General features: G+C 41.8%; 29 protein-coding genes (2 of these 29 cut by a window edge). 3 read left to right on the forward strand and 26 right to left on the reverse strand.

Annotated features, from left to right (window positions below; all coding sequences use genetic code 11):
* From DQW11_RS02430 to DQW11_RS22335, 5 genes are all read right to left on the reverse strand, one after another.
* Nucleotides 1-2483: the 5' end (the start) of a S8 family serine peptidase gene (locus tag DQW11_RS02430; RefSeq protein ID WP_113922410.1), read on the reverse strand. It extends 3694 nt beyond the left edge of the window; only the first 2483 of its 6177 coding nucleotides appear in the window; its start codon is at nucleotides 2481-2483; its stop codon lies off the left edge, out of view.
* 851 nt (nucleotides 2484-3334) lie between these two features.
* Nucleotides 3335-3484, reverse strand: coding sequence for a hypothetical protein (locus DQW11_RS22170; protein ID WP_157966003.1), 150 nt, complete (start codon nucleotides 3482-3484; stop codon nucleotides 3335-3337).
* Between the two features lie 20 nt (nucleotides 3485-3504).
* Nucleotides 3505-5109, reverse strand: coding sequence for a cation:proton antiporter domain-containing protein (locus tag DQW11_RS02435; RefSeq protein ID WP_113922411.1), 1605 nt, complete (start codon nucleotides 5107-5109; stop codon nucleotides 3505-3507).
* 483 nt (nucleotides 5110-5592) lie between these two features.
* On the reverse strand, nucleotides 5593-9123 hold the full coding sequence (locus tag DQW11_RS02440; RefSeq protein ID WP_232826689.1) for a two-component regulator propeller domain-containing protein: 3531 nt from the start codon (nucleotides 9121-9123) through the stop codon (nucleotides 5593-5595).
* Nucleotides 9124-9364: 241 nt separating this feature from the next.
* Complete coding sequence (locus DQW11_RS22335; RefSeq protein WP_198669828.1) at nucleotides 9365-11545, reverse strand: tetratricopeptide repeat-containing sensor histidine kinase; 2181 nt, start codon at nucleotides 11543-11545, stop codon at nucleotides 9365-9367.
* Between the two features lie 127 nt (nucleotides 11546-11672).
* Between DQW11_RS22335 and DQW11_RS02450 the strand changes: the two genes are divergently transcribed.
* On the forward strand, nucleotides 11673-11939 hold the full coding sequence (locus DQW11_RS02450; protein ID WP_113922414.1) for a hypothetical protein: 267 nt from the start codon (nucleotides 11673-11675) through the stop codon (nucleotides 11937-11939).
* A 140-nt stretch (nucleotides 11940-12079) separates the two neighbouring features.
* Here the strand turns inward: DQW11_RS02450 and DQW11_RS02455 are convergent, their stop codons facing one another.
* The 12 genes from DQW11_RS02455 to cysQ all read right to left on the reverse strand — a co-directional run bounded on the left by DQW11_RS02455 (nucleotide 12080) and on the right by cysQ (nucleotide 42880).
* On the reverse strand, nucleotides 12080-15865 hold the full coding sequence (locus DQW11_RS02455; protein WP_198669829.1) for a sensor histidine kinase: 3786 nt from the start codon (nucleotides 15863-15865) through the stop codon (nucleotides 12080-12082).
* 9 nt (nucleotides 15866-15874) lie between these two features.
* Complete coding sequence (locus DQW11_RS22555; RefSeq protein ID WP_113922416.1) at nucleotides 15875-19606, reverse strand: sensor histidine kinase; 3732 nt, start codon at nucleotides 19604-19606, stop codon at nucleotides 15875-15877.
* Nucleotides 19603-21630, reverse strand: coding sequence for an ATP-binding protein (locus DQW11_RS22445; RefSeq protein ID WP_113922417.1), 2028 nt, complete (start codon nucleotides 21628-21630; stop codon nucleotides 19603-19605). Before DQW11_RS22445 ends, DQW11_RS22555 begins: the two co-directional genes overlap by 4 nt.
* 9 nt (nucleotides 21631-21639) lie before the next feature.
* A complete protein-coding gene (locus tag DQW11_RS02470; RefSeq protein ID WP_232826657.1) occupies nucleotides 21640-24003 on the reverse strand; it encodes an ATP-binding protein in 2364 nt (787 codons plus the stop codon).
* Nucleotides 24000-26066 (reverse strand): ATP-binding protein, encoded by a 2067-nt coding sequence (locus tag DQW11_RS02475; protein ID WP_113922418.1) that lies wholly within the window; start codon nucleotides 26064-26066, stop codon nucleotides 24000-24002. Before DQW11_RS02475 ends, DQW11_RS02470 begins: the two co-directional genes overlap by 4 nt.
* A 15-nt stretch (nucleotides 26067-26081) precedes the next feature.
* Nucleotides 26082-27107: a sensor histidine kinase gene (locus DQW11_RS02480; protein ID WP_113922419.1), complete on the reverse strand. Its 1026-nt coding sequence runs from the start codon at nucleotides 27105-27107 to the stop codon at nucleotides 26082-26084.
* The gene (locus DQW11_RS02485) at nucleotides 27108-28247 is read right to left on the reverse strand and encodes an FIST signal transduction protein (protein WP_113922420.1); all 1140 of its coding nucleotides are present in this window, start codon (nucleotides 28245-28247) and stop codon (nucleotides 27108-27110) included.
* Nucleotides 28248-28271: 24 nt separating this feature from the next.
* Nucleotides 28272-29414, reverse strand: a complete 1143-nt coding sequence (locus tag DQW11_RS02490) for an FIST signal transduction protein (RefSeq protein ID WP_113922421.1) — start codon at nucleotides 29412-29414, stop codon at nucleotides 28272-28274.
* Entirely contained in the window at nucleotides 29411-40354 is a 10944-nt protein-coding gene (locus tag DQW11_RS02495) for an ATP-binding protein (RefSeq protein WP_198669830.1), read from the reverse strand. Before DQW11_RS02495 ends, DQW11_RS02490 begins: the two co-directional genes overlap by 4 nt.
* A gap of 113 nt (nucleotides 40355-40467) precedes the next feature.
* Entirely contained in the window at nucleotides 40468-40851 is a 384-nt protein-coding gene (locus tag DQW11_RS02500) for a response regulator (protein WP_113922423.1), read from the reverse strand.
* Between the two features lie 445 nt (nucleotides 40852-41296).
* Nucleotides 41297-41818 carry a nuclear transport factor 2 family protein gene (locus DQW11_RS02510; protein ID WP_232826658.1) on the reverse strand — a complete coding sequence of 174 codons (522 nt, stop codon included), beginning with the start codon at nucleotides 41816-41818 and terminating at the stop codon, nucleotides 41297-41299.
* A 282-nt stretch (nucleotides 41819-42100) separates the two neighbouring features.
* Nucleotides 42101-42880 (reverse strand): 3'(2'),5'-bisphosphate nucleotidase CysQ, encoded by a 780-nt coding sequence (cysQ, locus tag DQW11_RS02515; protein WP_113922425.1) that lies wholly within the window; start codon nucleotides 42878-42880, stop codon nucleotides 42101-42103.
* A 159-nt stretch (nucleotides 42881-43039) separates the two neighbouring features.
* Between cysQ and DQW11_RS02520 the strand changes: the two genes are divergently transcribed.
* Both DQW11_RS02520 and DQW11_RS02525 read left to right on the forward strand, forming a co-directional pair.
* Nucleotides 43040-44143, forward strand: a complete 1104-nt coding sequence (locus tag DQW11_RS02520) for a serine hydrolase domain-containing protein (protein ID WP_113922426.1) — start codon at nucleotides 43040-43042, stop codon at nucleotides 44141-44143.
* Between the two features lie 516 nt (nucleotides 44144-44659).
* Nucleotides 44660-46666, forward strand: a complete 2007-nt coding sequence (locus tag DQW11_RS02525) for a copper amine oxidase (protein WP_113922427.1) — start codon at nucleotides 44660-44662, stop codon at nucleotides 46664-46666.
* 73 nt (nucleotides 46667-46739) lie between these two features.
* Here the strand turns inward: DQW11_RS02525 and DQW11_RS02530 are convergent, their stop codons facing one another.
* The 9 genes from DQW11_RS02530 to DQW11_RS02570 form a co-directional block, all read right to left on the reverse strand.
* On the reverse strand, nucleotides 46740-48431 hold the full coding sequence (locus DQW11_RS02530) for an amidase (RefSeq protein WP_232826659.1): 1692 nt from the start codon (nucleotides 48429-48431) through the stop codon (nucleotides 46740-46742).
* 36 nt (nucleotides 48432-48467) lie between these two features.
* Entirely contained in the window at nucleotides 48468-48659 is a 192-nt protein-coding gene (locus DQW11_RS02535) for a hypothetical protein (protein WP_113922428.1), read from the reverse strand.
* Nucleotides 48660-48718: 59 nt separating this feature from the next.
* Nucleotides 48719-50944 carry a xanthine dehydrogenase family protein molybdopterin-binding subunit gene (locus tag DQW11_RS02540; protein ID WP_113922429.1) on the reverse strand — a complete coding sequence of 742 codons (2226 nt, stop codon included), beginning with the start codon at nucleotides 50942-50944 and terminating at the stop codon, nucleotides 48719-48721.
* Between the two features lie 11 nt (nucleotides 50945-50955).
* Nucleotides 50956-51432 (reverse strand): (2Fe-2S)-binding protein, encoded by a 477-nt coding sequence (locus DQW11_RS02545; RefSeq protein ID WP_113922430.1) that lies wholly within the window; start codon nucleotides 51430-51432, stop codon nucleotides 50956-50958.
* Between the two features lie 295 nt (nucleotides 51433-51727).
* Nucleotides 51728-52837 carry a fibrobacter succinogenes major paralogous domain-containing protein gene (locus tag DQW11_RS02550; RefSeq protein WP_157966004.1) on the reverse strand — a complete coding sequence of 370 codons (1110 nt, stop codon included), beginning with the start codon at nucleotides 52835-52837 and terminating at the stop codon, nucleotides 51728-51730.
* Nucleotides 52838-52859: 22 nt separating this feature from the next.
* Complete coding sequence (locus DQW11_RS02555) at nucleotides 52860-53978, reverse strand: FISUMP domain-containing protein (RefSeq protein ID WP_113922432.1); 1119 nt, start codon at nucleotides 53976-53978, stop codon at nucleotides 52860-52862.
* Between the two features lie 16 nt (nucleotides 53979-53994).
* Complete coding sequence (locus tag DQW11_RS02560) at nucleotides 53995-54849, reverse strand: fibrobacter succinogenes major paralogous domain-containing protein (RefSeq protein WP_157966005.1); 855 nt, start codon at nucleotides 54847-54849, stop codon at nucleotides 53995-53997.
* Nucleotides 54850-55111: 262 nt separating this feature from the next.
* Nucleotides 55112-56362 (reverse strand): fibrobacter succinogenes major paralogous domain-containing protein, encoded by a 1251-nt coding sequence (locus DQW11_RS02565; RefSeq protein ID WP_113922434.1) that lies wholly within the window; start codon nucleotides 56360-56362, stop codon nucleotides 55112-55114.
* A 293-nt stretch (nucleotides 56363-56655) separates the two neighbouring features.
* Nucleotides 56656-57671: the 3' portion of a LamG-like jellyroll fold domain-containing protein gene (locus DQW11_RS02570; RefSeq protein ID WP_113922435.1), read on the reverse strand. Its footprint extends 421 nt past the window's final position; 1016 of the gene's 1437 nt are visible here — the last part of the coding sequence; the start codon falls outside the window, past its right edge; its stop codon occupies nucleotides 56656-56658.

A 57671-nucleotide genomic window follows, 5' to 3' on the forward strand; every position in this document is an offset into this window, starting at 1 on the left:
CCTCTAAATACCACATACTTGAATTTAATATCTCTTTTTGAATCCAAATCTGTACAACTTTCACACTCTCTGGCTATCAATAGTTCCACAGTGGTTTCTTCGGTAATTGTAAAAGAAAGGATTTCAATAGGGTCACCGTTCACATTGTTTCGGTTAAATCCGAAAAGAGGAGCACCAAAGTTTTTAAGATAAATATCTAAGTCATAAATACTACCTGTTTGGTCTATTGAATAGAGAGGATCATCCCATTGAAGGGCAATCATGTAGACCGCCGGTCCATTTTGTCCGGGAAAGACTTTAATGGATTGTGTGGTTTTTCCATCGCTAAATTGATGGACACGTCCACTTTCGGTCCACTTGCCACTATTTAAAGGCAGTTCACTTGTCTGGTCATCAAAGGGATTGAATACCCCTTCAAAAGATTTGGATCCAAAGTTACCTGCCGAGGTGAAATATGAAACCCCATTTGCGGTAACCTCATTAACCGCCTTCGCCACTTTTCCATCCCTAAAGAATGGTTCGGTGACATAAGTAATATCATCTACAATTATATCACTTCCTGCAGCCGCTAGGTCGCGGATCCCTTGGGCAAAATCTCCTGCTGTAACCACACCTGTACGGAAACCAAGTTGTGCTCCTGGGGCAACATCATGTATAATCTGCAGCATGGCGCGACCCTCATCTGTTCCTTTTCCAAATCTGCTTGGTAAGTCTCTGAAGAAATAAAGGTTTTCTGGTAAGTCTCCATTGGAAATATCTGCCTCCAAAGTATTGACTCCGGCATCGTTTCGGGTTGCATAACTATCAGACAATACCCCGATTTTTATCCCAGACCCATCTATTGGCTGGTCACCATCAAAATGGGTATATCCTGCCCTTACTAAATTTGACCGCATGACACGATCACCTTGCGTTGTGGTTGCACCTTTATTTGGCACAGGGGGGATAGCAGGACGAATGTAGTTGATAGCATCCGAAGGCTGGTTGAGTTCTGTAAGTCTTTCGATTGGAAGAAACCCTGAAATAATCAATGAATTGGGATCTTGCTTTAATTCTCCGTCATTAGGAGTCACAAATCCAGCGGCTTCTAAAATTGCCTTGGCTTCATTAAACTTGTTTTTGAAATAGATGACTTCTACCAAAACCTGATTTTCGACTATATAGAAAATCTCATTGGTTTCAACGGTTTGGCCCCTCTTGAAAATTTCACTTAGGCCTGCTAATTCAGAACCTACTGATTCGTAGACTTTTCCTTGCGAGCAAATACCAAAAACCTGTCGGTCGTTGACAGTAACTGTAAATGTTTTTGTAGTACTACAAGCATCAACCGCCGTAACTTCTATCACATCGCCATTGGTAACCAATAATCCTTCAGTATTCTCTATCTGTTCACCACCATGGGAGAAAACAAGGTTTTCAAATTCCGAAGTGACATAATCGGATAAATTTGCAATAGCAGTAGTACCACCATTATCTGTACTGCAGAGTACCGCATCCACAACTGACAAAACCGGAGGAGTATTGAGGGTTACATCTAAGCTGCAGGAAGTTTTTCCGCAGGCAAGGCCTTTGTTTACTTCAACAGAAACTTTACCAGAACTTGTCCAGTTGACAGAAATTGCATTTGTACCTTGGCCTGAAATTATTTCTCCTTGTCCGGTAATTGACCAATTGTAGGAAGATGCTCCTGCAGGTACTTGATAGGTAACTGGTTCGCCTACACAAACTTCACTTTCACCAATTAAATTACATTTTGGGGCATTTGCAATGAGGTCAGAAACTGCACGAACGGAGCGTGCGACAAAGAGGGATTTTCCATTCAATGACCTTAACCTAGTATTGAAGTTTGCCCCAGTAGTTCTTGAAGCGGTATTGCCTTCCCCCCAATCTTCAGTACTGGCAATGTGTCCTCCCCAAGCAAGAACAACCGTATTTGTAAAACCAAAACTTCCCGATACGGAAAAAGAAATTCTTAATCTGGTGACAGCAGAAGCCCCAGAAACATTGTCCTGTCGAACATATCTAATATCAGTTATCGTACCACCATATATGGCAATCCTTTTTTGCGCATCAGGCAATTGATTGAAAGATGAAGAAGGTTGAGGCATTCCGCTTGGGGCGGGAATTGTTCCAAAATTTGGGCTTCCTGCCCTCGGAACTACATTTTCACAGATTCTATCAAAACTCGTGATGTAGTCAATAGCGTTTTTTCCGTTTGATTTGGTATCCCATTCTATCTCTACAGTGTGCTGACCGGGCCATAATTTCCCAATGGTCAAGCGATAAGGAATAGATTGCCCTTCAAGGAAGTTACTGTTGGTAGCATTAGAATTTCCTGTTGCCCAATTAATAGGGCTGACAGGATTTAAACCAATCCCACCATTTTGACCTTGCTCTAGTCTAATTTCAGTGGCGAAAGAAAAATTTGCCACAAAAAGCAATAGTAGCATCAGTAAGTTTCGGAATGTGTAAAGTTTACGCATTAGAAAGTTTTTTTTAAGTTTGAAGAGTTAAAATTCTTTTTAATATGAAAGATTTAGATGAAATTAACATTCAATTTCTCTATTCCTGAAAATGTCCTTTTTTTGATACAAACTGCAATTTACTTTTAACAAAAAGGACTTTCCAATATATGAAATAAATTTTGAAAATAATCTTAAATAAAATTTATAGGTTCTATTGAAAAATTATATTGTTATTCAAACGGAAAAAAAAATAAAATAAAACGGTTAAAAATTTTAACTATTTTATTTATTTATTACTTACACAATAAAAAATACATTTATTTTTAAGTTTTTTTACCAAATTTCTAAATTTAATAACCTATCCATCGGTCATTTTTTTTTGACTTAAATCAAGCCATTATCCTGACTGATGTCATGTTTTTTTTGATTATCAAAAACGGTTGCAATTGAATCAACACATTGAAAGACTAAGTTTTGACACTAAGATTTCCACAGCAGTTTTTTTCTCAGGCTTAATTCTGAAAGAATGTGGTCTTTACTTTCTCCAAATTTCGTTGACAACTATTTAAATATGGAAAAAAATGAATGGGATCTATCTAAACAATTAGCTCCCATTAGAGAAGAAGTTTTATTTCTCACTTAAAAACTCTGAGAAGAAACAAAGGCCTTTGGAAGTGAGATGAAATCGGGAAATTTCTCCAAAGAATCTGGGAATCAACTCAAAAAAGTATTTGAAAATATTTTTAGCTCCATAAGTTTTTTCAAAATCAGCATCCGGGCAGGCGAATATTGAAAAACCCAATTAGAACAAATGAAACCCTTAAAGTTTCCTTTGGGATTATGATTTTGAGGGAAATTCTTTAATAAACTCACTGCCCTTCCCTTTTTCTGTCCTTGCTTTCAATTCCCCACGAAGGGCCTTCACGAATACTCAAACTCAGTCCCATTATTCCTTCACCTGTGGCGTGGTAGTGGAGAAAGCTCGGAAGATTGTATTCCAAATCTATTGTGCGAGCCATTTCCGTAATCTTCTTATGAACTAAACGTCTTGCCTCTTAAGTACGTTAGCCACAAAATCATACCCCAGGTTTTCCTTGTATTCAAAAACGTAGTCTACACCAATCGACCTGTACTTTTGTGCGTGGTCTGAATACCTGCTCATTGCAAAAATTTTGAAGGGCCGTTCTTTAATTCGGCCTATTTCAGAAAGGGTTTGAATGTTTGCATTGAAATCGGCCACTGTCATGAATACAGCTTTGATGTTTTTACAATCCACATTATCCCATAGCTCGCTGTCTGTAACATCAGCCCACAGAACGTTCTGACCGGATTGCTGAACTGCTGCAACCAAATCAGGATTAAAATCAAGACCCAATACCTTATCCCCGTGAATCTGCTGCAGTGAATGGAAGGTAGGCATTCCGACACTTCCGAGTCCAACCACCAGAATTTCTGCTTTCCCGAAGCTAAGTGGTTCGCAATCTACACTTTGCTTTTTCCTGTTGAGCTTCAAAATAACACCCTTAAACCGGTCAAAGATAGCGTGAGAGTAAACATTGAGAGGCGCTGCCAAAACAAATGACAAAGACATTAATATCGCCATTGCCACGATCCATTCATTGGTGAGTAAACCAATCTGGAGACCTACAATGCCCACAATTAGTCCAAATTCACTGAAATTACTTAGGCCCAAAGCACTGAGAAATGCGGTACGCGGTTGAAGTGAAAACCTGGATAGAATAAACAAAAAAAGCACCCCTTTGACTAATGCAAAAGGCAAAAGAATCATGGCCACACCTAATGTGGAAAAACTAGGCAAACCCACCATTCCTACATTTATAAAAAAAGCAATAAGAAAAAAATCCTTGTACTCAGTCATACGGATATACAGTTCATCAACCCTGGGATGGTTGACAAGCAGCATTCCTATTACCAAAGCACCCAGATCAGCCTTCAAGCCAACAAAGTTAAAACTCAATGCCCCTGCTACAAAAATTGCGAAGAACCCAAAGAATGAAAATAATTCTCCATGTTCCATTTGATGAAGGAGCCGACTCAGTATTTTTTGCAGAAGCCATAACACAATCGGCAGGGCAAAAATCCAAAGTGATGGGATTTTCTTATCAGAGAAAGCAATGAAGAGAACGGCGAAAATATCCTGTATTACCAGAATTCCAATAGCAATCCTACCATGGTAAGAAGCCATCTCCCCCCGGGCTTCGAGGGTTTTTACCACAAAGACTGTACTTGAAAAGCTCAAGGCAAAACTCAACATCAGCGTACTTTCCAAACTAAGGTCTGAGAATATGCTGATCCCGAAGTACATCAATAGCGTAAGAACTCCGGACATAGCCAATATGATGAGGATCATGTGCAAAGAAGCCGAGATCCAGATTTCCGGCCTGAAGAGCTCTTTGAGCTTCAGCTTTAGACCGATGGTAAAAAGTAAAACCATCACTCCGATATCTGCCAGCACCTCGATGCTGCTATTGATATTTCCTTCCTGAAGACCCGAAAAATTGATCAGAAAACCTGCGATTAAGAACCCTACCAAAGGCGGAAGTCCGATACGCTTGGCGAGCACTCCACATGTAAAGGCTGCAGCGAGCAAGAAAGCAACCTGGTAAAAGGGATAGATATCCATAGGGATTGGATTTTAGTACAATTAAAAACTTTCCCGGCATCATACCTAATGCTCTTAATTAAGATGTGTGTTCAATTTGGAATGAACAGCGTTCTTAGCCAATAAAGCAAAAATGGAGACAATAATGGATATTCTATATAACTGAGTATTAGCACTTACCTACCTATTTGAAATGGAATACCGGTGGCTATGCTTGCATTTAAAATGGAAGCTAACCTGAATGGATCACAGAGAACCTATAGCTACCCATCACCTCAAACACGGTGAAAACACGGTATAAACACGGTCAAAATATAAGAGGAAGTGTAGGGAGCGGGAAAGGAAGGTAAACTTTAATATAACGGAGCTATGGCTAGGCTTACAAGCTGGACCAGGTTGTAGGCATGTTTGGGGGCATAGGTATGAAGAATTGAAGAGGTTCCATCCCAAAAAACAAGCAACAAAAAACCCAAGGAAATATTTTGGGGATTTCTTTAGCAAAGATTAGTAAGTGGGTAAAAGAATAATAAAAGTAGTTCCCAAGCCGGGTTGAGAATCCACTTTAATCTCTCCACCATGAGCTTTCACAATATCATAAGATAAGGATAATCCCAAACCCGTTCCCAGTCCGGTTGGCTTGGTGGTGAAGAAGGGTTGGAATATTTTGGTTTTTATGGAATCGGGAATTCCGGGACCGTTATCAGAAACTCTTATTTCTAGATTGTCTCCATTCTTCATCGTCGAGACAGTTACTAGGGGCTTTAATTCAGAATTATGATCCCGATAGCTATCTTGACTGAATTCTGAATTGGTAAACGCTTGAAAAGCATTGTTGATGATATTCAAAAGCACTCTTCCGATTTCTTGTGGGACCAAGTTGATTTTGGGAAGAGTTGGATCGAAGTCGGTTACAAAGTCCGCGTTGAAAGACTTATCCTTCGCCCTCATGCCATGGTAGGACAGTCTCAGATACTCATCAGCCAAAGCATTGATATCGGTGGACACTTTTTCTCCCGAACTTATTCTGCTGTGCTCGAGCATTCCCTTCACAATCGCATCTGCCCGCTTTCCATGGTGGTTGATTTTATCGAGATTTTGCTTGATATCATTTGCGATGAATTTAGCCTCATCAATGTCTCCTTTTTCAAGCTCTTCATTCATTTCGTCTAAAAGTTCGCTGCTGACTTCTGAAAAATTATTCACAAAATTCAATGGATTCTGAATCTCATGGGCGATGCCAGCGGTGAGTTCACCCAATGAAGCCATCTTTTCTGATTGGATCAGTTGTGCCTGGGTGGATTTTAAAGTTTGATGGGCTTTGCCAAGTTCACCATATGCCTTTTCAATTTCTTTTGCCTGAGCCAATTCTTTGTCTTTGGTTTTTTCACGTTCAATCCTGAGAGTTCTCGCTTTTTGGATCAAGTGGATTCTCCAGACTAGCCCAACTAAGAATAAAGCATAAATACCATAAGCCCACCAAGATCGGTACCAAGGTGGCAATACTGTAAAAGAGTAAGAAACAGGCGCAGTCCACATTCCATTGGCTCCCTGTGCTTTAACCTTAAATGTGTAGGAACCTTCTTGAATATTTCCAAAAGAAGCATTGGATCTGTTTGTAAGAGGGCTCCAATCCTCGTCATATCCTTCCAATTGGTATTGATATTTGACCATTTGGGGACGGGAAGTCTCGATGGCAACAAATTCAAAAGAAACCTGATTGAGGTTATAAGGCAATAAAAGATTTTGGGGCAAAGGATAAAATGGCGTTATACTATCAAACTCTATTTTGCCGAAGCGCTGTCTCATACTATCCCTTTCAGCCAACCTTAATTCCCTGCCGAAAAGGCTTACTTCTTCTGTAACATTAGGAGGTATAATGATACCCTTTACTGTCGGGGTATCATCTTCCAAGTTTGATTTCTCATTCTCAACGTTATCGAAGGTATCTTTTAAAGTATGCCAGCTAACCTTTTCATCTTTCACTTTAATTGATTGAATGACTAAGACAGGTGCTTCCACATTTTTGTTTAATGCCTCATAATCAAACCTTACCAATCCTGTTTTTTCAGAACCTGTCCCTGCCCAGATGATGCCTTTGCTGTCCAATAGCAATGCATTTTTCCCAAAATTCACATCCTTCACAGGATAGCCTGTAGATGATTCGAATTTTTCAAAATCAGTGAGCAGAGTACCATCTTCGGAAATATTGAAAATATTGATCCCTAAATAGGTCCCAATGGCCATTTTCCCATTTGGCATTTGAAGAATTTGGATTACAATATCATCCGACAAACCATCTGCAATTCTAAAACTTCTAAATACAGTAGAATTTATGCGATCCCAGCTCGGAACTTGAATGGAATCAGAAATTTCATTTGATGTTTGTACTTGAAATAATTCTTTGTAGGTTTCTGAATCCAAAAAACTTAACCCTTCCTCAGTTCCGAACCATAAATTCCCCGATAGATCCTCAAAAATCGAGATAACCATATTATTCGCCAGTCCATGATCAGTGGTAAAATTAGTAAGCGATTTACCGTCATATAGACTGACTCCACCACCATTGGTTCCGAGCCAAATTTTTCCGAAGTTATCTTGGAATATTGTATTTATTTCAATTTGAGCAAGCCCTTGAGCTGTAGTATAATTGGTAAATGATTCACCATCATATCTACTGACCCCCGCATCAAATGTACCAATCCATAGATTTCCTATTTTATCCAGTAACATAGAAGAGACATTATTACTAGTCAATCCCTGAACTGTGGAAAAATTGGTGAATAATTTGCCATCAAAACGATAGACACCATTTCCTGATGTGCCGAACCAAAAATTTCCGAATTTATCCTCAATTGTACTAGTCACAAGTGCATCAGACAAACCTTGAGCTCTTAAAAAAGTAGTAAATGACTTGCCGTCGAAGCGGCTCACACCACCTCCAAAAGTACCAAGCCAAAGGTTTCCGGTTTTATCTTCAGTTAAGCTATAAACAAGAGAACCTGGCAAACCATAAATCTTGGAAAAAAAAGTAAATGCTTTCCCATTATACCGACTGACTCCCCCACCAAAAGTACCGAACCAAATGCTACCAACTTTATCCTCAGTGATACTCAAAACTGATGGATTTGTCAATCCTTGAGTTGTGGTAAAGTGTTTTAGAGATTTGCCATCATAAGACTTTACTCCCTCAGAAAAAGATGTAAACCACAGGTTTCCCTGATTATCCTCTAATATTTTGTTTATAGATTGCATATTTTCTCCTTTAAAAGGTTTGGAGAATTTGCTGTTAGATTGACATATAATCCCAGCATTTGTACCAAACCAAATGTTTCCTTTTTTATCCTCATGCATGCTAAAAATATAATTTCGTGGAAAACCGTCAGTTGCGGTGTAAGTGGCGAAGGATTCACCGTTATAACGGCTCAAACCACCACCACCAAACCAAACATTTCCTGCCTTGTCCACTAAAATGCAATTAGTATTATTACTTGCTAAGCCTTCTTTTGTAGTAAAACTCGTAAAATTTTGGCCATCAAATTTCATTGCCCCATTGCCAATAGTTCCAAACCAAATATTCCCAGCTTTATCCTCGATGATCGTAACAACAAAATCAAGGTTAAGGCTGTCGGCTGTGGCGAAATTGGTAAAGGATTTTCCGTCATATCGGCTTACACCTTGTTGAGTTCCAAACCAAAGATTCCCGAATTTATCCTGAAATATTGTCAAAATAGTACTATTTGTTAACCCATGGGCTGTGGTATAATTGGTAAAGGATTTTCCGTCAAATCGGCTCACACCTCGTTCAGTACCAAACCAAAGATTCCCGAATTTATCCATCATCGAACATCGAACTCCATCCAAAGCCAATCCATCCTCAGTAGTGAAATTGGTAAAATCTGATATTCCACCATCTCCCATGAGAATCGTTTTGCCTTCCTGATCCAAAATGGGTTCACCTTTTTCGTTTTTTAAGATAGGCAGCATAATGGTTTCACCACCCCCCTTGGGAACAGCTCTGACCACAGGTTTTGGCATGTCTTTCAAAAAATAGGTTTTGGGCTGAAGGCTGTCGGGGAGGTCGGCTAATACGGTTCTTTGTAATGGAACAAGAGAATCTTTTGGGATACTTTTATCAATTGCATTTAATTCCTGTTTAGTATTACATGAAGACAAAAATCCCAAACAAATTGCAAAAACTAGTTTGAATGCATTCATATGCCGTATTTAAATTGGTAAAAAAAATATGAATCAACCCACACCTAATGTGTTGATTATCTTAAATATAAGGAAGATTGATTAAAAATTCTGTCCCTTCTCCAAATTTAGAATTGACTTTAATCTCTCCCCCATGAGCCTTTACAATGTCATAACTCAAACTCAGTCCCAGGCCTGTTCCTTCTCCCGGCGGCTTGGTGGTGAAGAAAGGTTGGAAGATTTTGTCTTTGATGGCGTCAGGGATGCCGGGTCCGTTGTCGGAAACTCTTATTTCTACCCCTAAATCCCCTGAAGGGGACTTAACCACCTTTGTTTTAACCTTAACGGTTGGAATATTTCCTCCCCCTTCAGGGGGCTGAGGGGTGCTAAACGCCTGAAAAGCATTGTTGATGATATTGATGAAAACCCTGGACAAGTCTTGGGGAACCACATTGATTTTCGGTAAACCAGGATCAAACTCTGTCCGAAAGTCAACCTTAAAATTTTTATCTTTTGCCAAAAATCCGTGGTATGATAGACGCAGACATTCACTTGTCAAGCTATTGATGTCTGTCAGAATTTTCTCCCCTTTTCCTGTCTTGCTGTGTTCCAGCATACCTTTGACTATCGCATCCGCCCGCTTTCCATGTTGGTGGATTTTTTCAAGGTTTTGGATAACATCACCAATAATTTCTTCCTCCACTGTTTCACTCCTCTTACCTTCCACCTTTAACCTCTCAACTTTTAATTCCTGCATCAGTTCCGCACTTACCTCAGAGAAATTGTTCACGAAATTGAGCGGGTTCTGAATTTCATGGGCTATGCCGGCGGTGAGTTCTCCTAGACTGGCCATTTTTTCGGATTGGATAAGTTGCAGTTGTGTTGACCTCAACTGGTCAAGTGCGTTTTCAAGTTTTTCGTTTTTACTTTCAATTTCAACGTTTTTTTCCTTCAGGATCAGAAAAGCTTTGTTCAGTTTATTTCTATTTCTATAAACAATAAAAAGAATGATCAAAAAAGTAAACAACCCTATAAAAGCTGAAAAAATCAGCCACCACTGTCGCAGACTTGCTTTTTCAAATTCCAGAGTCTTTTTCGAAAATTCATATTCCGCTTCCAAAGTGGCAGCTAAGCGCTGTCCGCGGGCATTATTGATGCTGTCATTATATTGTTTGAATAGCTTATAATCAGCCAATGCTCCTTGGAAGTCGCCTTTCTTTTCATTGATTTTGGCCAATAGTTCATGGGCATTTCGCTGTTGCATGGCCTGCTTCATTTTATTGGCCTGCTCCAATCCTTCATTTGCATACAGGAGGGCTTCTTGGTAGTTTCCTTTGACATAATACAATTCTGCCAATCCTACCAAAGAATGGGAATAAGGAACGCCATACCCCTTTTCTTTGGCGATGGCAATGGATTGACGGTACAGGTTTTCAGCCTTATCGGCACTGTCCAAGGCCACATATATGTCCGCCAAAGTCCGTGCAGTCATTTCAATAAATTCGGGACTTTGCAAAGCCAAGGCTGAAGCGTGTCCTATTTTGAGATGTTCAAGGGCCTCAAAGGGTTTGTTTTGCTTGAGTTCTACATCGCCGAGATTGTTATAAGCGAGAATCATTCTCCCCTGATTTCCCATTTTCTGGTAAATAACGAGCATCTCCTGATATTTGGTTTTGGCTTCCTCCAGCTTACCCTGTTCAAAATAGATCATGGCAATGTTGTTCAATGCCGCACCCTCTACATTTAAATTCCCCGTTTGTTCAGCCCCTTTTATCGCCTCAAAAAAGTTACCCAATGCCTCAGCATAATTGCCGAGATTAAAATAAACCAATCCGATATTGTTCAATATTCCCGGGAGCAACCTGTCGTCAGGCATACTTTGGGCAATAGCGAGAGATTTTTTGTAATATTCAATGGAAGCTGCAAAATCACCTTTATTCTGAAGTGCATTTCCAAATATTTTTAAGGCTTCCGATTCGCCCTTTTTGTAATTGGCTTTTTGACACATCTCAATCTGTTTGTCAAGGAAGAGGAAAGCACTGTCGGGATTACTTTCTGCAAGCATAAAACCAAGGTCATTGGCTTTGTTGAGGTAAACGGTATCTTTGGAATATCCCGGTTTTTGGGAAAGTTTCTCAAGGTCAGCTTTCAGTTCTTCGATGGTTTGTGCCTGAACCAGTCCTATGGATAGGATAAAAAAGCCTATAATACAAAATGCAATCCGCCCAAGTTTACTTTCATGTGGTCTTAATAGGGCTTTCATGAATAGATCATAGTTTTTGATTGACAAATGAATAAGGGTCGAATTGGATTTCAATGTAATAAAATTTGGAATTTTAACTTTAAAAACTACCTTTAATACATATAATTTGCACTTTAATCTCAAAATCATGAAAAGAATCTCCTTTGCGAATGAAAATACTTGTTTATTATTTTTCACTTTTGAAATGGATTCAATTGTGAAAATGGATGCTTCCCCATCTGACGATCAGGATAATCTTGTACCATCAGGTGACGAAGATGGAAATGGTCAAAACACTTCTGATAATATAAATCAGGGAAATGAAGATTTGATCAAAGGGATCGTGGACCCCGCAAGAACCCAAGCGGTAGATCCGGCCAGAACTAGAGTAGATCCGGCTCGAACCAGACGGTAATTCCATATTTTCTTCCTTTAATGAATTTTACTGACCCTGATCTTGGTATTCAATTGCTACCTCGATCAGGGTTTATTTTTTTACATCCGAAATCCATCCTTGATTTTCAACTTCTTTTTGATTTATCAACCCAAACTCCGTCACAAAGGCAATATGATGGTGAATTCTGTAAATGTTTTTCCTGCTGATAGACCTTCTCCAGAATTAGTCTCCACCTTCAATTCTCCCCCATGCGCTTTGACAATATCATAACTCAAAGAGAGTCCAAGTCCCGTCCCCTGCCCCGTAGGTTTGGTGGTGAAAAAGGGCTGGAAGATTTTATCAAGTATTTTTTGCGGAATACCGTTGCCGTTATCCTGCACTGAAATCAATACTTTCCCGTTTTCCTGACGGGAACTTACCAAGACTTTGGGAGCATAACCTGCTTCGGCTTTTTTACTTCGCTCATTCACAGTACTTCGACTACGCTCAGCACAGGCATAAAAAGCATTGTTGATCAGGTTCAATAAAACCCGCCCAAGGTCAGATGCTACCACGTTTACCTTTGGCAGGTTGGGATCTAGGTCAATGGAGAAGTCCGCGGTGAAGCTTTTGTCCTTCGCCCTTAATCCATGATAAGCCAATCGCAAATATTCATCAGCCAATGCATTGATATCCGTGGGTGCTTTTTCCCCCTTCCCTGCTCGGCTATGCTCCAGCATTCCTTTTACTATCGCATCTGCCCGCTTGCCGTGGTGGTTGATTTTTTCGAGATTTGATTTGACATCCTGAAGGATCTCTGAAACCAAAGTCTCGTCTCTCGCCTCTTGGTTTTTGGCTCTTTCTTCTTCTATTTCGGCTATCAACTCGTTGCTTACCTCCGAAAAATTATTCACGAAGTTCAAAGGGTTCTGTATCTCATGGGCAATGCCTGCAGTAAGTTCACCAAGACTGGCCATTTTTTCGGATTGGATAAGTTGGCTTTGCGTTGATTTCAAATCTTCTATAGACCGATTCAACTGAAAAGTCCGGTGCTTTACTTTTTCCTCTAGGATCAGATTTTCTCTTTTAAGCATTTTAGAACGGTATTGCACAATGATTCCTACCACTGTGACAAAACCAATCAAATACAAAAGCCAAGCCCACCAGGTATTGGTCCAATGTGGCAAAACGGTGAAGGTGAATTGAGCAGGTTCACTCCAATCACCATCAAATCCTCTACTTCTTACCTTGAAAGTATATTTGCCAGCCGGAAGATTCCGGTAATTTTCGCTGAATGGCTTATCTGATATTTCACTCCATTCTTTGTCAAACCCTTCCAGTACGTATCGATATCTGACCATGTCCCGGTTTGTCGATTGATTGCCTGTAAATTGAAAACTTACATAATTTTGCTCATAGGGTATTTTAAGATTCACCGGAAGGTTAAAATAACCGCTCGCACTGTCCCATTGGATGTTGTTTTCCATCAACCATCCTGTCTCCTCTGGAAGATTATCCGTCATGAAAAAAGTATCCTTTTTAGCAGTAAACAACGTGTCAAGTGAAGGGTATTTCTTTTGGATCGATCTGTTAGTATAAAAGTTAAGAAGTTGATCAGATATGGAAATACCTGATATCAGGGTAGTATTTTGCACCCTTTCTTCCTTTGGAATATCGATGACAGTCATTGCCTGCCCCTCAATCCCGAACCATAATTTGTTCAAATAGGAAAAAGCTGAACCTGCATTAAAATCGGTGTAGATAAATCCTTGCTGTTTCCCGTAGGATTTCAGATCATAATTCCAATCACTAGTTGATGTTTCATTGTTTTTAGGCTTTGGAATAAAAACAGTCAATCCATTTCCCGTGCCTGCATAAATTCTTTCTTGGTGTTCGTATAAAGTATAGACTGCAGGATTGATAAGCCCATTTTCAGTAGAAATTGAGGTAAGGAGACCTTGTTCAGGATCTGCTATTAGAATCCCCGATCGTGTTGTAATCCAAACCCTTCCATCCTTATCGTTAATAGAGCCTGATCCGTTTCTTTCACTTATTTTTCCATTCTCGATCAAATAAGAAATGGTGTTTTCCTCCGGATTGATAATATTTATTCCTTTATCCGTGGAAACCCAAATCATCCCACGTCGGTCCTGGTTGATTCCCCAAACAATATCTCCGATTAATCCATCAGCATTGGTAAGAAGGGTGAAAGTTCCTTTTTCCAAATCAATGATTTCGATTCCTTGGTTGCGAAAAGAACCTGTCCACAACCGCCCTTGGTTGTCAACCATACTGCAATTTGGAAATGTATTTGTCAAACCCTGCTCTTTGGTTACAGTAGTTATAGTTTCTCTTTCCGGATCAAAAATGCCAAATCCTAGACTGGCTGCCAAAATCAGATAATTCCCGTTATTTAGCTTATGGAAATTGAAAGCAATGCCCGAACCCTTCCCTAATTGAAGTTCCAGATTTACTTTTTTAACAATGTTCTTCTCCGGATAATAAACATCTATTCCCTGACGAGATCCAATCCAAATTCGGTCCTGTCTGTCTTCAAAAAAACTCCAGACATCAGGCCCACTCAGTCCGTCAACTTCAGTAAGATAATTGGGCATAATACCTTCGGTGTCAATGAGGTTTAAACCCTGATTGGTGGCTATCCAAATCTGACCTTGCTTGTCGTTCATCAAATTGATAACTACATCATCGTTCAATCCTTTTGAAGCGTTCAGGTACTTGAAGGTGTTTTTGGAAACGTCAAGAATGTAAACACCCGAGTTAGTGGCCATCCACATTTTTTGGTCATTGTCCTGGATGATCTGGAAGACATCATGTATGATACCAGTTTGAGAACCTTCATTTAATATACTTCCCTGTTTGGGTTGAATGATGGAAATTCCCGCTCCCAAGGTGCTCGTCCAAATCTGGTTTTTGGTATCCATATACAAGTCCAAAACCTGATTAGAGGGTAGTCCATTTGTATTGTCTAAAAATCGGACACGTCCTGTTTCCTGATTTATTACACTCAAGCCAACTTGACTTCCCGTCCAAATATTACCTTCGGCATCCTCGGCTAACTGTCGGGCATCTCCTTTATCTCCTTCTTTTAATTTGGACACCTGACGGAAGGTTTCTTTTTCCGGATCGATGATGAACAAGCCATCACGCCTGGTACCCAGCCAAATGAAACCCTTGCTGTCAATGAGCATGTCACAGCCAGCATTAAAATTAAAGGCTCCCAATGATAATTTCACTTCTCTGACGACACCTATTGCATGATCAAGAACATAGATTCCGTTTTGTGCTGTGTATATCCAAATTCTGCCTTTTTTATCTTCAGCCATGTCATTTACAGAAGCTAGCGCCCCTGTGAAAATCTCATCAATGAAAGAATAGATTTCAAGATATTCCCCATTGAACCGGCAGAGTCCTTTATCGGTAGCGATCCATATCATTCCTTTGCTATCCTGCATCATCGAAGTAACAAGGTATCCGGGAAAACCCTGATCTTCCCCAAACTCAAAAACTCCAAGAGAGGCATTCCTTTTCAATTTTGGCAAACCAGTCTTTACGATCTTTGGTGGTTCGATTAAAGAGGTTTGGAATTTCAAAGGTTTGGTTTCAAGGTTTTTAAAGTCGATTACAGTATCCGGTAATTGAATGAAATCAAACTTGACTTCTGATGGAGTCGACAAAAGTGGAAGAAAACCGTCCGGATAAAATGGTTTGGATGGAAGTTTTTCAAAATTCACTTTTCTGACTGGCGCTGACTTTAATTCCTGCGATACACTTACCTTCCAATCGAATTTTTTAGGTTCACTAAATTGCAGCTTGGTGCTTTTTGGAATTTCAAATTCTTTTTCCTCTGAAGGAAAAGGAATGGCTTTATTGCCCCCATCACAAGAAGAAATCAGTACCAAAATGATAGCAAAAAAGCATATACTGACCAGACTAATTGATTTCATTTTCATAAATCAGATTTGGTTTTGAATTGGGAGAATTATCATAAATTCAGTACCTAGTCCCACTTTTGTCTCCAACCTCAACTGCCCTCCATGCGCTTTGACAATATCATAACTCAAAGAGAGTCCAAGTCCCGTCCCCTGCCCCGTAGGTTTGGTGGTGAAGAAGGGCTGGAAGATTTTTTCCTTTACATGGTCCGGAATACCCGGACCATTGTCCTTGACGGATATTTTTACCCCTCCTCCATCTTCAAGGGTGGATGTGGAGACAGTTACCAGTGGTTTTACTGCTGCATTCTGCGCTCTGAATTCTGAATTGCCGCATGCATAAAAAGCATTGTTGACCAGGTTCAATAACACACGGCCCAGGTCCTGTGCCACTACGCTGACTTTTGGCAGGTTCGGGTCCAAGTCTGTCTTGAATTCAGCATTGAAGCTTTTGTCCTTTGCCCTTAATCCATGGTAGGACAAGCGCAAATATTCATCTGCCAAAGCGTTGATGTCCGTTAATTCCTTTTGCCCAGAACTTGCCCTACTGTGCTGAAGCATGCCCTTAACGATGGAATCTGCCCGCTTGCCATGGTGATGGATTTTTTGCTGGTTTTGGATGATATCATTTGCTATGGCCTCCAATTCATCCCTTTGGCCGGAGTCGATATCGATTTTGGACAATTCCAGTTTCAACTCATCGGCCAACTCTACACTCAACTCTGAGAAGTTGTTGACAAAGTTCAGCGGATTCTGGATCTCATGGGCGATGCCTGCGGTAAGTTCTCCGAGAGAAGCCATTTTCTCGGATTGGATCAACTGAGATTGGGTGGCTTTGAGGTCATCGATGGATTTTTTGAGTTGGGAAGTACGGTGCAATACTTTCTCCTCCAAAATCCTGTTTTCCTTTTTCAGGTATTGTGACCTGACATGGACAATACCGTAAGTCAGCCCGCCAAACAGCGAAGCAAAAAGCAAATATGCCCACCAAGTCTGCCACCAAGGAGGAAGGATTTCAAAATCCAACGTTGCGGGTTCACTCCAAATGCCATTGAATCCCCGTGTGGCCACCTTGAATGTGTAATCTCCCGGGGTAAGGTTGTAGTAAATCCTGGAGTTTGCTTTGGGACTGGCGTCTGACCAAGCTTGGTCTGCCCCTTCTAAAATGTACCTGTACACAATTTTATCCCTTCCCAAAACAGATTGGTTGACAAAACTGAAATTGAAGGAGTTTTGGTCATATGGAAGTTTGAGCTGATTAGGCATCTGAAAACCGGGGCTGATGCTGTCCCATTGGATATTGTTTTGTGAGAGGTAACTAGAATCTGCAGGGAAATTATCCTTTGTATATCCGATGGTAAAATCACTGTTCCACAGCGTATCTCCCTCAGAAAGACTGTTTTTCAGAAAGGAAGTATTCATGAATATCGGGTTTTGGTCCATGATATTCATTCCTTTGATCTCCACTATCGGAGGATTTTTATCAATTATTGGATCCTGATGCACCACTGTCATGATCGGTGCAGCTCCCCAAAAAACCGGCCCTTTCTTGGTTTGGAATGCCGTTGATTGGTTGTAATCATTGTATGGAATCCCTGATGATTTTCCAAAATTGGAAAAATGCCATGCCTGATCGGGATTGGCGGGTGTAGGTCTATTCACGATAATGATTCCGTTTTCGGAACCGACATGGATCTTTCCGTTTACTTCAGTTAAGTCATATAGTGCCGGCGGCATCAGACCGTTTTTGGCCGAAACGTGGGTGATGGAAGTTTCATCCAAACCAAAGATCGAGAAACCCTCATCCCCTCCGACAATAACTTCTCCGGATTCTGACTCAAAAACCATGGAGTTATAATTACTCAGCAATCCCTCCTTTTTTTGCAAGGTCACATTGGTATTGGTTTTTGGATCGATGATGTTGATCCCTGCATCTGAACAAACCCAGATCTTTCCTTTCCGGTCTTTGATGACGACAAAGGAGGTGTTGGAAATTAGTCCATTGGATTTGTCCAATTTTTGAAAGGAATTTGAAGTAGGATCAAAGACCAACAATCCGTTTCCTGTTCCCATCCAAAATTTACCATCTGAAGATTGGACGCCATTAAATACAGCGTTTGCAAGTCCTTTTTGAACAGTATTGTAATAGGTGATGGATTTCCCTTTGACATCTATGATGGCAAATCCTCCAATAATTCCTGCAAAAAATTTATCCTCCCCGGTCGCAATCAATTGACGGAAATCATTGCCGCTCAATTCACTCGGAAGTTTCAGCAGTGAAAGTTTTTCCTTAGCCGGGTCATAAATATTGATCCCTCTGTAGGTTGCCATCCAGATTCTTCCTTGGGAATCTTCATCTATTCCCCAGACATCATTGCTTTCCAAGCCATTATTCGCCGAAAAATTCTCTGCAAGCATTCCATTGGGATCAACCAATAAAATGCCATGTTTGTCGGTTCCTACCCAGATCACATCGCCATTTCCTTTCATCGAGGAAGATGGAAAACCCGCAACCCGGATCGGCGATCCTGTCAGTATTTTCTTCATTTTGGAAGAAGCTTGGTCATACACCGTCAATGTATCATTAGATACCAGCCAAAGTCTATCCATACTGTCCTCGAATACATCTGTGGTCCGTCCAAAATATCCCTGAGCAGCTCCCAAATGCATGATCTTGCTGTTTTGCAGGGAAACACTGAAAGCATCAGTTGAAAACGCGGTGATCCAGACATTTCCGGACTTGTCTTCTGTAAAGTTATAAGCAGTCCTAACAACAAGACCTTCGAGTTCTCCGATAAATCGGATGGCTTTTCTTTCGGGGTCAAGGATTCCGATTTTTTCCCCAAAACCTATCCAAATATTTTTTTGACTGTCCTCTTTGACTCCAATGGCTACATTCAAATTAGAATTAGCCCGGTCAAGGTCGACTTCAGAAATCAGCCTGTTTTCCATATCGAGGAAGAACAAGCCATTATTTGTCCCCCACAAAACTCCTTCATGGTCAAAATCCATCCGTACAAATCCTTTTTCGTAAGCGAAATGCTCTACGATACCCAACGTAATATCCAATCGATAAACACCTGTAACCAAACCTGAAATAACCAACCTACCTTCTTTATCCAATATCAGATCGGAGATAATTTCAATAGAGCCGTTTTCATTTTTTCCAAAGAAATTATAAGTCAAAAACTCAGAGCCATTGTATTTGTGCAGTCCCCGTTCTGTTCCAATCCAGACACTCCCAAAATTATCCGTCAATAGAGAGTAAACTTTGTTTCCCAACAAACCTTCAGCTTGGCCCAATCTCACTATGGCAGAAGTTCCTCCTGTCCAAACCGAAGGCAAGCTAGCGGGAGTCACAATTGGATTGGGTAGGATAAATTTCCGGACTTTGACAGGAAACTTATCAATAGAATCGGCTTTGAAAGGAATGGATTCAAGTTTATCCCAATCAAATGAAGTAGAAGTGATGGGATTTTTGAGCGGTTTAAACTCATTTATGGTAAAGGGCTTTGAGGGGAGCTTTTCTACATCAAAAGTGATTTTGACAGCCTTGGGGATACTGTCCTCCGGATAGGTTTTCCATTGGATGGGTTTTCCTTCCGGCATTTGGAAGGGAACAGCTTTTGGGATCTCATACCCTGACCCATTTTCCGGAAAAGGGGTGTCGGTTTTGTTGGTACAGGAGATGGCCACTATCAATGGAATAAACAACAGATAAAAAATAGGGTGCGAAAATCCGGTCTTGGGTTTCATATGCTTTGGGGTGATGGGTTGTGATTCAATAATATTGTAAACGTTGTGCCTTTCCCTATTTCGGATTCGACCTTAATCTCCCCCCCATGCGCTTTCACAATATCATAAGATAAGGATAATCCCAATCCTGTGCCCTGCCCGGTAGGTTTGGTGGTGAAAAAGGGTTGGAAGATTTTTTCTTTGATTGAATCGGGGATGCCGGAGCCGTTGTCTTTTACAACTACTTCGATTTTGCCACCAAGATTACGAGTCGTCAATTCCACCAAAGGCTGGAAATTTGGATCTGTTTTGGCCTTTTCATTTACCGCGTAGAAAGCATTGCTGTACAGGTTGAGTAGGACCTTGCCGATATCCTGTGGAATGACCGAAATCTTCGGAAGATCAGGATCCAGGTTTGTCTTTAACTCAACTTTGAATTCTGGATCTTTCGCTAAAAAGGATTGGTAGCTAAGCCTTAGAAATTCCTCAGCAAGGGCATTGAGATCAGTAGGTTCCTTCTGGCCAGAACCTTTTTTGCTATGCTCGAGCATTCCTTTGACAATGGCATCTGCCCGCTTGCCGTGGTGGTTGATCTTAAATAGATTTTCCTTGATATCCTTTGAAATAAACTTAGCCTCTTCAATATCTCCTTTATCGAGTTCTTCATTCATTTCATCCAACAGTTCCGTGCTGACTTCCGAAAAATTATTCACAAAATTCAGCGGATTCTGAATTTCATGGGCAATGCCGGCAGTGAGTTCACCCAGCGAGGCCATTTTCTCCGCTTGGATGAGTTGGGCTTGGGTGGATTTTAGATTGGTCAGAGCTGACTCTAATACTTTATTAGCTTTTTGTTTTTGACGATTATTTCGATAAAGGATAAAACCAATTATCGAAAGAATGGCTAATCCTGCAAGCATTCCATAAGTTCTTATTTTTGCCTGAGTTTGGATTCTCTCGTTTTCCAATTGTTCCAACCGCATCGCCTCACTAAGTGATAGCTTTTGAAAATCAGCCAGATTTTTAATTCTGATTTCATTTAAACTGTCTAAAATTACAGATGCCAGCTCGAGGTATTTGTATGCACTATCTTTTTGATTGCTCAATTTGTAAGCTCGATAAAGGTCTTCATAGGCAGTTCCCATATTACTACTTTGGTTTGCTATACCACCTGAGGACTCAATTGCTTTTAAATTCTGTATAGCATAGATTAACGCAGAGTCTTTTTTATTTTCTCCTACAAAAAAATCAACAAGGGTATGATTTATATTGGCTACAATACTTTGACTATTTTCAACTGAAGCTGAAAGTAGCCCTTCATAATAATACCTTCTGGCCTGTACCCTATCTCCTTTTGCTAGATAAATATTACCAAGCGTAAGTAAAGTATTCCCTCTAAATTGTTGTCCATCATAATTTTCCAAAATCAAATAAGCGGCTTTTGCAAAATACATTGCGGAGTCAAGTTTATTCTCGTTGAAATAAATGATTCCTAAGTTCGCATTTCCTATTACCTGCCTGTCTAGAGAATTAATTTGTTCTGCAATGCTCAGTGACTTTTTATGCGCAACTATTCCCTGTTCATTATTCCCTGTACTAGTCATCAATCCACCTAAAATAGTATGGGCAACAGAATTAAGCCAAAGCCTTTGGTCACCTGAAAATGGATACTGGGTTACTGTCCACCCAGGTACTTCCTTATTTTTTGGGTCTTCAGTGATTTTAAGTGCCTGTAATAGGCTTTGGAATGATTTTGAATATTTTCCGGTAGAGCTAAATTGATAACCAATACTAATTAAAGCACCTGCCTCGGCTAATTTTTGGTTGTTTTTTCTTGCAAGTTCGAACCGCTTTTCAGCATAAAACAATGCGGAGTCTCTGTTTCCTTCAAAATAATAAAAATATAACCCTGTCGATGCATTATGCCGTTCCTTGTCATTGGTTGCATTTTCCAAGACCATTCTAAGGCTGTCGGGCTTACTTTTCTGCGCATTTGCAATGAGCGGGAGGAAAAGTAAGAGTGCTATTTTTAAAACTGTTTTCATATTGATTATTTAAACCAATGGCAACTGAATAATAAATTCACTTCCTTCTCCTTCCTTCGTCTCCACCTTCAATTCGCCCCCATGCGCTTTTACAATATCATAACTCAGTGACAAGCCTAATCCTGTCCCCTGCCCGGTGGGTTTGGTAGTAAAGAAAGGTTGGAAGATTTTGTCTTTGATGGAGGAGAGGATACCGGGGCCGTTATCGGAAACCTTTATTTCTATTTTGTCTCCGAGGTTTTTTGAAGTGATGGTGACCATAGGTTGGAAACTCTCCAAAGGTTCCAAACCCTTGGAGAGATCGTTAGTAGCCTGAAAAGCATTGTTGATGATATTCAATAAAACCCTGCCGATTTCCTGTGGCACTACATTGATTTTGGGAAGATTTGGATCGAAGTCAGTTACGAAGTCAGCATTGAAAGAATTATCCTTGGCTTTCATTCCGTGGTAACTCAACCTCAAATATTCATCTGCCAAAGCATTGAGATCCGTCAACACCTTCTCCCCCGAACTTGTTCTGCTATGCTCAAGCATCCCCTTGACGATCGCATCAGCCCGCTTGCCGTGGTGGTTGATCTTTTCTAAGTTTTGCTTAATATCCTCCAGAATCTCATCCTCTTCACTCGATGTTGCCTTGTCTTGTGTCTTGCGTCTTATGTCTTGAATCTCATCAACCAACTCCGCACTAACCTCCGAAAAATTGTTCACAAAATTCAACGGATTCTGGATCTCATGGGCGATGCCTGCGGTGAGTTCACCAAGGCTTGCCATTTTTTCGGATTGGATGAGTTGGGCTTGGGTTTGTCGAAGTTTATCCAAGGTATTTGTCACCTCTTGATTTTTTATTGTCAGCCGGGAATTTGATTTTTGCTTATTTACAATGGCAAAGCCTAAGGTGAGGGCAAACAATCCCAACAAGGCTGTTATGCCATAGAAATAGTATTTAATTTTTTCATTGGTTTCTTCCTTGGATTTCAGGAGGGATATGTTGTTTGCATCCTCCTGCATTTTCTTTTCGATTTCAAAACTCAGTGATTGTGCCTCATCTGATTCCTCCTTAATTACCTGAAGCAAACTCAGGAGTTCCTGCTGCGTAGCAAAACCCTCTTTGTGCAATCCTGCAGAGGCATATGCTTTAGCCAACAACTCCAATTCCTCAATCAATGATGACCTTCCGTTGATAGCCTTGAGTTCCTGAATCTCGGAACCTAACAGTTGAATCGCCTGCAATGGTCTATTTTCCTGTAGCGCCAATGTGGCAGCATAATAATTTGGCCTCAACTCCCCAAAAGGGCTTGTGATGGGTAGCTTTCGATTTTCTTTCAGATTTTTTGTTAAGACAAAATAATGGGCGGCAGAATCATTTTGATTCTTAGTTAAAAAATATTTGCCTTTTTCCAGATAGTACCATGCATATAAAGTCTCTGTGTCAAATTGAACATCAGAATAATTCACCTTTTCTTTCTTTCTAGACTCTAAAAGATCAGAAGCTTTGTCGAAATAATATAGACTGCTATCACTATTCAATAACGTTTTTACTCTCGCCATTTGCAAAAAGTAGTAGGGTGCGTCATAGACAAGCTCAGGAGCTCGCAATTTTTCGTATTGTTTTATAGCAAGAATTTGATTCTTTTCAGCTTGTTCGATTAAATTTTGATCCAAATAGATACCTGCCAATTGCAAATAACGATTCGCTTTCCCGCTGGTACCTAACATGGGAATTAAGGTGTCGTTGGCAGGGTTATCATCAAGATAACTGAGGGATTTTTGAACATAATACTCCGCTTTTGAGGGTATTCCCATCCGAGAATAAAATCCGGTTATTGAACTGTAAACTATAGATGCAGCGGCCTTATCATTTTTTTCCACGAAATAGTTACCTAGAGAAGTGTAGTATGTAATGCCTTCGTACATTAATCCCAGGTTCCTAAAAGGCAACCGGGTTCCCCTGATGATTTGATGCAAGGTACTCTTACCGGCAGGAGAAGAAACATCCTTGTTAGCTTCGATGAAATCCTTACCAAATCTGATCAAACTTTCATTCGGAATGCTGTCCAGATTAAAATGACTTCTATAAAAAACGAGGATTAAGCCATAATACTCCTTCTCGGTAAGGATGGGTTTGATGCGATCCAACTCTTGACTAAGTGGGCGGTGATCCAACAAGATCTCCTTTTTGTTTCGATTCATCAGATCGATTGCCTCTCTGTAGTTAGCGCTGTTTTGTCCCTCGCTTTTTTCGATTCTTTTGAGCGAAGTTAGAATCGAGTCGGCATAAGTATTCTGCTGGGCCTGCCCAGTACTTGGAAAGAGCAACCACATACCTATTGTAACTAAGATGGATAATCTTAGCGCGTAACATAATCTGATCATATCAATACCTGTTTTGGTAATTGGATAATAAACTCACTCCCTTCCCCTTCCTTCGTCTCCACCCTCAACTCCCCACCATGCGCTTTCACAATATCATAAGATAGTGATAATCCCAATCCTGTGCCCTGGCCGGTTGGTTTAGTGGTGAAGAAGGGTTGGAAGATTTTTGATTTGATGGCGTCGGGGATACCGGGACCGTTGTCTTTTACACCCACTTCGATTTTCCCTCCAAGATTTCGAGTAGTCAATTGCACCAAAGGCTTGAATTCTGGATCTGTTTTGGACCTTTCATTCACTGTACTTCGACTTCGCTCAGCACAGGCGTAGAAAGCATTGCTATACAGGTTGAGCAGAATCTTACCGATATCCTGTGGGATGACGGAAATCTTTGGAAGACCAAGATCCAGGTTTGTCTGTAACTCAACTTTGAAATCGGGATCTTTTGCCAAAAATGATTGGTAGCTCAGCCTAAAAAATTCATCAGCCAAGGCATTGAGATCGGTCAGTTCTTTTACACCAGAGCCGGTTCTGCTATGCTCGAGCATCCCCTTCACTATCGCATCTGCCCGCTTGCCGTGGTGGTTGATCTTTTCGAGGTTTTGGATTACATCACCGATTATTTCATCTTCCACGGATTCGTTCCTCTCACTTTTTACCTTTAACCTCTCACCCTTTAATTCTTCCATCAACTCCGCGCTTACCTCCGAAAAATTATTCACAAAGTTCAAAGGATTCTGGATCTCATGGGCAATGCCTGCAGTGAGTTCACCCAACGAGGCCATCTTTTCGGATTGGATGAGTTGGGATTGGGTGGATTTGAGTTCAATCAAAGTTTTTTCAACCTGTTCCTTTTGTATCTGTAATTGAGCATTAATGCGTTTGCGCTGTTGAGACGAACGGTAGATAATCAACGCCACAAATAACAAAACTACCAATCCTACGCCAAGTATATAAAATGCAATCTTGTTCCTGTATGCTTCTTCCGCTCTTTGAAATTCCAGTGCCTTTTGTTCTTCTTCAACTGACTTCATTTGCAGTTGCTGTGTAACCCGGGTGCTATTCATTACCTCGTTTCCTTTCAGGTAAATTTTTAAATACTTTACAGTGCTGTCGGCATTTTTGGATTCATAATAATCGCTGATCATTTTTGCGGGCCTGGCAGATAAATACTCAAGAGGGCTGTTGCTTACAGATTCTATTGCCAATTTTGCAGCGATAATGGCTGAATCTTCATCCTTATATCGATAGTAGTGATTTGCAAGACTGTAATAAACGAATTGGAAATAGCGACTTTTTAATCCCTTATATTTCTCTATAATTTCAAGTGCTTCTCCATAATACTTGTCGGCATTAATTTTATCATTCAAGATGCTGTATGATCCGGCCAAATTGGATAAGCAATAAACCAGTAAACTTCGCTCTACAATTATCTTCTGATTAGCGTCTTCCATGTTTAACAACAGGTCTTTTATCATGCTTACTGCTTTAGTTGAATAAAACATCGCTGAATCTGCCTTATTCTCTTGCATATAAACAAATCCGAGGTTCATGATTGGGTAAAACTTAAAGACAGGTTCGCTTCCTTTATTGGCTGTCTCACTCGCTTCTTTATAAATTGCTATGGCTCTATCATTTTCCTCCCGGTCTTTATACATATGAGCCGACTGGTTAAGTGAATATCCGAGCAATGAATAGTCACCTATCTTTTTTGCGATGTCAATAGCTTTATAATGGTACTCCTGAGATTTTGTAAAGTCACCTGTTATCCGATAGCCCTGAGCATACAAAGACATAGCTACACATTCCAAAAAAGTACTTCTCTTTTTTTGTGAAAGATCATATAACATTTTAGCCTCTTCCAGTAAAGGAAGAGGGGCTTTATCATCAGATAAGAACACCAGATTAAAAGCCAGTTCAATAATCCTGTCAGGGTTCGTTTCTTTTTCGATTTTTTGAAATAAATCAAGATCTGCCTGAGTTAGCTGGCCAATAGTAGTAGACTGCTGAGCTTTTCCAAAACTCACCAGAAAGATTAAAATGATAAAGGTTAATGTATGCTTCATGAATAATCTTTCATTTTATAAATAAATTAAAAATGTTGTTTCTTCTCCCTTCTTACTCTCCACTTTTAACTCCCCCCCATGCGCTTTCACAATATCATGGGTGATACTCAGCCCAAGTCCCGTTCCCTCGGTTCCTTTTTTAGTGGTAAAGAAAGGCTGCAGGATTTTGTCTTTGATCTCGTCGGGGATGCCTGGGCCGTTGTCGGAGACTTCGATGGTTATTTTATCTCCCTGCTTTTTGGTGCTTACTCTTAGAGACGCAGCATGTAGGGTCTTTACAGACTTCATCGCATCAAAAGCGTTATTACACAGGTTGATGATAACTCTTGTAAAGTCCTCTTTGACTAGGGATACTTCCTTTACATCAGGGTCCAAATCCAAGACTATCTCTACATTGATCGGATTCTTTCCGGCACGCATCCCGTGAAAACTCAGGTTGACATATTCTTGGATCAGGGCATTTAAGTCAGTCGGTTCCTTTTTGCCGGTTCCTTCTCTGGAATGCTGCAGCATGGAAGTCACGATGCTATTGGCACGAGAGCCATGTTCATGGATTTTCTGCAAGTTGGACTGGATATCCTCTAGGTTTTCCTGTATGAGCGTCTCGTCTCTCCCCTCTCGCTTCTCCATCTCTTCCAAAGTTTCTCCAATTATCTCAATGGAAACTTCCGAGAAGTTATTCACAAAATTCAGCGGGTTCTTGATCTCGTGGGCAATGCCGGCAGTGAGTTGACCAAGCGAAGCGAGCTTTTCCTGCTGGATCAGTTGGGCTTGGGTGGCTTTGAGTTCTCCCAATGATCGTTGAAGTGCCGAATTGGTTTCTTCAATGGCTTTCCTTTTCAGTTCAAGCTCCTCAATTGTTTCTTCGAGTAAAATGGCAGTGGTGCGTTTTACTTTTTCGGTGCGGTCCAGTTTGAATTCCAAAATAGTCAACTCTTTATCCACATCCTTGAGGGATTTATTGAGAGTAGATTTTTGCTCATCAGAGATGGCTTCAATCTGAAGTAGTGTGTCGAGAATATGCTGGAGGTGTCTGTTCATTTATTTTTCTTTAAGCAGCACACAACAGGTGGTAAGATTATGCATCTCCAGATTTCCCCCGGTTGCCCGTGCCAGTTCTGCATTGCTAAACATGCCGACCATAGGCACATCCCACACGTTGCGCATGCCTTCAATTTCATCCCCAATCAAAGGACCCAGCGTAATGAATCTTCCTGCGCAACTGAAAATAACCAATGCATCTGCTTCCTGCATTTCTGTTGCCTTCAACTCTTCGCAAGCTTTAATAACCTTATCGATCACATCAAAATCCGGAGGCAGAGAAAAGCGTACTTTGGAACCTTGCGGCACTGCTCCGCTGCAATAAAAGGAATGGTCACTCCAGTCTACCAAAAGACCGGGTCTCATGACCGGGTCCCCGACTTCCCGTTGCAACTGCAACGGAAATTGAGCCGCCACCTCGATGGAAAATCCACCATTATCGGGTGTTATATTTTCTAGGCCACCATATTTGGCGGTCAGGTCGAGGACCGGAACATCATCCACAGTAAAAACATGATTGCCTTCACTCTTGGTTACAGTTCGTTCCGTTCCCACTGCTTTCCAACCACAGGTAGCCCTACCCTTTATTTTTATTTTATTCTCATCAATCGCTAAGACGATAATACCTCTTTTAGATTCTTGATTGTTTGTGAAAACAAATTGATTGGTAAAAGAGAAATCATCGCCTGCCATGCCACCGTAAATATTCACTTGCTTGCCTATGACATCTTCAAAGCCAAAAAGCAATTGCTCAGCATCGGTTTCCATATGGCTGCCTGCCATTAGAAATGCAGGATTGGAAAAATCCTTCAAAGCCTTATTTGCAATGCCTGCTGCCACTTCTCGGTAATTCTTTTGAGGGTATTCTTCAAAATAGATTTGGAAATATGCCGGATTCATGTCCAAAAGCATGATCGCTGCTTCTCCTAATACTACTTCTTCATCCATAAAACCTCCGTTTGTAGTAGCCCCAAAAATGGCCAGACCTGCTTCGTCCAATATCTCGCAGATAGCATGGCGGTCTTGTTTGACGGAAACAAAAGCAATGGCTAGGGTGGGTTTGAAACCATCCGCCATACTGGCCTCCAATTCAGTTTTAATTTCTTCAGGTGATGCGCCTTTGATTGATTTTGCTATCATGGGTTCAGTGTTTTTTGAATAAAACTATTTTTCTTTCAATGCCACCCAGCAGCAGGTGTGGTTATGGAATTCATTGTTCCCGTTATCAGTCCTTCCAAATTCGCCGTAGGCAAAGAAACCTGCCATCGGAACCTTAAAGACCTCTCTGATCCCATCGATTTCTTCACCCATCATGGGACCCAATAGTCCAAGCCTACCTGCGCACGAAAACATGAGTAATGCATCTGCTTCAGGCATCTCTTTCTTTTTGATCTTTTCGGCGTTTCTGCTTACCTCTTCAATGATTTCAAAATCCGGAGGAAGGGTAAATCTGATTTTATCACCTGCTTTGATCCCACTGCTTATCAAAATAGATTTTTCCTTCCAATTGAAAACACCCGTTGACCGCATCACGGGTTCACCCTGATCTCTTAACAGACTGAACACTATGATCCCGGGGTTGTAGGATTCAGCTTCCGCTTGGGTTAAATTAAGCCCAAGGTATTTTAAGACTATATCTGCAGCCGGCTGATTGTCTATCTCCATCATCCAGTCCCCGACTACTTTTGTAACAGTTTTTACAGTGCCTACTTGTATCAGGCCGGAAGCCGACTGGCCTTTCACTAGAATTTTATCTCCGTTTAATGCAAGGAGAATTATTCCTCTTTTTGTGGATATTCCATTCGTAAATACCACAGTTTCATCAAAAATAAAATCATCACCCGCTCTGCCTCCCCATATCACAACATCTTTTCCAGTGACCGCTTCAATCGCCCTAAGCATTGGCTCGCCTATGATGGATGAGTTCAGCACATCTATGCTGCTGGAGATTATAAAAGATGGATTTTTAAAGTGTTCTTTCGCTTTTTTGGCCATCTCTTCGGCAACTACCTCCGGATCTTTTTCTCTATAATCTTCAAGGAGAATCATAAAATTTGAAGGATCCATATCCAACAACAGGATGGCTATTGTTCCGCTTCCTATTTCACCGTCAATGAACTCACCGCAACTGGTGGCTCCAAAAATCTTTATATCCTGTAGGTCAAGAAGATTGCATATCGCATCGATTTCTTGTTTTATGGAAACAAACACAATCGCCAAAGTTGGCCTGAATCCATCTTCCATACTTTTCTCTAAACCGATCTTAATCTCGGCGGTAGAATTTCCTTTGATTGATTTTGCCTTCATTTGGTCAGTTTTATGATAAATTTTGTACCCTTATTCACAGAAGTTTCGATTTCCAATTCCCCTCCATGCGCCTTGATAATATCATGGGTGATACTCAGCCCAAGCCCTGTGCCTTCGGTTCCTTTTTTAGTGGTAAAGAAAGGCTGCAGGATTTTGTCTTTGATGTCGTCGGGGATGCCGGGACCGTTGTCGGAGACTTCGATGGTTATTTTATCTCCCTGCTTTTTGGTGCTTACTCTTAGAGACGCAGCATGCAGCGTCTTTACGGACTTCATCGCATCAAAAGCATTGTTACACAGGTTGATGATTACTCTGGAAAAGTCCTCTTTGATCAGGGATACTTCCTTTATCTCCGGGTCCAAGTCCAGGATTATATCGACATTGATCGGATTTTTTCCAGCCCGCATTCCATGAAAACTCAGGTTGACATACTCTTGGATCAGGGCATTGAGGTCGGTAGCTTCTTTTTTGCCCGTTCCTCCTCTTGAATGCTGCAGCATAGAAGTCACGATGCCATTGGCTCTCGATCCATGTTCGTGGACTTTTTTTAGGTTGGACTTGATATCTTCCAGATTTTCCCTGATCAGCGTCTCGTCTCTCGCTTCCCGCTTCTCCATCTCTTCCAATGTTTCCTCAATTATTTCAATTGAAACCTCAGAGAAGTTGTTGACAAAATTCAGCGGATTCTTGATCTCGTGGGCGATACCGGCGGTGAGTTGACCGAGGGAAGCAAGTTTTTCTTGCTGTACAAGTTGGGATTGGGTGGCTTTGAGTTCGCTCATGGCGGATTCTATTTCCGCTTTGGCCTGCTCGAGCTTCACAAAATCCTCAAAGCGGGCATAGGCAATAGAAAAGGCCTTGGCCAGTACCTGAACCAATTCCAAATCCTTATCATCCAGAGGATATACTGCACCTACATAGATCATCCCTTGAGTAAATGGAACAAAATGGAGGTCTAGGGATTCCGGAGGTGCTGCTGACCCCTGGTAGGTATTGCTGTCCTGAATCTGATCCAGTTCCATCAATTGGTTGATCCATTGGATAAAGTCCTCTTTGTTCCAATGCTGCTTAAACACCTCTCCTTTTCGCCAGGCCTCCACTGTCTGATAAGTAAGTTCGCTTGCCTGATAGGGAAGCCTCAAAACCCCAAGCGAATTGCCCTCCGGTGAGGAAAGATAGGCTTCAACGATTTTTTGTTTTTCTTGGATAATAAAAACACCGCAACGGATAAATGGAACCCCCAGTACGGTCAGTTCTTTAAAGATCAGCGGAGTTATTCTGTCGAGGTCTTCCGCGTTGCGCATGGATGAAATGTCGGCGCGAACACGGTCCAAAGATGCCTGTCGCATGGCAGCGCGGGCACTGGATTGGGCCATTTGAATATCCCTGAAACGGGTGTAGGCGAAAGAAAATACCGTCGTGGCCCTTTTCAAAAGGTCCCAGCTTTCTTTGGAAATCTCCCCCGGAGCAGCGGCACCGATGTAGCCATTGGAAAATTTGTACAAATGATAAGTTCGATCTGGAATTGTCTCTCCATAAAAATTGCTGGTCCCAAACAGGTCGGATTTTTCTTCACAATACCGGATCCATTCTATCCTTTCCTCACCCTGCATCAGAATGGAGGTTTGTTTTGCTTTGGAGCGGTAAAATTCATCCATCTTTTGGCCCACCCAGGTATCCTGAAGGTCAATAACCATTTGGTCGGTAATTGCTTTATCAGGGTTATCCGGATTTTTTATGGTAAACCAACATTGGGTCAACCCGCTGCTTTCATCCTGAATGTAGATGGAACTGGTTTCCAATTCCTCCACGCCCAATGCCCCCATTTCTTCCCTGAGCAGTCGGGCCACTTCAATCAACTCATCGGGACTTTGCATAGCCAGAGAGCGCGAGCGGACTTTTTCCAATGCGGCTTCAATTTGGGCTTCCCTAGCTTGTTTTTCCGCTTTTTGCAGATCTAGGTACCTACGGTATGTTTGTCCAAAAACTTTCACAAACCGTGAGAAGACTGCAGCGGATTCATTAGAAATCGGCTGGACTGAGAATATATACAAGCAGCCTTCTTCGAAAAAGAAATCGGTATGTTCTATTACTTCAAGGGAAGAGAAATAGTCTTTTCTGATTTTGTACCTGGGCTGGTTGACGATGGATTCGGCGTAAAGCTGTTTATCCTCGCCTTCGAGGGTGTAGTGAAACGTTTCCTTTCGATCAAGCCAACTTTGGTAGACATTCCTGAGTAGCGCATGCGGTCGCATATCCAGATAGCCGATGGTCAACTCGGTTTTGCCTGTTGACTTTTCGGCGGTCCACACTTCCATCATTTCATGGGGTTGCATAATGCCTATGCCGCAGCGGTCATGGGAACTTAAAACCCCGAGAGCGGAAAGTTCATCAAAAAGCGTGGCCACACTTTCACCTACATCTCTGCTGTTGTGCATAGCCATGGTTTTGCTACGAAGCCGTTCCAGCGCCGCTTCTACTTGCGCCTCTCTTGCCTGTGCTTCGGCTTTTTGGAGATCGAGGAAGCGCACGTAGGCCTGCTCAAATACATTGGCTGAGCGGCGGAGTAAATTTCTTGACACCTCATCTGGTTCACCATAGGTTACCATCACTAGTGCTCCGCCAGAAAAATCGGCAACCGCCCAGTTGCCCTTTAATTGCTTCAACGGCTTTTTTCCAAGAGAATCCAAAATGGATGCGTGTAGTTCTGGTGCATGTTTCTTCAACACCTTAAACCATTCCGCCATTTTTTCTCCTTCATTTACCAGGACATAGTCTTTGGTTCCGATGGTATAGTGGTGCATCATTTCATCTGTGATGCGAATTCCCCTTTTTGGAAAGTGTGCCTGTGACTGAACTATTTTGGCCTCCGAACCTGGCGCCTTCATAGCGCTCCAGGATTCAAAAGAATCTTCACCATAGCCATACAAATGAATGGCGCAAACTTCCAGGTCTTTTTGACCAAGCAATCCCATTTGTTTTCTCAACTCCAAGGCAACTTCTTTTAATTCCTGTGAGTTGTGCATGGCCATAGCCCTGCTTCTAACCCTTTCCAAAGCCGCTTCGATCTGCGCTTCTCTTGCCTGCGCTTCGGCTTTTTGAAGGTCGAGAAAGCGGGTGTAGGTTTGGTTAAAAACCGAGGTAAACCGATCCACGATTCCGGCATGGGCTTCCGGTAAAGGAGAAATGCTGCTAGCTATCAGACAACCAAAATCATCCGATGAAATGGTCAGATGAATGGATTCTACAGCAGCCATGTCAGCTTTGATAAAATCCGGCAATTGGGCGAGTTCAGTTTGTGAAAAAAGGTATTCATCACAACTCTTTTTTTCTTCCCCCTCCAGCAGGTAATGCCACTTTTTACGTTTGGTCCGCCAACCTTCCAAATAGGCTTGATGGGAAGGATGGGGGTTATTCTCCACCAAAAATCCATTATTGGAAAGCAAGCCCTCTTTGCCAGTGAGGTACCAAGTGATGCCTAAGGTCTCGGGATTGACGGTCTGGATCAGGCATCGATCAAGTTGCGCATCGAGTTTGATCAACTCTGTAAATACCACATAGACCACTTTGCTCAAATCCTGAGAGGTATGCATAGCCAAGGAGGTTGATCTGACTCGTTCCAACGATGCTTCGATCTGCGCTTCTCTTGCCTGGGCTTCTGCTTTTTGGAGATCAAGAAAGCGGGTGTAGGTAAGGCTGAATACAGAAGCAAAGCGTTGTAACAAGTCACTTACTTCATCCGCTACTGGCTCTGAAGTGGAAAGATTTAGCCATCCATGGGAGAAGTATGCTACGTTATGAAATCTTCGCCCTTGAAGATGATTCGTAGAAATTGGCATTCCCAATTCTTGCAGCAGATAAGCAATCCATTCTTTCAATTCAGGGCCCTGCAATTCAATAAGGCTAGATTTCTTTCCGGATTTCCAGTCTGCATAAAGATGCCGGATGGTGGTTTTCTCTTTTAGGTTTGCCACGGGCTTCACTGTCAATTGCGTTCCGGCCTGATCAGTTGCCCAAACCTGATAGCTTTGGTTTGGTTCATCAATCACACAAATACTGATTCGGTCTGGCATCCCTCCCAATTGACTGACTTGTGTAAATAATACCTCGGCAACTTCGGATAGCTCCTCACTTTTAAACATTGCCATGGTGCGGCTGCGCACTCTTTCTAATGCTGCCTCTATCTTTGCTTCTCTAGCTTGGGCTTCTGCTTTTTGGAGATCGAGGAAGCGCGTATAGGTTTGGTCGAAGACTTTGGCAAAGCGTTTGAAAATATCATGGGATTCAGGAACGGGCTCATACGTAATAAACAATAAAAACCCTTTGGAGAAATAGGCCTGATGCATAATCTGGAAGGAGGGTAATGGATGTCCTGCTTCAATAATGGAATCCAAAATCTCACCCACGACAGGCAGTTCCCGCATATACCGGTAATGTTGCTCCAATTCTTTACCTCCCAGTTCGACCACATGCAGATCCTTGCCTTTTTCTGCACCTTCCCTCATTTGGATAAACAATTTATCTTCAGTAGTAGGGGCAGTGAAAGGCGGTTGCAAAACCCCTTCACTACTCATCCATAAAGTAACTGCCGACTTTCCTTCCTTTTCAGTGGGCAGGTCCTCCTTCCAGGTACAATATCCTGCACTCCATGCAGGCATGCCCAATGACTGAATCTGTTGGAAAAGCAAGTTGGCCGCTTCGGGAAGCTCCTGACTTTTCTGCATGGACATGGTTCTTGCCCTCACTCTTTCCAATGCCAATTGAATCTGGGCTTCACGGCCTTGTGCTTCCGCTTTTTGGAGATCGAGGAAGCGGGTGTATGCTTGCTCGAAGACTCTGCCAAAACGTTCGAGGATTTCTAGTTCGTCCTCAGATATGGGATTTAGACTCACCGTCTGTAATCCGCTATATTTAAAGAATGTAAAGCCAACTACATATCGGTCAAGGGCTTTATTCGCTTCCTGGACGTGCTTTGGGAATCTTCGGAATTCAGTTTCTGAGTAGAGGTACTCATCGTAGATTTTTTTCTCTTTTCCCTCTATGGTGTAGACAAATCGCTTTTTTTGAGCTTTCCAGGCATCCCACATGGCGTGATGAAAGGGATAATCTTCAAACTTCATGTAATAGGATTCCGGATCTTTCCCCGTTTCAGGGTTTGCTGCCCATACGGTATTGCTCATGTCCTGTTCATCGATAAGATTGATGATACAGAACGTAAGGGTAAATTCAAGACTGGTGAACTCTCTCAGCAGCGTGTCTACCACCGCAGATAGTTCGGAGGAATGGTGCATGGCCAAACTTCTGGACCGAACCCGCTCCAAAGCCGCTTCGATCTGCGCTTCTCTTGCCTGTGCTTCGGCTTTTTGCAGATCGAGGAAGCGGGTGTAAACTTGTTCAAAGGTTTTACCAAATCGTTTGAGCACTTCATTTTCTTCCTCTGTATAAGGAGTGTTTGAGTAGTTTTGGATGGCCAGCGAAACATTTTCCATGAAGACTACAGCCCGGTACATACCCGGACTTTCAAAAATTAATTTTTGTCTTTCTGCAGGAATATTTTTGATATGCTGGAAGAAGTGCCGGAAAAATTGATTTTTATCCTCGTAGGATAACTGCTGTGTAATAAATGATAGCCCTCTTTTCTTTGCTTCCTTAATTGAATTAAATAAAGGACTGTCAACGTAGGGAATATTCAGCAATATGGAGTAGGGCTGACCGGGTGCTGCTGTCCAAAGGTTGAGGTCATCGTTCTCCTTATAATTAGGGTCAAATTGCGCTGAGTCAATTTTGAAATTTAATAAGCGAAATTGCTCAAACAATAACTGAATAACTTCTTTGAGTTCTTCACTCTTGTGCATGGCCATCGATCTTGATCTAACTCTTTCCAGTGCTGCTTCTATCTGTGCCTCCCGTGCCTGTGCTTCTGCTTTTTGCAGATCTCGGTAGCGAAGGTAAGTTTGTGAAAACACCGAAGTAAATCGTTTCATCACCGGCTGCTGTGGTTCCGTATGGGGCTGGAGCGAGTAGGCCCAAATAGCTCCTTCATTAAAAAAATAAAACTGACAATGCATGTCGGGCAATTCCCGCAGGGGCTGCGACAAATAGCCGGGGGCGGTGTTTATTAGGTCAATATATTTTTGCTTGTCTTTTCCGGAAAGGTGGTAGTATAAATATCCAGTCTTGTTTCGCCATGCATCATACATTAACTGCCATAGCTTATGCGCATTCATATCTAATGTGCCAGATGCTTTCACCATTTTACCTAGCGATTTATCCGGATGGGTCTCTTCCACGTTGGTTACCGACCACACATCCATCGTTTTGTTGGTATCGATTATGGCTATGCCGCAGCGAACATTTTCTATGCTTTGTCTGTCCAGTTCACTGAACAAAGTAGCAATGGCACTACTTACATCCTCACTGTTGTGCATGGCCATGGTTTTGGCTCGCACTCTTTCCAGCGCAGCTTCGATCTGTGCTTCTCTCGCCTGGGCTTCTGCTTTTTGCAAATCGAGAAAGCGGGTGTAGGTTTGGCTAAATACTTTGGCAAAGCGGACCAGCAGCTGCATGGTTTCACTGGGCATCATCTCATGTGCACTGATGAGCAACAATCCATGAGAAAAAAAGGCACCGTGGTGCACTCTTCGCCCATTCATGTTTGAGTCATCTATGGGCATCTTCACTTCATCCCTTACAAAGGAAACCCATTCTTTCAAGGCCTCGCCCGAGAGGTCAACCATAATGCTGTCTTTGCCTTCCTTCCACGCGGTAAAAAATTGTGCGATGGTGGGTTGTAGAATGGAGGAATTAAATTGACGGGCTAATTGGCTACCCATTTGGTCGGTCACCCACCAATCAATGACCTGCAATTCTTCTTTGATGATGCCAATGGCAATTCGGTCGGGAATTTTTCCCAATTCAGCAAATTGTTCGAATAGCACTTGGGCTGTTTCGGGCAACTGCTCACTGTTGTGCATGGCCATGGTTTTGGCTCGCACTCTTTCCAGCGCAGCTTCGATCTGCGCTTCTCTTGCCTGTGCCTCTGCTTTTTGGAGATCTAGGAAGCGGGAGTAGGTTTGTTCAAAAACTTTGGCGAAGCGTTGAAGTATAGAAAATTGATTTTCTGAAAGTGGTAAATAGTCAACCGCTTCCAACAGTCCATACTTCATAGTAGCATGAGAGAAAACGCCAACATTCTCATTGAGAATCCAATTTTTAGTTTTTTCGTCAGTCTTTTTGAAATCAGTTTTCTCGAAGAGAGCCCGATCCATTTTGTGCTTCTCCTCATCTCTCATTTCAATAACCAACAGAGGCTCCTGTGCCTTCCAGGCTTTCCAGACGCGATCAAAAAAATCATGTATGCTGGGTGAAACATTAAGGCACTCGGGAACTGATGATTGCACCGGGTTGGTATGCCAGTACTCTAAATAGCCTGACTTTTCGTTACATAAAATTAGTTCGCAGCCACCTCTGGCAAATCCAAACGATTCCATTTGATCATATAGCACGGAAACCACTTCGCGCAATTCCTCACTATTATGCATGGCCAAAGAGCGGCTACGAACTCTTTCCAATGCCGCTTCTATCTGCGCTTCCCTTGCCTGTGCTTCGGCTTTTTGGAGATCGAGAAAACGGACATAAGCTTGTTCGAATACAATTCCAAACCTTTTTAAGGTTGCATTTTGATCATTGCTGTAAGGAGCAAGTGCATAATTTCCAACCGTGAGAATGGTATGCTTCATCAGCGATTGGGAACGTGCAAACCCAGATGTGCTCAATAAGAATTTTTTATTCTCTTCAGGTAGATTACCCAATTCAGAATGATCAAACATATGCTGTAAGAACTCCTGATTTTCTTCGCGGGAAAGTATATCCACATTAAAGTCTTTCCCCGCTCTTCTCGCTTGGAAAGGATTATTAAAGGCCGGATTATTTATGTAGGGAACTTTCATCAAAATCGGCCTCGATAATGAAGGAGAAGCCAACCAAAAATTGAGGCCCATTTGGGAGGTATCAAATCCAAAACTTACATTTTCAAATCTGAATTGAAGCAATTGTAGCTGCTCGGAAACTACTAAAATGACATTTTCCAGGTCTTCACTGTTATGCATTGCCAACGATCGCGAACGAACCCTCTCCAATGCCGCCTCAATCTGTGCTTCTCTTGCCTGTGCTTCTGCTTTTTGGAGATCGAGAAAGCGGGTGTAGGTTTGCTGAAATACTTTTACAAACCGCAGCATAATGTCAATTTGTTCTGCAGATAATCTGGTGCCGCCTACAATCAATAAATAACCTTCTTTAAAATAAAAATTATGAAGGAACAATCTTGCCGGTGAAATGGCAATCAGTTGTTCAGCATTCAGTGTAAAGTTGGTACTGCGTTCGGCAATAAAAGTCTGGTGTTTGATAGTTTCTTCTTCATCCATTTCAATGATGAAAAAAGGATTGCCTGTTTTCCAGTTCTCCACCACTTGTTGCATGTGGCTGGTTTCATTATGCGGAATGATAACCGGAAGCGACATTATTTTTTTTGTAGATGGATCAGGTGTATAATTCAACCCGTTTTTTTCTTCCTTATCCATTAACACAAAACCTGCAGTTAGGCTTTCAATACCCAGCTTTTGCATTTCTGAAAAAAGAATTTCACCAGCTTCAAGCAACTCATCGCTTTTATGCATTGCCATGCTTCTGCTTCGTACTCTTTCCAAAGCCGCTTCAATCTGCGCTTCCTTGGCCTGTGCTTCTGCTTTTTGAAGGTCGAGGTATCTTTTATAAGCCAAGTCAAATACTGAAGCAGCACGTCTTTGGAGGTAGCGGCCTTCATCAGACACTTCCTCTCGGGTGACTGACAACAAGGCTCCCCCTGAGAAGGTAGAAAAATGGTGGTATCCGATTGCGGGTATTACACCACCCCAGGATTTTTTGATATCGGGAGATTTTTCAATCAACAATAGCACCCAATCCCTGAGTTGCTCCCCTTGTGCGGGGATTGTATATTCCTTTTGCCCGGATTCATAAAGTTCAAAAAACTCCCTTGTCAAAGCACATTCGTCTTTTTGGAACTGAAACTGGCCTTGAGTAATTTCCCCCAAGTTCTCATTTGCTGGCCGGAAAGCATGCCAAGATTCACCAATGCCATTTGTTGTGTCATAAAGGTGCACCACAGAAGCTTCTAGCTCTGGTTGACCAAGCAACCCCATCTGCTCCCTCAAAACAAAAGCAACTTCAAAAATTTCATTGGAGGTGTGCATCGCCAGGGCCCTCGACCTGATCCGCTCCAATGCCGCCTCAATCTGTGCTTCCCTTGCCTGTGCTTCTGCTTTTTGGAGATCCAGGAAGCGCTGATACGCTTGGTTAAACGCCCCGGCGATTTTCAATACGATGGTTTTGGTGTCCTCCGAAGGAGGGTTGACCAGATCAATACCTAGCAATCCATCCGTAATTCTGGCGCAGGCAGTCCATTGATGGGTTAGTATCCCCTTTGCTAAAGCTTCTTTGATGACGGTGGCAACTTCAGGATTTATTTCTTCTATCTCGAAAACAGCCTTCTCCAGTTTTTCAAGGGGGTAATCAGCAACGAAGTAATTCAGGTCAGTTTGCTCGAAGATTTTAAAAGGGTATCCCAACATTTCATACTTTTTGAAGTCGAATTGAAGGGTATAACTGTTCTGGTTTCCTATATTTCCCGGACTTGAGAAATCATATGCTTTCACCCATCCGTCCAGATCTACCAGGTAAAAGGTGACACCCGAGAGTCCTTGAATCTGAAGCCAGTTAAGTTGGGTCAGTATTTCTTTATTTACTTTATCCAGTTCGTCGGGATGGTGCATCGCCATAGATTGGGCACGAACCCGTTCCACCGCCACTTCAATCTGGGCTTCCCTTGTCTGTTCTTCTGCCTTTTGGATATCCCGGAACCGTTGGTAAGCAAGCGAAAAAACCTGGTGAAAACGCTTGAACAATTCCAAAACGGCTGCTTCCATTTCCTTGTAAAGTGACAATCCAAGCCCCCCTTCCCCAATGGACAAAAAGCAATAACTTACTTCTGAGGCAGCATCCAAAAGTGGATCCGGGAAATGGTTTTCTTCCTTTCGGTGCAGTCCAAACTCCTCTAACTCTTTTCCTGAAAGGCTTCCTGTAAAGTGACCATCTCGGGAAGCCAGCATTTGCCTGACCATTTCATGTTCTACAGGGCTTTTGTGGTATTCGGTATCTTCAATGGTGGTTTGCCCATAAGCCGGAAAATATTGGTAGCAGAGGTATTGACCAATATGCTCATCGATGATGGCTGTCTGTACGTTCCGGATTTTTGTAACCCCAAATTCCTCCAATTGCTCCGCTATCACACGGCAGACATCGAGCATAGCATTCGGGTTTTTCATACCCATGGCCACCGCCCGCACTTTTTCCAAGGCCGCTTCGATGGCTAATTCCCGGTTTTTGTTTTCCAACTCGGCAGTTCGACGGCGGACAGCATCTCGGAGTTCTAAGTTTTCTTTGCTGATTTTGTCAAAAGCAATGGTCTCCCCTTCCTGGACACGCATGTCGGGAAGTGAACCGTGTTGCTGGATTACTTTCCAACCGGATTCGGTTTCATGAAGCAGTGTGGATAGTCTTAATCTGGAGTAAAAAGTCCATTCTGGCTCTCCAAAAATATAGACGTCACAGATTTCATTGATCAGAAACATGCCATTCACCTCTTTGGCAACAATATTTCTGTTTCTCATTTCGGTCCTTCCGACGATTTCATGCATCTGGGATTTAAAAAATGCTATTCCATCATCCTTAGAATGACAGACTTCGGATTCGGAAGTTCCGACCATTTCAAATCCTTCATCTAAAGTGGAAGTGAAAGCCTCCAAATCCCCATTGCTATAACTGTCCCAATATCGGTGATATACTAGCAGAGCATCAGATTCCCGGTCTTTGTTTTTTTTCTTCATTTTGGGTTTTTTGGGTAATTCCAAGCCTCGACAACGGTCCATTATTTACCATTTGTCGATTAGTATACTGACTTTCAATAAAAGATGGGAAACTTTTCTTAGTATTTCCTCTTTTATTTGGGTCCTGCCAAAATATCCATCAATTCAGCTTTAAGTGAATCAAAATCTACGGGTTTGGTAAAAAATTCCTTAGCCCCTGAATTCATGGCGCGGTCATGGTTTTCGCTGTCACCGTAGGCGGATATCATGCTGACTTGAATTTGTGGAAATTCCTTTTTGACACAATCCAAAAGCTCCAACCCTGTCATGCCGGGCATATTGATATCCGAGAAAATATACATTACCTCCGGAGGCTGATGGCTTCTCAAAACTTCCAGTGCCTGCTTTCCCGAAAAGGCGAATTCAAGCTCAAACAATCCCTCACGGACTTCTTTGCGGAGTTTTTGGCGGAACAATATCTCCACATCTTTTTCATCATCTACAATTAAAAATTTCATTGGCATAATTGGTTATATTAAATTTTACTTTCGATTTTAATGCAAATTTTTATTTTTTTAATTCCCTTCTGAATTTCACTATTCTAGGTAAAAATTCCTAATAATCAAGTACCCGCATAACACCCTTTTTATTACTAAATTATTATTAGGTATAGAGAATATTCAATTGATAAATACCGTTTTTTTGATTTTTTCCACTTGGAAAAAGCCTGATTTCCGGCCACTCAAATCCGGAATATCTCAAATTAAAAAATTTAGGTGAAATGAAATCAAAATCAGGACGAACAGCAGGTTTTATTGTCCCAAAGCATCCAAAAATTTCCCCGGGAAAAAACCAAAACATTGATTCACTTTAATGCAATATGGGATGAAGGGTCAAAAAAATGGCATTTGGAATATATATTCCAAATGCCTTAAGTTCAAAAAAAATCTAATCAGGTTAAAATTATTTGGAAGGAGGCTTTACCTCAAAACCCTGAGATTCCATAATATTCCACATGTCATACCAATAGCGCAAGGATACAATCTTTCCATTCTCTACCCTTCCAGCAGTATGGTAAGGAACCGGAATGGTTTTTCCTGTTTTTTTGTCTTGGATTGTATTGACGCCCCATGACAAAACCCATTCACCTTCATTCCAATTGTTGGTGACTTTGACAGGCAGATATAGTTCGTTTGATAGCGTGTGTTTGTATTGGTTGGTGCTATTGGTATAATACTCCCTGTGCTGTGCCACTGTGAGAGAGTCCATGCCACCTCCCAAGCCATGTATCATCGCACCCGGTGCCAATTGGGCATTCATGGTTGCTACATCCCCGGCCTGAAGTGCTTTGGTATATTTCTGTACCACATCTAGGGCTTTTGCTGCATTGGGAAATTCTAGGGTCGTAACTGGTCCCTGTGCGTTTGATATCAACGGCATCAGCATCATTAATGCCAAAGCCATACTTGCTTTTAAATTTTTCATAAAAATATTGGTTAGATTGGTTATTTGGAATCACCTTTAATTCCTTTCTCTAATTAACTGATAATTAAAGGATACTAAAAATGAATTAGGACGAATGAACCGTTCTATTGTCCCAACGTACGGAATTAGTTTTCAGAGCTCATCTGAATTCATTATCTGCTTTTTTGCCAATAATGTATTATCATAGGTCAAATGGGCCTGAGGAGCGATTTAACGGGCATTGGAAGTTTTCACCCAATCAAAAAATAGAATTAAGGCAAATCAAAAAAATATAGCAAATCATCATCCACTAAAACACTTAACCAAGAAATCCGGATTCAGCAAATCTGGTTTATTGTATGTCAGGGAAGCCTTTCCCTTCATCGTTAAAACCTTCCCCCCCATTGATTTTACAATAGCATGTGCCGCTGCTGTATCCCACTCCATGGTAGGTCCAAACCTTGGATAAAGTTGCGCCTTATTTTCTGCCACAAGCATAAACTTGATCGAGGATCCCATGCTGACGACTTCCACCTGAGGGTATTTTGCGATAAAATCGGCCGTTTCCGGATTCATATGTGACCGGCTTGCAACAATGGTTTTGACGGTAGCATCGGTCACTTCATTTAATTTTTTTGGTTCTTCTTTTCCTTCCTGTTTCCAGGCACCGATTTCGCCGTTTCCCCAATACATCCAATCCAAAACCGGAGCATAAACCACACCCATAACCGGAGACCCTTGATAGATCAAAGCGATATTGACTGTAAATTCTCCATTCCTTTTGACAAATTCCTTGGTACCATCCAATGGGTCCACCAACCAAAAATATTCCCATTCTTTTCTGATTTCATAAGGCACTGAACTTCCCTCTTCAGACAATATAGGCAAACCAGTTTGGGCCAAATGGATAACGATCTCATCGTGGGCAGCCTGATCCGCCAAAGTCAGGGGAGATTGGTCCCCCTTAAAAGTCAATCCTATTTCCTCTGATTGGTAAATCCCCAAAATCTTCTCCCCTGCTTTCTTTGAGGCAGTTTTTGCCAATTCGGTCAATACTTGAAGGTAGGTTTTTTGAATGGTCATGCGTGAAAATTTTTCTCGGATTTTTAAAGTAACAACAAAAAATGGCTTTCCTATCAAAAAAATTACTCTTCACCGAGACTTAGTTTGATTTAAATGTTTTATGCTTATTTTGAATGCTTCAAACTTCTTTCAATTTGTTCAATTCAAAGACTTTAAACCATGAACTTTAAATCTATCAAGCTTTTTCTTTTATTGTTTTTATGCGGAAATGTCACCTGGTTTTCTACGGCTGTATTGGCCCAGGTTTCAGAGGTCGAAAAAGCCTTCACAGTCGCCGAATCCAAAGGTTTTTCAGGAGTCTTGTTGATGGCAGTAGATGGGAAAGTGGTATTTGAAAAAGTATCCGGGTTTCGGTATTACGAGCAAAAAATCCCTCTTTTGCCAACAGATGTATTTGAATTGGCCTCTGTTTCCAAGCAATTCACCGCCATGTTGGTGATGATGTGTGCTGAAAAAGGGCTTTTGGATTATTTCGATTATGCTGATAAGTACCTCGATATCCCTTACAAAGGAATCACCATAAAGGAACTGCTTTCCCATACCAATGGCTTGCCGGATTATCAGGCGGTCATGGACAAGCATTGGGACAAAAGTAAAGTAGCCGATAATGAAGATATATTGGAATACCTGCGCAAATACCACCCTCCAATGCTCTCCATGCCAAGTGAAAAATATGAATACAGCAATACGGCATACGTTTTCCTCGCAAGCATAGTGGAAAAAGTAACAGGACGGGATTTTATCGAACTTTCTAGAGAATGGATTTTCGAGCCTTTGGGAATGAAAAACACAGATATCAGAACATTGGAAGAAAAAGCCAACGTCAACAACTTTGCCGCAGGCCATCTCAAAGACAAAAACGGGGATTATGTGAATGCCAACAAATTCCATGACTCAGACTACACTGTTTGGCTGGGAAACAGAAAAGGTCCGGGAAGAATCAGCAGCACTGCGCAGGATCTGTTGCTTTGGGATCAGGCATTATACAACGGCACTTTGGTCAGTGACAAAACCTTGAAATCAGCCTTTTCTCCACAAGCATTGAATGATTGTACTTTGAGTCAATATGGCTATGGATGGGACCTGAGTCAGGATGAGTATTTTGGAAAGATCGTTTCACACACAGGCGACAATCCGGGATACAAAACCCTGATCATGAGGTTTATTGACCAAAACAAAACCCTGATTCTGTTGAATAACAATTACCATGAAGCCAACAGCGAATTGGTAGAAAGTGCTGTGGAGGCTTTTAAAGAGTGGTAGAAAATTAGAACATTTGATAAATAATAAGTTCAAAACCCTTTCGGAGATTGCGCTTCTCCAATTTAAGTAAGTCTACTTGTAAGGCAGTATATATTCAAATCCTTTTTCTTCCGAATATTCATCATCCCGTACTCCTAGATCATATGAGTGCTCTTACCCCACACTTTTTTCAAAATATTAGGATAGAGAATCACTATTTGTATTGCCTATTTTTTTTATCCGTATGGTATTGATAATCCAAAGTAATACCCAATCCTACTCATTTCATTTGTTGAAAATTTGACAGGCAAATTCACATCCTGAATTGTGTCCAAAGTAACTCAAACAGGGACGAATGAATGCATTTATTGTCCCAAACTCATTAAAAAGTTTCCCAGCGAATATTCAAATTAAAAATATAAGGTAGATAATTCACTGATTCGACAAATTATATTTTTCCATTTTGAATTAATTAAAATAAAGTCACTAATTTAACTTTCATTAGACAAAGCCAATCCAATCGAAAACATCAATCAAATGAGAAATAAATCCTCCATTTATCTTACATTTTGCCTTTTCCTTCTCATCAGTGGGAAATTATTTTCTCAGTCTACCGTCATGCAGTTTAGGCATCCCTTAGACCCGCTTGACACCAATGAGATCAAGATTGTCAAACAAGTATTGTTGAAAGAAAATAAGGTCAGAAATGACAGCAGTAGCTTATACAGTATCATCAACTTACTGGAACCACCCAAAAGTGAGGTATTAGCCCACAAACCCGGAGATGATTTCAGGCGTGAAGCATTTGCTTATGTGTATGATTATCCTGCAAATGCCTTGGGAAAAGCTATTATTGACTTGAAGCAACAAAAATTGCTTTCCTTCGAAAAGATAGAAGGAAAACAACCTACAGGTGCTTTTAAGGCAGATTCTGTCGCTTCCGAGATTGTAAAAAATAATTCAGAATGGATAGCTGCCCTTACCAAAAGGGGTGTAAATCCCGATTCGGTAAAAGCTAGTTTTGGAAATTTTGCCGCTGATCTTGGATTGGCACCGATTGGAAATCGGGAACTTATAATTTCTCCTGTTTACAAAAATAAACAGTTCAATAAAATGCCGATTGGAGGAATCTACGCCTATGTGGATATTACCGACAAAAAAATCTTAAAGGTAGTGGATACCGGAGGGGGTTGGTCAGAGCCTGTAAAAGTGGGCTATTTCGAGGGAGATTCCATCAAAATTGACATGACTGCTCCTAAACAGGTGCTGATAACCCAGCCTGAAGGGGTCAATTATCGAATTGAAGGAAATCAGGTCATTTCTCCCCTTTGGAAATTCAGATTCAGCGTTCACAGTAGGGAAGGTTTGGTAATCCATGACCTGCACTACTTTGACCAAGAGCAAAAGAAGTGGCGTTATATTATGTATCGGGGCGGACTTGCCGAAATGATCGTGAATTATGGTTCTCCGGACTTGTTGAATGCCTCCAACAATTATTTTGATGTGGGAGAATTCAGGTTGTTTCAGACCAAAGCCAGGCCACTCACTTATGGTGCTGATGCCCCGGAAAACGCCACCTATCTACCTGCTGTATTGCATAATGATTTTGCTACGCCCATCCTTTCTGATAGTGCTATTGCTGTTTTTGAAGAATTTGGAGGAGTTTTATGGAGGCATCAAAACCATGCCAGGCGCGCGACTGATCTCGCTATCAAGTATTACATCACTGCAGGGAATTATGATTATGGATTTAAATGGACATTCAAAGAAGACGGTACCATAGTAATCGTTACCGAACTCAATGGCATTGCGCATATCCGTGTTGTGGAGCGTGTAACTGATGATCCGGGAAGTGCTGACGAGACTTATCAGGGACATTATTTTGGAACAATCGTCGAACCGCACGTGGAAGCGAACAACCACCAGCACTTTTTCATTTTTAGGCTAGATCTCGATATTGACGGACAGCACAATTCCGTAGGGGAAATGAACATGGTTGCAGTTCCTAAAGGACCCGACAATCCCTATGGAAATTCCATTATTGGGAAAATGGATATGTTTAAGAAGGAGCTTGAGGCCAAACGGATGGCAAACGCTGCGAGCAGCAGGATGTGGATGGTCATGAACCATCATGTAAAGAATAAATTCAACCACATGTCTTCCTACATGCTCATGCCAAGTCCCGGTGTTGTGCCTTTGGCGGAAGTTGGTTCTTCGCTTTACAACCGTGCCGGGGCGCTTTACCATCATTTTTGGACAACTCCCTATAAGTCAGATGAAATGTATCCTACGGGGGATTTTCCTGTCAGCAACCAGAAAAATGAAGGATTGCCCAAATGGACACAGCAAAACAGAAATATTGATAATACCGATGTGGTCGTATGGTATGTTTCCGGAGTCAATCACATCGTGCGGCCTGAGGAATGGCCAATCATGAATCAGCATACGGTTTCGATTACTTTAATGCCCTTTGGCTTTATGTCAAAAAACCCGGTTTTAGGAATGCCCCCGGTTAAATTGCCTACAGCAGGCAATTCTAAATAAGGAATGAAGTAGTCAAATCAGGGTTTTAGTAGGGTAAAGTCATTTTTCCATTGGCTTTGGATTAGCCATGGAATTAATTGGGACTTTTGCGGTGTTTGGTTGCCTGTTCATAGGAATAGCTCAGTTTGATCAATACTCCTTCATCAAACATCCTTCCCAAAAACTGTATTCCTGCCGGAAGATTTTCGGAAGTAAATCCCATGGGAACAGTGAAGGCTGGTTGCCCGGTATGGGGAGATATAATCTGATTGTTATCGCCTTTATATTCTTCTTCAAAAAAGGCTATCCTGGCAGGTTTGTTGTTCCATGATGGATATACCAAAGCATCCAATTGCAGTTCATCCATTTTCTTCTCGATGGCTTCCCTAAATGCCATTCTCCGGATATCTGTATAGGCATCTCCACATGGAATGGCAGGATTTCCTTCGCGGAGGGAGTTGGTCGCCATGTACTCCATACTTGATCTTGAAAAGCCTGATTTTGTGCCGATGCGAATGATATCCTCTAAAGAATGAAGGGTATCTCTTTTTACATAAGTTTTGAAAAAATCCACCAAGTCCATGCGAAAGGTCGGACACCATTGATCCTCACTGAGCTTTTCGAAATCGGCTATTTCCACATTTTCAATGATTTCAGCCCCTTGTTCTTCCATATCGGATAATGCTTTTTCGAAAAGAGCATAAACTTCATCATCAGGATTGTCATCAACCAGGTTTCTCAATACCCCTATTCTTGCGCCTGTCAGTCCTTCCTTGTCTAAATATTGGATGTAATTGGAGGGGATTTTTCCTTCCGAATACAGTGTTAAGGAGTCTTTTGGATCGTAACCGGCAATGACTTCCAATACCTTCACTGCATCTTCCACTGTTCTGCACATGGGGCCTACCACGTCATTTCTGAGGAAGAGCGGCACTATTCCTTCTCTGCTTACCAATCCCAAGGTTGTCCGGAAACCAACCAATGCATTGTGGGAGGAAGGTCCCCTGATAGAATTGCCGGTATCTGTTCCCAAGCCAATAGTCCCAAAATTGGAAGCAATGGAGGCACCTGTACCGCCACTTGAACCAGCCGGAACATGGTCGAGATTATAAGGATTTCTGGTAATCCCCACTGTGGAACTTTCAGAATGCATGGGACTGAATGCCCATTCGGCCATGTTGGATTTGGCGATGACAATTGCTCCTGCTGCCACCAGTTTGTTGATGATAAAGGCATCTTCCTCCGGATAAAAATCCTGCAAAGCCAGGGAACCAGCTGTGGTAGGCAAACCTTTGGTATTGATATTATCCTTGACAATAAGTGGGATGCCGTGAAGCGGACGCAAAGTTTTTGTTTGTTGAAATTCCTCATCCAATGCCTTGGCCAACACCAAAGCATTTGGGTTGATCATGCTGATAGAGTTGATATCCTTGTCCATCTCTCCTATCCTATCCAAATATGCCTGTACCAATTCTTGGCTATTGAATTTCCCACTTTGGTATGCCGCATGGATATCAGAGATGGTAAGTTCTTTAGGGTCAATGTATTCCCTATTTTGGGTATCACATCCAAAGAAGGAAAATAGTACAATTATCCAAATTCTGATTTTTTTGGGGAAATTGAAATGAAAGAATCTTTTCCGCCCTTCATTTCGGCTGATGATCTGAAAGTCCTTCAAAATCCCGATGGTAACCAATAAAATTTCTCCCATGGCATAGACGAGATATTGGGTGAACCGATTTTGGGAATGAAGTTTTTGGCGAATTTTGCGGAAGAAAGAGATCATAGCGAGTTTTTTTTTAACGATAAAATAGAACCACGCTCATCCCAGCTTTCCATCTCCATCGATGTCTTTTCCACTTTGCTCCTCGAGAATCTTTAAGGTGTTGATCAAAAGAGATTTTGTCCTCTGAAGTTCATATTCTAAGAAAGCGACCCTCGCTTCTAAAGTTTCGGCCCTGCCTTTTTGATCAGAGATTTGGCTTTGTTGGATAAGATTCCAAAATAGTCCCATGCTTTTAATTTTTATGGTTTTATAAAATAAACTGACCCTATTGATGCAAAGAGTTTGTATCAAGTCGTCGGACGGATCGATGCCCGCAGATCGTTTTTGGAAATTGGAAATTGTCGGATGCGGATTCCGGTAGCATCAAAGATGGCATTGGTCACGGCCGGCGCGATGACCGGAGTGCTTGGTTCTCCCCCTCCTCCGGGAGGATTTCCGGAATTGATGATATGGGTTTCAATCTTTGGCGCCTCATTCATTCGGGTGACGGGATAATTATGGAAGTTACCTTGTGCCACTGCACCGTTTTCGATGGTAATTTCTCCGGTCATGGCAGCGGCCAATCCGTAGATTATTCCACTTTCCATTTGGGCAATGAATCCATTCGGGTGAATGGCAAAACCCGGATCAACTGCACAAACCACCCGGTGCACTTTCACCTTTCCGTCAATGCCGACTTCCACTTCTGCAACTTCAGCCACAATGGAACCAAAAGATTGGGCAATTGCTATGCCTCTGCCCCAATTGGCAGGAAGGGGTGTTCCCCAATTGGACTTTTCGTAAACCAAGTCCAGGACACGTTGAAACCTTGAATTGTCCTTTGTCAGGCTCTTTCTGTAGGCAAAAGGATCCTGCTTTGCCGCATGGGCTATTTCATCTATGAAGGATTCTGTCAAAAAACCATGCGTCGAATGGTCCACACTTCGCCAGTTTCCCCAAGGCACATGGGAACCAGGGCTGGAATACTGAATCAACTGATTGGGAATAGAATATGGAATATCCGCAGCCTCCGGAGGATGATGCTTGAAGATAAACTGATGGGCATAAGCAATGGGAAGTCCCGATTGATCCAAGCCTGCCTTCATCCGACTGATGGTCGCCTCCCGATAGACATCGTGCTGTGTATCTTCTTCTCTGGACCAGATTAATTTGACCGGGTAGTCAACTTCCTTGGCGATCAGGATCGCCTGCTTCATCACATCAGTCTCGGAGCGTCTTCCAAATCCTCCGCCCAAGAGTTGATTGTGGACTGTCACCTGATCGATATCTATTTCAAGGAGTTCTGCAGCGGCCGCCCTGACTCCAAGGGGGTTTTGGCTTCCACACCAGAGCTCACATTTTCCATCGTGCACCCATGCTGTGCAGTTCATGGGTTCCATGGTGGCGTGGGCCAAAAACGGAAGTTGGTATTCTGCCTCGACAAGGATAGCAGCCTGTTCCAATGCGGTTATTGCGTCTCCGTCTTTGAAATGTGTATCCAGATTTCCCTCTGCCAAATCAATATCCATGGCCTTGCGGTAGCGGTCCATGATTTCTTCCTGATTCAGGCCACTATTTTCTGTGGTTTCAAATTCTATGGGAAGTGCATCTAATGTAATTTTTGCCTGCCAAAAACCATCCGCAATGACAGCCACAGCATCGCCTAAGTTTAAAATCTTCTTTACTCCCTGTTGACCAGAGGAAACCGTGGTATTCACCGATTTCACTTTACTTCCAAAAACCGGGGCTGCCTTGATCGTGGCATATTTCATTCCTGGTACCTGCACATCCATTCCAAACTTGGCTTCCCCGGTCACCTTGGCCGGGATATCAAATCGTGGCTGGGAAGTCCCCATGAGGGTAAATTCTTCGGGTGATTTTAGCTTTGGTTGAGTGGGTATATTGACCTTGACTGCTGCAGGCGCGAGCTCCGCAAAAGTGGAACTGCGCTGGCTACTCGGATGATTGATGATGCTATTTTTGGCGGTAAGTTCCTCCATCGGCACTTTCCATGTATCTGCAGCGGCCTGCATCAGCATGGATTTGGCTGCAGCGCCTGCGATCCGCATGGCTTGCTGACCGGTAAATCTCACCGAAGCACTTCCACCTGTAATCTGGAAATTCAGGGATTTGACGGCAGTGAGGAAAACCCCATCGATCGTTCCTTCCATAAACTTTGGGAAAGTTGCGTTACCTGCAACAAAACCTTTTAACAAGGTGAAATTCGCATATTCTTTATCAGCGGGAGCTTCCTGAAACTTTACTTTTGACCAATCAGCATCCATTTCATCAGCGAGCATCATCGCCAAGGCGGTATGCACGCCCTGCCCCATTTCGGCATGTGGAATGATTGCCGTGACCGTATTATCCGGAGCGATTTTAAGCCAAACATTCATGACAGTTTCTCCTTCTGAAGCTATCAATCCTGCTACTTTTGAGGAACGGTTTCCAGGTCGGATGGCTATTCCAATCACCAAGGTCCCGCCTGCCAATACTCCAGCTCCTATAAATGCTCGTCTAGTCCATTTTTTCATAGCTATATTTTTTAGAGTGCGGAGGAGGATTGAAGAGTTGCTGAAGCGCGCTTAATGGCAGACTTTATGCGTCCATACATGCCGCAGCGGCAAATGTTCCCGGACATGGCGGCATCGATTTCCTCATCGCTTGGAGAGGGATTTTCATTCAATAGGGCTACCGCTGACATGATTTGCCCGGATTGGCAATAGCCGCATTGTGGCGTCTGTTCTTCAATCCAAGCTTGCTGCACGACATGAAGTGTGTTTTTATCAGGAGCAATCCCTTCAATGGTAGTGATGTTTTTCCCTTCTGCCGAAACCGCCGGTGTGACGCAAGAACGAACAGGTTGGCCATCCAAGTGAACCGTACATGCACCACATTGGGCAATGCCGCATCCGAACTTTGTACCGGTCAATCCGCACTGTTCGCGGATCACCCAAAGTAAAGGTATCCCTTCAGAAGCATTTACTTTGTATTCCTTTCCATTAATCGTCAAACTGGTCATGATTCAGGGTTTTGATTTTTTATCAATATCGGAATTTTATTAGAAATCAAAGGTCTTCCTGTTCCTAGAGGATAATTTCTGCAAAAGGAAAGGTGAGCTTTATGTTTTTTTGGTTTCTAATGAAGTAAAAGTGCAATGACTTAGCCTGAAGTAGGCGTCCAACAAAAAGTTACGGACAACCTTCCAATAATAAAAATTCCAGTATGGAATCAGAATTACAATTCCAGAAAAAAAAAGCGTAGAGGAAGTCTACGCTTAAAAGGGAGTTTTAATGTTTTTGATTTTATTTGATCGATTACTCTTTTATACATCGGCACGGTAGAGACAAAAAATCTGTAGGAATACTATTGATAAATAACTTTGAATTGTCAAAAGAAAGCCCTGCATAATTGTTGAGTCTATCGCCTTCATCAGAAACCCCATCTAGGGTCGAAGACCAGAAATCCGAATATGAGTAAATATTATAGAATCCACCATCCCTGTTGTCTCTCAATCCGGCAGGTAATGCAGAAAACCCCGTCTCATTGGTTGCGCCGATATTTGGGGGATACCAGCCGTTAACTGATTTTAATTTGCCACCTGCCAAATCTTCGCCTCCAAGAAAATCTCTTAATTGATACCAGTCATACACGGTTGGCAAACGCCAGCCTTGGGGACACGCATTATTCGCTGATTCCCATCTGTACAATCGTCCATAACGCTCACAGTAGTCAGGAATATCGCCCCAACACCAACTTTCCTCCATTACGTAATTCAGATTCTCTGCAAACCAAACCTGATTCCCTATCCTAACAATTTTGTAAACCTGCCCATCACGGTGATCGGTGAATGTATATTCATCCTCACAAACAGGTATCAAACCATAATCTTCTGAAAATGATATCGGTGACCCAAGCCCTTTTTGGACAATAGAAAATGTCATTTCATCACATTTTTCCCATCCTTTCTCAAGAGGAATTGAAAATGTTGCTGTGTAGCCCGAGGGGACGGATTTGAATTCCTTTTTCTTTCCTTTGATCTGAATCGTAATAGAGGCTTTTGCATTAGAGGGTCCTGAAGTAATCTCGTATTTAACCTTTACCACAAACTTATCTTCTGTATTGTAGGCCTTGTAGGAAACCTTTTTTGTGTTGATTCCGGAACTTTGGCTTTTGGAATCCCTTATGGCAAAGTAATTTCCACTGCCAGGTTCTATGCAATCAGTTTCACAATCTGAAGAATAAATTAACCTGCCATTGATTGGATCCTCTTCCGGTTCAAGTGCTATCCCCGAGAGGTCCTGAAATTCTTCCAATACAGTTACAGGCTCTTCCACAGGAGCTAATTGCTCGCAGGAAAACAGCGAACCAAATGCAAACAAAACTACCAGGTAGTTTAGGATGCTGAACCGTTTTTGAGTTTCCATTTTTTTTAGTTTTTGATTAAGATTAATCTTTGATGCAACGGCAGGAGAAGGCCTGGATAGTTTCATTAATATTGACTCCATATATTCTCGCGGCATTCTCCCCATTTGACAAGAACATCAGGTAAGGACCGAAACGTTCTGGGTTTTCTTCATCTACAAACCCTGTTGAACTCCACCATACTCCGCGACTTCCAATGTTAAAAAATTCAGTTTCATCCTCACAACATACTACCCACATACTCTGACCTCCGGGCAATCCAGAAAACCCACTCTCATTAGTCGCGCCTACATTTGGTTCATTCCAGCCTTTTACAGATTTCAATTTGCCTCCTGCGACTTCGCTTCCCCCAAGGTGATTAATCAGGATTTCCCATTCCTGTTTGTAAGGGACATGCCAACCAAGCGGGCAATCTGGAACACCCTCATAGAGATATCCATACTTCTCGCAATTTTCGGTTTGATTATCATAACAATCGCCCGAAGCATATTTCAAATTCTCTGCAAACCATGTCTGGTCACCTATTTTTACAATTTTGTATACCTGCCCATCACGTGGGTCGGTAAATGTTTCAAAATCCTCACAAAAAGGTATCAAATCGTAATCCTCTGAAAATGATATCGGCGTCCCGAGACCTTTTTGGACAATGGAAAATGTAACCTGATCACATTTATCCCATCCTTTTGCAAGAGGAATTGAAAATGTTGCTGTATAGCCTGAAGGAACAGCTTTAAACTCCTTTTTCTTTCCATTGATCTGGATCGAAAGGGAGGCTTTGGCATTAGAGGGTCCCGAGGTAACCTCATATTTAACCTTTACCACAAACTTATCTTCTGTATTGTAGGCCTTGTAGGAAACCTTTTTTGTGTTGTTTCCTGAGCTTTGGCTTTTGGAATCCTTTATAGCATAGTAATTTCCACTTCCAGGTTCTATGCAATCAGATTCACAATCTGAAGTGTATACTAACCTACCATTGATTGGATCATCATCCTCTTCAAGTGCGAATCCGGAGAGGTCTTGAAATTCTTCCAATACAGCTAAAGGTTCTTCCACAGGAGCTAATTGCTCGCAGGAAAAAAGCAAACCAAATGCAAACAAAACCACCAAGTAGTTTAGGATGCTTTTCAATTTTAGAGTTTCCATTGTTTTTTTTTATAAATTAATCTTTAATACAACGACAGGAAAACATTGTAAAGTCATGGGATTCTTCGAATATAATAAAAGCACTCTCAGCCCCAGAATATAAACTTAATGTTGGGACTTCATACCAATCCGCATCAAGAACCGGGGACCTAGTTGAACTCCACCAAAATCCCCCCCCTCCCAATAAAACATTTCTGCCGCCACCTGGTAGTGCAGAGAATCCGCTTTCGTTCGTTGCACCAATATTCGGCTCTTCCCATCCAGAAATCGATTTCATTTTACCTCCAGCAATTTCATATCCACCTAAAAAATCCACTAATTTACCCCATTCATCTTCACTTGGAAGATGCCAACCTTCAGGACAGGCAGTTAAGCCCGCTTCCCAAGTATATAATCTGCCATAAATTTCACAGTTTTCAGGATCATTATCGTAGCACCAACTCCCCTCAGCATCATAATTCAAATTCTCTGCGAACCATGTTTGATCTCCTATTTTAACAATTTTGTATACCTGCCCGTCTCTTGGGTCAGTGAAGGTTTCATAATTATTGCAAACAGGTATCAGATTGTAATCTTCTGAAAATGATATAGGCGTTCCAAGTCCTTTTTGTGTAATGGAAAAAGTAACCTGATCACATTTCTCCCATCCTTTATCCAAGGGTATGGAAAATGTTGCTGTATAGCCAGAAGGGACAGCTTTAAACTCCTTTTTCTTTCCATTGATCTGGATCGCAATGGAGGCTTTTGCCTGTGACGGACCTGAGGTAACTTCATATTTAACCTTTACCACAAATTTATCTTCTGTATTGTAGGCCTTGTAGGAAACCTTTTTTGTGTTGATTCCTGAGCTTTGGCTTTTGGAATCCTTCATGGCAAAATAATTTCCACTTCCTGGTTCTATGCAATCGGTCTCGCAATCCGAAGTGTAAATCAAGCGGGCATTCATCGGATTATCTTCCGGTTCAATTGCTAATCCGGAGAGGTCTTGAAATTCCTCCAATAGAGCTACAGGCTCTTCCACAGGAGCTAACTGCTCGCAGGAAAAAAGCAAACCAAATGCAAACAAACCTACCAGGTAGTTTAGGATGCTGAACCGTTTTTGAGTTTCCATTATTTTTGGATTTGATTGTTGATTAATTTTTAACACAGCGGCAGGAAAACCTATTATAAAGGGATCGTTCTAAGTTTAGATAAGCTCCTTGGGTTCCAGAATATAGGCTTAAGGTTGGTACTTCATACCACTCGGCATCAAGAACACCAAACCCAGTTGAACTCCACCAAAGTCCTGCCCCTCCGGTTAAGACATTACTGCCGCCACCTGGTAGTGCAGAGAAACCGCTTTCGTTTGTTGCACCAATATTTGGTTCATCCCACCCAGAAATAGCCTTCATTTTTCCTCCAGCAATTTCATATCCACCTAAAAATTCGATTAAATTATTCCATTCATCTTCACTTGGTAAATGCCAACCTTCAGGACAAGCAGTTAAACCCACCTCCCAACTATATAATCTACCATAAATTTCACAGTTTTCAGAATCACTATCATAGCACCAACTCCCCTCAGCATTATAATTTAAATTCTCTGCAAACCATACCTGATCTCCTATTTTTACAATCTTATATACCTGCCCATCCCTAGGATCAGAGAAGGTTTCAGAATCACTTTCCCCGATCTCAATCCCCTCGTCTACATATTCAAACACCCCCAAAGCCAACTCAATAAAATTCACGCTTCCATTCAATTCGGCTTTTTTGAGAAAGAAGTTGTAGTGGTTATAAGCCGAAATGGGAACATCCCGTTTGATCAGCTTATCGGAAAGGGATTCGATGATCTCTAGTTTGGCTGTTTGGCCTTTTTTGGCATAGATGAAATAAAAGCTCTTGTCTGGGAGGAGCTTGAATTCACAGGTTTCCGAACCGTACCTTATTGAAATGGATTTGACATATTCGTTCTTGACGGTAATCAACCCGTAATCTGTGGTCGCCTGGATCTTGACTTCCAAACTGGCCACTCCCAAATTGAATTCTCCCTCCGCTTTGAACGGCAGATACTTTTCAAAAGCGCCTCCCGAAACACTGGTCTTGTAGGTGTACGAACCATAAGGAAGCGGAAACTTGATTCCTTCACCAAATTCATTGGGATTATAGTCAAACTTGAATTCCTCACCCGTGACTTTATTTTTGATTTCCATGACCGCCGGGTTTTTGAATATATGCTTCCAAGTAGAAGGTCCGGCTAACCTTCCATTGGGAAGATTTCCAGAAAAGGAATCAACTAAAACGGATTGGAACTTTACCTCTCCGATTCCGGAGAGATCTGGCTCGAGCTGTGTACAGGTGGTCAACAAAAGCAGCATTACAACTGCTATCCATAGATTTTTCATAACGGTCACATTTGGTTACTAAGAAAATTTGAAAGGTATCAGCTGTGGCTAATGGAGAGTTGAAAAAGAAAGCGTATTCAAAACTAGGAGGATAAAATCAGATCGTGGTTAGAATAAAATTTTTGGTATGATCAAATTTCAAACCTTACAAAACCAAATCCAATACCCTAAACGCGGTATTTGAAACTAAATCGTAAACAGAATTAGCATTGGGAAAAACTACCTCCGATGGATCAAACCAAAGGAGGTAGTCTTATAAAATCATGAGATAATTACCAACAGGGTTTCTCTTATCAATTTCCTTCATTATTTCTATCTGAGAAATCGGTTTTGGGATAGTCCCAAATTTTGATATTGTCAATAACACCTCCGGCTCCCCATTTATCCCAAGCTATGAAATTGCCAAGCCTGATTCCACCTACCCCAAATTGGCCGACATGGGACATTACCCCTGTTTCAAATGTTACTTTCAAACCTGTCAATTCTACCCCATTTCTAAAAATTTTAATCCTTTGCCCAAGTGACCAGTTGGCATCATGGGAAATGGCTAGATGGACCCATTCATTTTTAGGATAAAATGCCTCCCAATTTGCTTGGTTTTGTAAATTATAGGTGACCGTGCCAACTTTATTTCCTTCATTATCACTCACCGAGGCATACAATGCCCACATACCAACATAACCACTATGTCCCGTCAAATCCACCTGTCCTTTCCCATTATTCTCATATGCTCCATGAAAAAAAGTATGCCCGTCCCATTCATCATCGTGAGTCCTTTTAAACCAAAACTCGATGGCGAAAGACCACAATGGAATCACGTTTCTTGGGCTGTAAGGAGAATGAACAGTTCTTTTTCCATTGGCTTGAGGGATGTGGATTCCCTTTCCATATTTCCCTAGCTGGAATTCCATGGCAGACCCCGGAAACAAATCCGGTCCAACTTCACTATTGGTGACTTCCTCAATTGACCCTAGTTTGTTCCAAAAAATCAAACCAGAATTTCCTGTTCCTTCCCCTATCTCAATCCCCTCTTCCACATAATCAAATACTGTCAAAGCCAACTCTATAAAATTCACCATACCATTCAATTCGGCTTTTTTGAGGAAGAAGTTGTAGTGGTTGTAGGCTGCAATGGGAATATCCCGTTTGATCAGCTTATCGGTAAGGGACTCGATGATTTCCAGTTTGGCTGTTTGGCCTTTTTTGGCATAAATGAAATAGAAACTCTCGTCAGGAAGAAGTTTGAAATCACACAATTCGGAGCCATTCCTTATACCTAGCGATTTCACATATTCATTTTTGACCGTAA

The organism is Cognataquiflexum aquatile, from assembly GCF_003316845.1.
Taxonomy (GTDB): Bacteria; Bacteroidota; Bacteroidia; order Cytophagales; family Cyclobacteriaceae; genus Cognataquiflexum; species Cognataquiflexum aquatile.

Coding starts and splice junctions, on each gene's coding strand:
- DQW11_RS22170 (WP_157966003.1), bottom strand. CDS start 3,484: ATGGCTCGCACAATAGATTTGGAATACAATCTTCCGAGCTTTCTCCAC.
- DQW11_RS02435 (WP_113922411.1), bottom strand. CDS start 5,109: ATGGATATCTATCCCTTTTACCAGGTTGCTTTCTTGCTCGCTGCAGCC.
- DQW11_RS02440 (WP_232826689.1), bottom strand. CDS start 9,123: ATGCCAAAACCTGTGGTCAGAGCTGTTCCCAAGGGGGGTGGTGAAACC.
- DQW11_RS22335 (WP_198669828.1), bottom strand. CDS start 11,545: ATGAAAGCCCTATTAAGACCACATGAAAGTAAACTTGGGCGGATTGCA.
- DQW11_RS02450 (WP_113922414.1), top strand. CDS start 11,673: ATGAAAAGAATCTCCTTTGCGAATGAAAATACTTGTTTATTATTTTTC.
- DQW11_RS02455 (WP_198669829.1), bottom strand. CDS start 15,865: ATGAAATCAATTAGTCTGGTCAGTATATGCTTTTTTGCTATCATTTTG.
- DQW11_RS22555 (WP_113922416.1), bottom strand. CDS start 19,606: ATGAAACCCAAGACCGGATTTTCGCACCCTATTTTTTATCTGTTGTTT.
- DQW11_RS22445 (WP_113922417.1), bottom strand. CDS start 21,630: ATGAAAACAGTTTTAAAAATAGCACTCTTACTTTTCCTCCCGCTCATT.
- DQW11_RS02470 (WP_232826657.1), bottom strand. CDS start 24,003: ATGATCAGATTATGTTACGCGCTAAGATTATCCATCTTAGTTACAATA.
- DQW11_RS02475 (WP_113922418.1), bottom strand. CDS start 26,066: ATGAAGCATACATTAACCTTTATCATTTTAATCTTTCTGGTGAGTTTT.
- DQW11_RS02480 (WP_113922419.1), bottom strand. CDS start 27,107: ATGAACAGACACCTCCAGCATATTCTCGACACACTACTTCAGATTGAA.
- DQW11_RS02485 (WP_113922420.1), bottom strand. CDS start 28,247: ATGATAGCAAAATCAATCAAAGGCGCATCACCTGAAGAAATTAAAACT.
- DQW11_RS02490 (WP_113922421.1), bottom strand. CDS start 29,414: ATGAAGGCAAAATCAATCAAAGGAAATTCTACCGCCGAGATTAAGATC.
- DQW11_RS02495 (WP_198669830.1), bottom strand. CDS start 40,354: ATGAAGAAAAAAAACAAAGACCGGGAATCTGATGCTCTGCTAGTATAT.
- DQW11_RS02500 (WP_113922423.1), bottom strand. CDS start 40,851: ATGAAATTTTTAATTGTAGATGATGAAAAAGATGTGGAGATATTGTTC.
- DQW11_RS02510 (WP_232826658.1), bottom strand. CDS start 41,818: ATGAAAAATTTAAAAGCAAGTATGGCTTTGGCATTAATGATGCTGATG.
- cysQ (WP_113922425.1), bottom strand. CDS start 42,880: ATGACCATTCAAAAAACCTACCTTCAAGTATTGACCGAATTGGCAAAA.
- DQW11_RS02520 (WP_113922426.1), top strand. CDS start 43,040: ATGAACTTTAAATCTATCAAGCTTTTTCTTTTATTGTTTTTATGCGGA.
- DQW11_RS02525 (WP_113922427.1), top strand. CDS start 44,660: ATGAGAAATAAATCCTCCATTTATCTTACATTTTGCCTTTTCCTTCTC.
- DQW11_RS02530 (WP_232826659.1), bottom strand. CDS start 48,431: ATGATCTCTTTCTTCCGCAAAATTCGCCAAAAACTTCATTCCCAAAAT.
- DQW11_RS02535 (WP_113922428.1), bottom strand. CDS start 48,659: ATGGGACTATTTTGGAATCTTATCCAACAAAGCCAAATCTCTGATCAA.
- DQW11_RS02540 (WP_113922429.1), bottom strand. CDS start 50,944: ATGAAAAAATGGACTAGACGAGCATTTATAGGAGCTGGAGTATTGGCA.
- DQW11_RS02545 (WP_113922430.1), bottom strand. CDS start 51,432: ATGACCAGTTTGACGATTAATGGAAAGGAATACAAAGTAAATGCTTCT.
- DQW11_RS02550 (WP_157966004.1), bottom strand. CDS start 52,837: ATGGAAACTCAAAAACGGTTCAGCATCCTAAACTACCTGGTAGTTTTG.
- DQW11_RS02555 (WP_113922432.1), bottom strand. CDS start 53,978: ATGGAAACTCTAAAATTGAAAAGCATCCTAAACTACTTGGTGGTTTTG.
- DQW11_RS02560 (WP_157966005.1), bottom strand. CDS start 54,849: ATGAAGGATTCCAAAAGCCAAAGCTCAGGAATCAACACAAAAAAGGTT.
- DQW11_RS02565 (WP_113922434.1), bottom strand. CDS start 56,362: ATGAAAAATCTATGGATAGCAGTTGTAATGCTGCTTTTGTTGACCACC.